Consider the following 57,671-nt stretch of genomic DNA (forward strand, 5'->3'; position numbering starts at 1 on the left):
GATGTCGATCCATCCAAGTCCCTCAAGGGACACGGTGCGATCCAGCGTTTTCATGTCGCTGCCCGTTATACGCAGACCGCCATCAATGAGACGCAGCCGAGCATCGGCATTGCCAAGAGCCGCATCTTCGCTGACGAGGATCGTCCCGCTGTCGGTGACAGCCGTTTCACCGATAAAGGAATGATCGTCGATGCAATAGTCCTTGATGGCCTGCTGGAAGCGCGCATCCGTGCTGTCGCAGTTCAGCAATGTCTTCTTTTCGTCAAGCGTCAGGTCGGTCAGAATCGGTTTGCCATTGGCATCCGAAATCTGGCCCAGATAGAGATCTCTGCGTTGATTGTTTCGCGTTAGAACAAATTCCTTGTTCTTTTCCGCGAAGCCGTAAGCATTGGCACCCCAAACGAGGCGCGTCTTGCTGGTTTCATTTTCCGAGTAAGTCTGGAGCTGCGGGCCAACCCATCGAAAATCATGCGCAACGGGTTCATGGTCGGAGATCGCTTCCGGCTGGCGGCCCGGCCGGGTGACTTTTACGTCCTTGATCACTCCCGTGTAGGGATCATTGGGATCATCCACAATCTCATACCATTTTCCGAATGGCCGCGAGACAAGGAAATGATCGATCTTGGCACGGTCCCAGCTCGCCCAGGTATTGGTTGCGTCTTCGCCTGCCGACGGCCATGTGGTGCTGCCATCGTTGAGATCATGCGGCTTGAAGTCTTCGCGGACCGCATCCGTCTGGAGCAGCATGTACTGCTTCTTGAGCACATTCATCGTAACCGGCGTGTTGTTGGCAACCGCATAGGTTTCGTCTTGCAGCCCGACATTCTTCCCGGCCTTGTAGGCGGCGGAAAGAGCGTCGCCCCATTGCTTCCACGACAGGGTGTCGATGTCCTGTCCGACATATGCTTCCTGAATGACCGAACGCATCGTCTGCTGATCGGCGTTGAGAACATATTGCCGCGTCAGATCGCGATAAAAGGTGTTGCCGTCAGATTGCTGCATCAGTCTGATCTGCGCATCGATGTGATGAAGGCCGCGCTCGGAAACATCCCCCGCATTGAAGTCGCCCATGACCATGATCGGCTGGATGGCTCCTTCCGCCCATGTGTTGAGGGCTTTGGCTTCATTCACGCGACCGGTCGATCCATCTGCATAATCGAGATGAACCGTGCCGACGAGTGTCTGCGGACGGGAACCCTGGGCGTCCAGCTGAGTATAGCTGACATAGCGACCTTGCGTATTTCCGCCCAGATTGATCGTGCCGAATTTGCCCGGCAAACGGGAGATGATACCCACATCGCCGACCTGCACATTACCGTAAGTGCCGCGACCCGCGGTTTGAAGGAAATCCGGTATGCGCGTAACATAGGTACTACCGTTGACTTCCTGCATCCCGAGCACGTCGAAATTGGCGGCTGCCATAAAGTCCGCTGTCAATTCCGGGTTCTGTTTGAACTTGTTCCAGATATTGAGCGTCATGACGCGAATGTCATAGCTATCGGCTGCCCGCGCCGGAGTGGCAGCAATTCCTGCGACTGCGACACCGCATAAAAGCTGCGCAGTCAGAGCCAAAAGTTTTCCGTTGCGTTTGGTCGTCCCCGTTACCATCCCTCGGTCCTTTTCCTGGAAGGTGCTTCCATTTCATCAATGTGACAGCCGGATTGATCATCCAAGTTCAATCAATGCTGAAATGACAGAGTTCAATGTCACTTTTATTACATTTTACTCCCCACCGGGATGAAAGGACTCCAAAATGCGCACTCCTTAATAGTAAATGTCATTAATATTACATTTTTATTCGCTAATCGATTCACCCAGATATTGCTATTTTAACCCCACGATTTCCTCTTCTCATTCAACCTGGAAATGAGAGTGGATCTGAGTGATCAAGCGCATAAGGACATAACGACAACCATGAGCGAGCTTTCCGGTCCCGGTGGCAACAAGAAGGAAATCCGGCAGCAGGCATTGTTGCAATGGATTGAAAACAGCCATTATGTTTCTCTTGAAGAGATCGCAGAACGGTTCCATGTCACCACCCAGACGGCGCGGCGCGACATTGCGGACCTGGAGCATCGGGGCAAAGTCCGGAAACTGCATGGCGGTGTGTCGCAACTGACGCCGCTCGATCCTGTGACCTACCGTCAGCGCAGACATGATCGGGCCGACGAGAAGGTGCGAATTGCCGAAGCTGTCGTCGCGCTCATTCCCGATGGCGCCACTGTTTTCCTCGACACCGGCACAACATGCGAAGCGATTGCCAATGCGCTGGTCAGCAGGGAGCGGCTGCACCTCGTCACGTACAGCTTGCGATCCGCCGCCATCATCAGCGAGAAGACGGATTTCACACTCGCTGTTCCCGGCGGCTTCGTGCGCCCTATCGATGGGGGAATGTTTCAGGAAGACACACCGGAATTCATTCGGCGTTTCAAATTCGACTATGCAATCATCTCGGTGAGCGGCATCGATGATGACGGTGATCTATGCGATGACGACCATACCGAAGTCGCCGTCGTTTCCGCAGCGCTTGGACAAGCTGCACACAAATTGCTCGCAGTCGACAGCTCAAAGTTTGGCAAGCGCGCCATGGTGAAGCTTGGTTCGGTTCGCGACGTCACCGCCCTTGTAACGAATGAAATGCCAGCCCCGATTTTGGCCCGCATACTCGACGAAGCCAATATCCCTGTCATTCTCTCGTGACCAGCGTACCGGTTGGGCACTTAGGCACGGGCTTGAGTTTTTGGTTCGGCCGACAATCACGTTGTCGGCCAGATAGGCCTGTTACAGCGCTCACCTTGGTCCGCAGTGCATCGGTCTACACCGGATTAATTCCCGCAAACGCCCGTAAATGACCAAGGTGTTCAGGCACCCTCACCGCGCTTCAACCAATTTCCAGCCATTGCCGGAGGGATCGCGGAAACTCGCATCGACGCTGCCGAAGCGGCTGATCGGTTCCTGAATGAATTCGACGCCTTTTGCCGCGAATGCCTCATGCGTAGCGTGGCAGTCCTTGACCACCATCACCAGCGGCGGCATGGCGCCCTTCGCGACGACCTCGTCAAGCAGTCGCGCGGTCGTCTCATCTACAGTGGGCGGCTGGGGCCGGAACAGCCCAAGCTGGAAGTGAGGCTGGTCCGGATGCTGCACTGTCAGCCAGCGGTAGTCTCCGTTCTTGACGTCGGTGTGAACGGCAAACCCAAGTTTGCCTACACAGAAATCAATGGCCTCATCCTGGTCACGCACGTAAATGCCCGCCACCCCTACTCCCTGGTCCATCACTGCTCTCTCCATGACTGCTCTCCTGTTGTCATGGGTTCTGTGTATCAGCCTTATCTTGGCGCCGCTTCTCCGAAACTGCTATTGTGAGGTCCGGGCGATACGCTGCACTGACAAAGCAATGTGGCACGTGCTCCAGCCTGTGCGAACCCGCCCGCTCGCGGGCACGAAGGTCGGAGGGGTTTTCACCCGTGATATCGCGGAAAACGCGCCCGAACGTTCCGAGGCTTGCCCAACCTGTGATAAACGCGATTTCGATCACGGGTTTGTCGGTGTCACGCAGGAATGCCTTCGCGCGCTCGATGCGCCGCGAGAGGAGATAGCGGTGCGGGGGCACGCCAAATGCGATCTTGAACGCGCGGGCGAAATGAGCCTCCGAGACACCGCTCACCTGCGCCAGCCGGCGCACCGGCCAGGGCTCATGCGATGCGGCGTCCAGCCTGTCTTTGGCCCTGAGCAGGCGGCGTAACAGGGCTGGATCTTGACGCGATCTGCTATTGCTCATCATTCCAGAAGTTGCCGGATAGGCTGACGTTGAATATCGGATGTCATAGGCCGTTTCGAAGTTGTTTGCGTGGTCTGCTGCGAAAGAACGTCAGAATTCCTCTTCAGCGGAGACTTGTCTATCGTAATCTATCAAAACCGGCCGATCTATATCTGGTTACTATTGTCTGCTCCGGGGAGCGTCATTCAAAAACAGGAATGGCAGCCATCGAGCCGCCAGCTCCCGGTTCCATGAGAAGCGCCCGCTGCTGCCGGGTGATGCGCAGCCGCCATTGCTGGACGTGGCTGCGCATCGTGATCGCTATTTCGCGCCAAACTGTTCGATCAGTTCTCCCAGACCGACATGGCCCTGAAAGGCTCCGTCGCCCGGCGAGGCCTCGCCCCTTTCCAGCGCCATCGCATGGATGACAGCGGGATCGGCTTCGATACGGCTTCTCACGGCGGCAAGCTTCGGCCAGCGTGCGGCGTCTGCCACCTGGTGAAAGTCCCGCCAGCGGGCAACTCCAACCAGCAGGGCGTCCGCCAGCGTCGGACGGTCGGCGACCAGAAAACGCGTGTCCCCGATCATTTCCTCAAGCCGGTCGTGCCGCTCGATGACGCGTTCGCTGCCCCATCGTATCAGCGCCGATTTCATCGCAGGGTCAGGCGACTGCATTTCCATCGCGGCCCAGAGCGGGCCGAACATGCCGGTAAAGCCGGTGTTGATGAACCCCATCAGTTGATGCATCCGGTCGGCCTCGGGCGACAGCGGATCGAAGCTGATCCGCCGCTCGGTGTCACGCGCCTCCAACCAGGCGGCGATAGCCATGTTTTCGGTCACGACCCGTCCCTCATCCGTGACGAAGGCGGGCGTCTCGACCCGGGGGTTGATCCGCTTGTAAGCAGGCTCCCGCATCTCGGTCAGCATGTTGACCCGGCACAGCCTGTAAGGCTTGCCCAGCCATTCGAGAGCTGCGACAAGTCCCATGGAGCTTCCGGCCGGGAAGCCATATATAAGGATCGGTTCCATATTCGGTGTTCTCCGTGATGTCTTCTGATCACGCTGCGCAGCGAAGCCGGACCATAAAACATCGCTCCGCCAAGTAAATTACGCACCTTTTTGTAACCAGGAGCTGCCAATGAAAGACCTTGTTTCCCGCTGCCCGATCGAAGAAGTCATGCAGGTCCTGAGCGGCCGCTGGCCGACCCTGCTCATTTATTATCTTCAGGAAGGGACAAAACGGTTCAGCGATCTTCGCCGGGATAATCCCACGATCTCGCACAAGATGCTCACACTGGAACTGCGCAAGCTCGAAGAGGCCGGCATTGTCCGGCGCACCGAATTCGGCGGCTATCCGCTTCGTGTCGAGTACGATCTGACGCCAGCGGGCGAAAGACTGGTGCCGCTCATCGATGCCCTCGGTGACTGGTGGGAAAACACGGATGAGAATAAAGCAAGCGACGTGAATGAAGGCAGCGAAGCAGGCGGAACCCACTCAGTTCAGCACCTTTGAACAATCTGCCTCGGAGCGGAAAAGGATTCCGGCGGCTTCCCTTTGCGACGGTATGGGCGAGCCGCTCGCGGAATGGTCCGGTTCAAGGATCGCCACCCTATCAACAATCAGGCTTGTCGCACAGTTTCCAGAGTTCTTCAGAGGCTGACCAGCGCATGAAAAAGCGCGCCTCGGGGACCTCAAATCCCGTTCTATATCCCGCTGAAAATTATCGTCTTTTGAAGCCGTATTAAACCTAAAACCCTATTAGGTTTTGTTCGAGCGACGGTCGCAAGGGGCTTTCGAAGGGGATTGTGAGGCGGCGCTGGGCGCTGAAACTTCAGAGGTCAGCAGGGCTTGACTGGTACTTTCCAAGCTAGCCTGATTTGGTTAAGAAATCCACCCCCTGAAAGCACGAAGCGGGACAAGCAGTAAGGGTGAAACCACGCGCTCCCCTCTTCCAGAGAAGAGCGCGTGGCCCGAGCGGCAGAACTTCATAGAAGTGAACCCGGCCCAAAATCCGGCGCATGCTGAACACGGCCCCTCACCTTCCGCGCAACGCAGCCTCACCGTTCTGGGTTGATGGGAGGAACTGCACAGGGGTTATTATTCAATATTGGATTTCTGTCCTTCGTTTTTCGACGCTGGCCGCAGCAGCCTCGGCCAATATCGGTTACCGCTATTCGCGGCCAGTCGACAAGCGGACTATCGCGTACCGTCCTGAACGATCCCATCTACGACGGAGAATGAAGAGAGTGCCGACCAGTAGAGATGCAACGGTGCCCCCTCGACCTCAGACGACCTTAACACGCGTCGTTTGACACGCCGAAATTGGCGATTCCTCCAGCCCTTCTTATCATTTCGGCTTCGCAATGATCACGGTGCCGGAACGTAGCAGAGAATCAGGCGCGCAAGCTTCGTCCCCTATAAAGCGACGTCACTCCGGTGTGGAAACAGGACTCTTCCCGATTGAAATTCCAGGCTGGTTCAGGGTTCCGGTTTATAGACCGCCGTCTAAAACCGATAAAAGATCATAAAAACAAAAGGATAGCCGAACCGGCAGCGAATCGATAAAATTTCGCTTAATTTTAATGCCGGCGCTAACTCTTTGTTAATTCGGCTGCCCCTTGCGATAGAATAAGAATCGGACATAATGACGGTATTTAGGCGGTATCAGTTCCAATGCCGTCACTAGGGACACCAAGCAAATGAATATCGCAAATCCGGCAGCAGCCTTGTCGTTTGACGACATGATATTATCGCAAGGGCGCGAGATTTCTCGCAAGCTCAATCTGCTGCGTCACGAAAACTTTCCGCCGGATGCGCGCAAGAACATGCTGCGCCAGTTTTCGATGGCCGAGGCTGCCTATTTCCTCGGTGTCTCTCCCAGCAATCTCAAGAAATTACATCTTGAAGGCAAGGGTGTCGAGCCGACCATTCTAACAGGTGGCCGCCGCGCCTATAGCGTCGAGCAGATTCAGGAACTGCGCCAGTGGCTCGACCAGAACGGCCGCGCCGAAGTGAAGCGCTACGTCCCGCATCGTCGCGGCAATGAAAAGCTTCAGGTCATCGGCGTCGTCAACTTCAAGGGCGGTTCCGGCAAGACGACGACGGCTGCGCATCTGGCGCAGCATATGGCGCTGACCGGCCATCGCGTGCTGGCCATCGATCTCGATCCGCAGGCTTCGCTCTCCGCCCTGCACGGCATCCAGCCGGAACTAGACGAGTTTCCGTCGCTTTATGAAGCCATTCGTTACGATTCCGAAAGGAAGCCTATCCGCGAAGTTATCCGGCGGACGAACTTCCCCGGCCTCGACATTATTCCCGCCATGCTCGAGCTGCAGGAATATGAATATGACACGCCGCTCGCCATGCAGAATGGCGGCGAGGGCAAGACATTCTGGAACCGCATCGCGCAGGCTCTCGCCGATGTGGACAGCGACTATGACGTCGTGGTCATCGATTGTCCTCCCCAGCTCGGCTATCTGACCCTGACGGCGCTTTCCGCAGCGACTTCGGTGCTGATTACCGTTCATCCGCAAATGCTGGACCTGATGTCCATGTCGCAGTTCCTGCTGATGCTCGGCGATATTCTGAAGACGGTCCGTCAGGCCGGCGGCGCGGTGCAGCTCGACTGGTTCCGCTATCTGATCACGCGTTACGAACCGACCGACGTGCCGCAGGCGCAGATGGTCGGCTTCATGCAAAGCATGCTCGCCTCGCATATGCTCAAGCACCAGATGTTGAAATCGACGGCGATCTCCGATGCCGGGCTTACCAAGCAGACGCTTTACGAGGTTGAGCGTTCATCGATGAATCGCGGCACCTATGATCGCGCCATGGAAGCCATGGAAGCGGTCAATTCGGAAATTCGCGGCCTCGTTCATGAGGCATGGGGGCGTTAGACTGCCGTCTAAAGCGGCGAATATTGAATAAAATCAGGTCTCTGACCGGTTTGAGGATACAGGAATGGCACGAAAGAACATATTTGAAAGCGTTATGCGGGACGAACCGGCGGCTGAACAGGCCTCTCCGGTCGAAAACGTATCGCGCCGGTTCGGTGCCGCCAAATCCCTTTCCGCATCGATTGACGAACTGGCAAAGCAGGCGGCCCAGAAGCTCGATGGGGAAACCATCGTCGAGCTTGTTCCCGCACAGCTGGATGTCTCCTTCGTGGCGGATCGCCTGCCTGAATCGGATGACGAAGAATATCGCGAACTTCTGGAAGCCATTCGCGAGCGTGGGCAGGACAGCCCTATCCTCGTTCGTCCGCATCCAGAGGCCAGTGGCCGCTATATGATCGTCTTCGGCCACCGCCGTGCGCGGGTCGCTCGGGAGCTTGGCATCAAGGTGAAGGCGGTCATCAAGCCCCTCGCCGATCTGGAACATATTCTGAGCCAGGGCCAGGAAAACTCCGCCCGCGCCAATCTGAGCTTCATCGAGCGTGTCTTCTTTGCGGCGCGTCTTGAGGCGCTGGGCTTCGAACGTGAAGCCATACAGGCGGCGTTGACGGTAGATTACCAGACCCTGTCGAAGATGCTGACCATTCCGAAGGCCATTCCGGAGCATATTCTCCTGGCCATCGGCCCGGCCAAAGGCATCGGGCGTGATCGCTGGCTGGAATTGCGCAAGCTGATCGAAATACCGGGCAAGAAGGATGCTGCGGAAGAACTCCTGGTGACTTCGGCCTTCGAAAAGGCGTCTTCTGTCGATCGTTTCGAGCAGCTTTATGGCTATCTGAAAGGCGGAAAACAGAAGAAGCCCGTCACCAAGGCGGCTCTGCGGCCCGGAACCAGCTGGACGGCTTCCGACAAGTCCGTCAGCGCGGTTATCAAACAGAATGGCAAGTCGGCTACATTGGCGCTCAGTGCCGCCAACGGGCCTCGTTTTGCCGAATGGCTTTCTCGCAATCTGGATGAGCTTTATGCGTCGTTCCGTAGCGAGGAGAAGTGAGTAGCGTACTGACCAGAGGCTTTGCTGCGGTCTGATTGTGTAAGGCATATCTTCCCGAAAAACGGAACCGGAAACGGGAACCGGTTCGGATCAGGACATGCTCGGTTGAATTTGTAAGCGTGTTTGCGTCGAAACTGTTCAGGAAAAGGAACGAGACAGCAAAAGAAAAAGGCCCCCAAACGTCGCCGTGTGGAAGCCCTTCTCATTGGTTTAGCAGCTAGAGAATCGCAAATCCACGAATCACTGTCAAGTGCAATTAGCGTCATTTCGGCGGGTGGATTTCTTTTGCCTTGTGGAAGGTGAAAGAAAATGGAGATTCAATTGGCCTCGACGCCGTTTGGCAGTCGAAGGATGACGCTTGCCTTGCTGGCAAGTCAACAGAACACGCGGCAGATTGCGCCTGGAACGGTTGCCGACAAGTGGCAGCTGCATCGCTGGCTGTGTGAGGCAAAGACGCTGTTCGGCCTGAATGATCGCTCTCTGGCGGTTCTTTCGGCGCTCCTGTCATTCTATCCGGAAACGGAACTGAATGCGCAGAGCAGCCTGATCGTGTTTCCCTCCAACAAGCAACTGGCATTGCGTGCCCATGGCATGGCGGATGCGACCTTGCGGCGTCATCTGGCTGCGCTGGTCGATGCCGGTTTCATCCTTCGGCAGGACAGCCCCAATGGCAAGCGTTATGCGCGTCGCGCCAAGGGCGGAGACGTGCAGATTGCTTTCGGCTTTTCACTGGCGCCGCTTCTGGCCCGTGCCTGTGAACTGGAAACCGCCGCGGAACAGGTGAGGGCGGGAAAGACTGCATTGCGTGAAATGCGCGAGCAGCTGACCTTGCTGCGCCGCGATATCACCAAGCTTGTCGAATTCGCCGCCGAGGAACAGCTTGCCGGTAACTGGCAGGACATCCGTCACCGCTTTCGCCTGATCGTCGACAGCATTCCGCGCCGTGCGGAGCAGGAAGAGCTGGCAGCTTTGGTGGAATCCTTGCAGTCCATTCGTGCGGAAATCGATAACGCATTGAAAATTCATGAAAATGTTCAGAATTTGCGCGGCAATGAATCTCAAAATGAGCGGCAGCAAATTGAATCGAATCCAGATTCCCATTTTGAAAAGGCAACGGCTGAATTTATCGACCAGCGCGTAAACGAAATCACCAGCGCTCTGACAGAACCCACGGTTTCGCTCGACATGGTGCTTCGCTCCTGTCCGGAGATCACGGCCTATGCGGTCAGTTCCATTCGGCATTGGCACGATCTGGCCAATACGGCAGAGAAAGTACGCTCCTTCCTCGGGATTGATGGAAAGCTCTATGATCTCGCAAAGAAGGTTCTTGGACCCCATAATGCGTCGATCGTGATTGCCTATATCCTGCAGCGCTATGAGCAAATTCAGTCTGCTGGAGGCTATCTGCGCATTTTGACGGAAAAGGCTGCCAATGGCTCTTTCTCGATCAGGCCAATGCTGATGGCCGCGCTGAATGGACAGGTTCGTTAACCATAAAAAGCCCAGTCAGTATGACAAAACTGAACTGCCTTTTAGGTTTCGTATCATTCATGAAGTTTAACAAGATCAAGGAACCGTAAAAGAGGCCGGGAAGGCTTCCAACCCGCCTTGGAGGTTCATGGGCTGTTGGCTTTGAACATTGCTTGAGAATTGTCAGCGCCATTTGTGAAGGCGTCGATCAAGCCCGTCGGGCTACCGCTGTAAGAACGCGCCGGAAGGCATGGGCGGGCAAGAAAACTCAGTCCAGTGCCTGAAAGCGACGGCGACGGGAACGGCGGCGAGGGCGCAATGTGTTGAGGTCCTGCGCCTGATCGGTCTTGTGGCGTGGGGGAGGCGACAGAAGGCGCATGATGAAAAGGATGCAGCACCCGATGGTGAATATCCAGAATATCTCATCGGTGAGATCGTTGATCATGACGCAATCCAGAGCAAACCGCTTGTCCGTTTCAAGACGCGCGAAACAATATTCCGCGATCCATATCGCCTTGCGCAACGGTGGCCAAGTCACGAAGCCGTGCTTTATCGCCGCGCCGGCTATGTTGCCTTGCAGCGGCCCTGTGGATGATGGCCAATGGCGACAAGGCGCTGGTCGCGCACTTCACGCCGATCTGCGATAGATTGCTCATGCTGCCTTTCACGATCCATTGTTCCCGCCCGGTCCTCGCGGCTGAGTTTCGCGAACCGCAAGACATTCTGAGCTGGTCACTGACACGTCCGGGTTTCGTCCGGGCGCGCTCCGTCGCCTGGCTGGAAGTGCGCAATGACGATCTGACGCTGGATGTGGACCCGGTGCGTTTGCTCGAGGAGAAACTGGCGGAAGCCGGCTATGGCGAAGCGGTGCAGATGATGACGTCGCGCAACGTGGAAAAGCATCATGTCGCAACACGGCGCTCCGGCGAGGCACATGCCACCTGCCTTGCCACTATCGGCCTGACCAATGCGGGAAGGGTGGGGGAACGCGCGCAGATGACGATGCCCGCCGGAACCATCAATCTTCTGGTTCATATCGACAGGCCCTTGTCACTCGCGGCCCATTTGGAGGCAATGTCGATTGCCGCCGAGGCCCGCACCGCTGCCATCATGGAACTTGGGCTTGATGTCGGCGGCAGGGTTGCGACAGGGACCGGCACGGATTGCATCGCGGTTTCCGCGCCGCCCGGGGAGCAGGGAGAGGCTGCATCCTACGCCGGCTTGCATACGGATATAGGCGCCGCCCTCGGTAGCGCTGTCTATGGCGCAGTGTCCGAAGGCGGCAGGCTCTGGATGAAAGAGCGGGGCTTTTGATCGATCAGGCTTCTGCGGCAGCCTCTTTCGGCTTCAGGCGCAGGATGAGCGGCACCAGAACGAGGGCGACGATCGGGAAAACGAGCCAGTTGATGGTTTCCCAGCCGGAGGAATGCAGGAGCGAGCCAGCAAAGAAGGAAGCACAGGCCACGGTGCCGAACATGATGAAATCATTGGCGCCCTGTGCCTTGCCGCGCTCAGCCGGCGTGTGGCAGTCCGTCACCATGGCGGTCGCCCCGATGAAACCGAAATTCCAGCCGATGCCGAGGAAGATCAGCGCTCCCCAGAAATGGCCGACATCGAAGCCGCCGAGCGCAATGATGGCTGAAAAGGCGATCAGCACCAGCCCCAGCGCGGTTATCTTTTCCTTGCCGAAACGGGTGATGAGCCTTCCGGTGAAGAAGCTCGGGGCGAACATGGCAAGCACGTGCCACTGGATGCCGAGGGCTGCATGATCGACGGAATGGCCATGGCCGACCATGGCGATGGGCGCAGCCGTCATGACGAATGTCATCAGCGCATAGGAACAGACGCCGGCCGCCACGGAAAGCATGAAGCGCGGCGAGCGGAGAATTTCGCCGAGAGGGCGGCCTGTATCATGGACCATGTTCGGGTCTTTGCGGATCTTCGGCGCGCGCAGCATGAAGAGGACGGGGAGGGCGAGCAGGCCCAGAACCGCCTGGCTGAGGAAACTGCCCGCGAACATCGCATCCGGAATGGTATCGCGTGTCCAGATGACGAGCTGCGGCCCGACGATGGCCGCAACGAGCCCGCCGACCATCACCCACGAGATGGCGCGCGCCTTCATGTCGCCCGTCGCCGCATCGGTGGCGGCAAAGCGGTAGCTCTGGACATAGGCGGCGTAGAAACCGGCGGTGAGCGTGCCGAGACAGAAGATGAGGAAGGATGCCGCAAAAATGCCTGCGGCTGCGATCACGCCCGCCGAGGCGCCGACAAGCGCGCCGAGCATATAGGCATTGCGGCGTCCGAACTGGCGCATGAAGAAGGCCGCTGGCAGCGTGCCCAGCGCAAGGCCGAGATTGAACAGGCTGACGGGCAGCGTGACGAGGGCGGGATCGGAAGACAGTTTCTGGCCGACCAGGCCACCCAGCGAAATCACGATGGGCGGGCTGGAAGCGCCAAGCGCCTGTGCAATCGTCAGGATAATAATATTGCGCCGTGCGGCCGTCATCTCGGTCATCGTCAACCCCTCAAAGGACGAAATCGGGACGGTTTTATCGGAAAGCGCTTTCGCCAGCAAAATTATTCTACTGGTCCGCGGAATTATTCCTGACAGGTTTTCTTGGCAGCCCGGCATCACGGGAGGGCAAGGGCTGTGACCAAGGACTGTAGCCAAGAACTGGGACCAAGGACTGGGACAATGTCGTCCGTCTGTCATGAACTGCTTCTAATTTGCAGCTTCACAGTTCGATAGGGAGCCAGCAATGTCAGACAATCTTTCCCAGCAAAGTCTGTTCAAGACCAGCCAGTTGGAAGAAGCCGATGCCGATCCGCGCAATCCGTCCGATAACCCCACCATGGGCGAAATCATCAGCCGCCGCTTTTCCCGCCGTGGCTTTCTGCGTGGATCGCTCGCCGTCTCGGCCATTGCGGCAACGGTCAGCCCGCTCGCCCTCATGAGTGCTGGCGATGCGCGCGCCGCATCCGGCTCGGCCTTTTCGTTCAAGGAAGTCGAGGCCGGTGTGGACGCCCATCATCATGTCGCGGAAGGCTATGACGCCGATGTGCTTCTGCGCTGGGGCGACGGGCTTTTCGCCGATGCGCCGGAATTCGATCCGACGAAACAGTCCGCCGAGGCGCAGGCCCGCCAGTTCGGCTACAATAATGATTATGTCGGCTATATCGCCATCGACGGTTCGCCCGAACACGGGCTGCTCGTCGTCAACCACGAATATACCAATCCGCACCTGATGTTCCCCGGTCTCGTCAAGATCGTCGATGGCAAGGTGGAGCAGGCTCCGCTTTCCAGGGAACAGGTGGATATCGAAATGGCCGCCCATGGCGGCTCGATTGTCGAGATCCGCAAGCAGGACGGCAAATGGCAGCCGGTGCTCGACGGCGCGAAGAACCGCCGCATCACCTCCAATACCGAGATGATGCTGAGCGGGCCGGTCGCGGGACATGATCGCGTCAAGACCAATGCCGATCCATCCGGCACCAGGGTCTTCGGCACGATCAACAATTGTGCGGGCGGCGTCACCCCATGGGGCACCTACATCATGGCGGAGGAAAACATCCACGGTTATTTCATTGGTGAACTGCCGGAAGGTCACGCGGAAGCGGCCAATTACAAGCGCATGGGCATTCCCGAAGGCTCGTATGAATGGGGCCGTTTCTACGACCGTTTCGACGTTTCCAAGGAACCGAACGAGCCGAACCGTTTCGGCTGGATCGTCGAGGTCGATGTGTCCGATCCGAACTCCGTGCCGAAGAAGCGCACCGCACTTGGCCGTTTCAAGCACGAGGGAGCGGAATCCATCGTCAGCAAGGACGGGCGCGTGGTCTTCTATCTGGGCGACGACGAACGCTTCGATTATGTCTACAAGTTCGTGACGGCGGGCAAGTTCAACCCCGATGACCGCGCTGCCAATATGGACCTGCTGGATGAAGGCACGCTGCACGTGGCGAAGTTCCATGAGGACGGCAAGGTGGCGTGGATGCCGCTGGTGTTCGGACAGGGGCCGCTCACGGAACAGAACGGTTTCAAGAGCCAGGCCGATGTGCTGATCGAAACCCGCCGCGCTGGCGATCTTCTCGGCGCCACCAAGATGGACCGCCCGGAAGACGTGCAGCCGAACCCGGTCAATGGCCGCGTCTATGTCATGCTCACCAACAATACCAAGCGCAAGGACGATCAGGTGGATGCCGCCAATCCGCGCGCCAAGAACGCCTTCGGCCATATCATCGAGATCGAGGAAGACGGGCAGGATTTTGCCGCCACGACCGGCAAGTGGGAAGTGCTGCTGAAATGCGGCGATCCTTCCGTTGCCGAAGTTGGCGCCAGCTTCTCCACCGATACGACGCGCAATGGCTGGTTCGGCATGCCGGACAATGCCGCCGTCGACAGCGCCGGTCGGCTGTGGGTCGCAACCGATGGCAACAGCAACAAGGATACCGGCCGCACCGACGGGCTTTGGGCCGTCGACACGGAAGGCGATGCGCGCGCAACCTCGAAACTGTTCTACCGCGTGCCGGTGGGCGCGGAAATGTGCGGCCCGCTGTTCGCACCGGACGATGAGACGGCCTTCGTCGCCGTGCAGCATCCGGGCGATGGCGGTGAGGACTGGGACGGTCATGGCCGTCCGTCCTATTATGAGGACCTGTCCACCCGCTGGCCGGACTTCAAGGACGATATGCCGGTGCGGCCTGCCGTGGTGGCAATCACCAAACAGGGCGGCGGCAAGATCGCGGTGTAATACCAAAACTCGATGAGTTTGACTCATCGAGTTTTGGTTAAGCCCGTGCGGCGACTGAGCATTTTCAGGGCGTGATGCGTTAGCATCTCAGCGCTCTGGTAAAAGGACTTGATGAGACAGTAGCCCCCGGTGAAAGCCGGGGGCCTTCGTCAAAGCTTCATGGAAGCGTCAAGCCAGCGATACAAAGCCAGCCTAATTCCATCCCTGTATTTCCAATCCAACGGGGACTTATCATGATATCGCGTCTGGTCGCCTCTACCATGCTTGCCGGTGCCGTCGCATTGGCGTTTCCGGCCTCCGCTGAAGAAAAGGCTTTTCCCGCAACGCTCAAGGCCCATGCCATCCTGCCGGCGAACACCATCATCGCTGCGCCGGAGGATGCGGCAGAACACCTGAAGACGTCGGGCAAGTTCACCACCGCCCACCGCAAGCGCGCCGAGGGCATCGGCACGGTGGAAGGCAAGGACGGCGTGCGCAAGACCGGCCTTTCGGTGCCGTTCGACGGCCAGCCGGTGCAGGGCTTTTCCGGCATCAAAACCATGGAAGACGGCAGCTTCTGGTCGCTGTCGGACAATGGTTTCGGCTCCAAACTCAATTCGCCGGATGCCATGCTGATGCTGCACAATGTCAAGTTCGACTGGGACAAGGGAACGGTGGAGCGCGTGAAGACCGTGTTCCTCAGCGATCCGGACAAGAAGGCTCCGTTTCCCATCGTCATGGAAGGCGCGGAAAAGCGCTATCTGACGGGCGCGGATTTCGACGTGGAATCCATCCAGCCGGTGGCGGACGGTTTCTGGGTCGGCGAGGAATTCGGTCCGTTCCTGTTGAAATTCGACACGGAAGGCAAGCTCACCGATGTGTTCCCGACTTTCGTCGGCGAGACGGAAATTGTCTCGCCTGACAATCCGAAGCTCGCTTTACCCGCCAATCCCAGCCTCAAGCTCCCGGCCTATAATCTGAAGCGTTCCGGCGGCTTCGAAGGTCTTGCCATGTCGAAGGACGGCACGAAGCTTTATGGTCTTCTGGAAGGCCCGCTTTTCGTCGACGGTGCGCCGGAAAAGACCGAGAGCGGCAAGACCGGCCTGCGCGTCATCGAGTTCAGCGTCGCCGACAAGAAGTGGACGGGCCGGTCCTGGCTCTATCCTCTGGCCGAAGGCGGCGAAGCCATCGGCGATTTCAACATGCTGGATGAAACCACGGCGCTGGTCATCGAGCGCGATAATGGCGTCGGCACGGCGGACAAGGCCTGCGCCGATCCGAAGAAGCCGCAGGCAGATTGCTTCGATGTGCCGTCGAAGGTGAAGCGCATCTATAAGATCGCTTTCGACGACAGCAATGTCGGCAAGGAAGTGCGCAAGATCGGCTATATCGACCTGCTCGCCATTGCCGACCCGGAAAACAAGCGCCGTCAGGGTGGACGCGAGGGCATTTACGACATGCCGTTCCTGACCATCGAGAATGTGGACCGCGTGGACGAAACGCATATCGTCGTCGGCAATGACAACAATCTGCCGTTCTCGGCAGGCCGCGCGCTCGACAAGGTGGATGACAATGAGTTCGTCCTGCTGGAAGTGGGCGAATTCCTGAAGGCCGAGTAGGCCTTCCTCGCTTTTCAGCGAGCCGTATGGCGGCCTGTCCCTGCACCGGTAGGCCGCCATTGACACTTGAGCATTTCCAGTTGGGATTGAATCGCTGGAAATGCTCTATCTCATTGTTTCACGCATTATCCTGCGCAAAACCGCTTCGCACTTTTGCTGGAAATGCTCTGTCTTATCGTTCTCACGCATTATCCTACGCAATACCGCTCCGCACTTTTGCTGGAAATGCTGTGTCTTATCGTTCTCACGCATTATCCTACGCAAAACCGCTCCGCACTTTTGCTGGAAATGCTGTGTCTTATCGTTCTCACGCATTATCCCGCGCAAAACCGCTGTGCACTTTTGCTGGAAATGCTCTACTTGGTCGTGTAGCCGCCATTGACGAGGATGGTCTGCCCGGTCATCCACCAGCCCTCCGAAACCATGAAGCGGATATAGGGAACGATGTCCTCGATATCGGTGAGGCCGGTCTTGGAGAAGCCGGAGAGTGCCGCCGCAGTCCGGTGGTAGGCCACCGCGTCCTCGCCTTCCGCCGGATAGAAGAATGGCGTGTCCATCGGGCCGGGACCAATGGCGGTTACTGAAATGCCGCGTTCGCCGAATTCCTTGGAAGCCGCGCGCGTGAAATGCTCTACCGGGGCCTTGGTGCCTGCATAGGCTGCATAGAACGGCGTGTAGGCGCCGAGCAGCGAGGTTACCAGTGTGCAGATCCTGCCATTGTCGTTGACGTGCTTCCCTGCTTCTTTCAGAAAGAAGAAGGCCGACTTGGAATTGACGGCGGTCATCTCGTCATATTCGGCTTCCGAAACTTCGACGATCGGCTTCTTCAAAACCTTGCCCACCGTGTTGATGGCAATGTCGGGACGTCCGATGGCGGCAACCGTATCGGCGAACAGTTTCTCCATCGCACCGGCGGTGGTAAGATCGGCCTGGAAGGAAACCGCTTGCGCGCCTGCGGCCTTCACGGCGGCGACAGTGGCGTCTGCATCCGCTTTGGACGCTGCGCTGTTATAGTGAATTGCGATTGCCTTTGCCCCGTGTTCCGCAAGATCGCGCGCGATCAATCCGCCGAGGTTCTTGGCGCCACCGGCGATGATAACCGTTTTGCCCTTGATGCTGTGGTCCGTCATGGCTTCAACCTTCTTTTCCGATGCGGCTGCGCCATGCAGCCGCTTTCAGACCCGAAGAGTATCGTCTAGGATAGCCCTATAAAGACCGTCATTCTGACAACACCTGTCAGATTTGACGGACAATGGAGGCCGCTTACCTTGGATCGCATCGACCTCTTTCGTATCTTCGCCCGTGTCGTCGAATGTTCGAGTTTCACGCGCGCCGCCGATACGCTCGGCGTGCCGCGTTCCTCCGTTTCGGCGGCGGTTCTGGAACTGGAGGGACGCCTCGGGGCGCGGCTCCTCCACCGAACCACCAGAAGCGTGTCGACGACGCAGGATGGCGCCGCCTTTTATGAGCGATGCCTGAGCCTGATTGCGGATATGGAGGAAGCGGAAAATCTGTTTCGAAATACCGCGACGCCGTCCGGCACGTTGCGCATCGACGTTCCCGGCCGCATCGGACGCCTGATCATCGCGCCAGCCCTGCCCGAGTTTCTGGATGCCTATCCGGAAATCGATATACTTCTGGGAGTGACTGATCGCGCCGTCAATCTTGTCGAGGAGAGTGTCGATTGCGTCCTGCGCGTGGGACCATTGACGGATTCCGGGCTGATCGCCCGATCGCTGGGCGAGCTTCCGCTGATCAACGTTGCGAGCCCCGCCTATCTTGAGCGGTACGGTATTCCCGAAACGCCTCATGACCTTTCCGCCCATTGGGCCATCAACTATGCCTCGCCGTCGAGCGGGCGCGTCGAGCCGTGGGAATGGAGCGAAGCTGGCGCAACGCGATCCATTCCGGTGCGCGGTCGCGTCACCGTCAACAGCGCCGAAGCCTATATCGCCTGTTGTCTTGCCGGTCTCGGCCTCATCCAGATTCCGGCCTATGACGTCAGACGCCATCTGGAAGCTGGCGAACTGATCGAGGTGATGGCCGATATGCGCGCCGCGCCGATGCGAATGACGTTTCTATATTCGCACCGCCAGCATCTTTCCCGGCGGCTTCAGGTCTTTGCCGACTGGCTTGAAAAACTGCTGAAGCGGGAACTGCAATCAGGGGCGGAGCCGCATTGACGAACAGGGCTTGGGTGCGCGAGCCCCTTTTCTCTCTGTGCATGGCGACAAGCCCGGCGTGGAAGTTTTGTTTCGGCCCGGTTAAGGTGCCGCGACAAAGCGATGGAGAAAACCGTTGAAGATTTTTATTTTCGGCAGTGTGAATGTGGATGTCAGCGCGCGGATGGCCGCGCTGCCGCGTCCGGGACAGACCGTGAATGCATCAGGCTATGGCATCGGCCTCGGCGGCAAGGGCGCCAACCAGGCGGTTGCGGTCGCAAAGCTTGGCGGTGACATTCGCTTCGTCGGCGCTATCGGCAATGATGCCTTTGGCGAACTGGCCGTGAAGCAGATGCAGGAGTTCGGCCTCAATACCGAAAGCGTGCGCGTGATCGACGGTGTCGATACGGGCATGGCGATCATTCAGGTCGAGGAAGCCGGACAGAACACGATCGCGGTCTGTGCCGGAGCCAATGCGCGCTGGTCGGCTGCCGACATCGATGCCTATGCAGCCGATATTGCCAGGGCGAAGATCACGTTGCTGCAGCGCGAAGTTCCGCATGAAGCCAATCTGGCCGTCGCGAAGGCCGCACGTGCGGCAGGCGGCAGCGTTCTGCTCGATCCGGCCCCGGTCGGCGATGCAGGCCGCATGGCCGATCTGATTGCCCTCAGCGACATCATTTCGCCCAACGAGACGGAAGCCGCCGAAATCACCGGTATCGAGCCGACCGATCTGGCTTCGGCGGAAGCCGCCGCGCGTAATCTTCTGGAGCGCGGGCCGAAGATAGTCATCGTCAAGCTTGGAAGCCGTGGCGCGCTGCTGGTGACGGCGGACGAGGTGAAACACTTCGCGCCGTTCAAGGTCGATGTGGTGGATACGGTCGCCGCTGGCGACAGTTTCAATGGCGGTTTCGCGGTCGCCTATTCGCAGGACCGTTCCTTGCACGATTGCGTGCGATATGGTTCGGCGGCGGGTGCGATTGCGGTCACGAGACCCGGTGCGGGAAGCGCCGCGCCGACCGCTGCGGAAGTGGCAGCGCTTCTGCAAAGCCAGGGCTGAACCGGCTTTCGCAAATTGTGACAAAGTGAAGATTGGCGGCGATTTGCGCCGCTTTCACGCGATTTGAGCGAAAAACTGCTCGAAAACACCACTTCAAACATGGCGAAGAAACAACGAAATTAAGGCATGCGCGGCTTATTTGTGGCAAAATTATGATTTGGAGCACGATCCCGAAAGGTGGACTTCCGGTTTTCGGGATCGTGTTCTGAAAAAATCAAAGCGTTGCGAGACGCTCGGTCAGCAGTTTGAAGAAGCCGTCTGCATCCACATCCTTGATGAAGAGCGCGTTCTTCGGACGGTCGGTTACTTCCCACCAGTCCACGACCGTTTCACCGATGGTGAGTTCCGAATTGATCTCGATTTCCACATTGCACTCACGTCCGGAATAAAGTTCCGGCTTGATGAGATAGGCGATGACATTGGGGTCATGCAGCGGCCCGCCATCGGTGCCGTACTTGGCTTCGTCATAGCGCTCGAAGAATTCAAGCCATGCGGCGACCACTTCGCCGACATGGGTGCCAATGCCGCGAATGGCGGCGATGCGCTTCTCGGTAGTCAGCACCTTGTGGGTGACGTCGAGCGGCATCATGGTGATTTTTATGCCGGATTTGAACACCACCGATGCGGCATGCGGATCGACATAGATGTTGAATTCCGCCGACGGCGTGATGTTGCCGCCTTCGAAATAACCGCCGCCCATCAGCACGATTTCCTTGACGCGTTCGGCAATCTTCGGCTCGCGGATCAGTGCGGAGGCGATGTTGGTCAGGGGTCCGAGCGGGCAGAGCGTGACGGTGCCGGGCTCTTCCTTCATCAGCGTTTCGATAATGAAGTCGACGCCATGCTGTGCCTGCAGCGGCATGGTCGGGGCGGGCAGGTCGTAACCGTCGAGACCGGTTTTGCCATGCACGTTTTCAGCCGTCACGAGCGGGCGCACCAGAGGACGGATGGAGCCTGCGAACACCCTGGTTTCCGGCTTCTTCGCCACTTCGCAGATGGTGCGGGCGTTGACTTCGGTGCGCGCCAGCGGGCCGTTGCCAGCCACTGCGGTAATGCCGAGAATGTCGAGTTCCGGGCTTGCCAGGGCCAGAAGAATGGCGACTGCATCGTCCTGACCGGGATCGGTATCGATAATGATTTTACGGGCCATGATGGGTCTTTCTGCGTTGAAGCTTTTCCAGCAAAAGTGTGAAGCGGTTTTGCGTCCGGAAAAGCGTAAAAAGATTTAAACTGCGTTGCGCGCCGCATCGACCGTCTGGTCGACGAGTGCGTCGAAGGAGATCTTCGCCGGGCGGCGCATATAGGTGACGATGTCGTCGGCCAGAAGCGGCTTCGACCACCGTTCGGCGATGATGCCGGAGCCGCGCTGGATGGCGATCATGCTGAGAATCTGCGCGGCATTGCAGTCGACGTCATGGCCGATGCCGCAGACGATTTCGAGCGTAAGGTCGAAGTCGCCTTCGCCGAACCAGAGCGCGATGACCTGCGCGGCTGCATTCGGATAGACGTGAATCCAGTTATATTCGGCATATTCCGCATCGCATTTCGCCCATGCATCCTGCCAGCTGCCGGCGGAGCGGCAGGCGTCGAGCGCGAAGGCCAGAACCGCACCATATTCGGTCTCGACCGGGAAAAGTGCTGCCGTCGAAACGAGCAGTTCGCGCGTGTCGGCAACAGCAAAGGCGCGCGCCGCCATGACGGCATTGAAAACTTCGCCCAATATGCCGTTTCCGGCATGGGAGATTTCCGCATCCATCCAGGCGAGGCGGGCAGCTTCGCGGGCGCGGCCCGGCACGACCATGCCGCAGATCGTGCCGCGCATCTGTGCGCCGATCCACTCATCGAACGGATTGTCGGACGTGCCGGTTTCAGGCGCGGTGAGGCCGCGCCGCATGTTGGAAAGCGCGATTGCCTCCGCCGACCAGCCAAGCGGAATCAGCGAAGTCCAGCGCTCGGCAATGTCGGCGCTGGTCACGGCAGAACCCTTGTCGCCGAAGGCTTCCAGAAAGGCGATCTCGAAGGTGATGTCGTCATTATAGGTGTTGGGCTCACGCACATAATCGCGGATCGGACCGAAGACCTCGGCGATGTTTTCCGCCGTATAGCCTTCGAGCGCCGTGCCAGCCGCCGCACCGACAAGCTGCGCCATCCAGGCGGCGGCGGTGCGGTCGCGGAAATCATCCGACTGGATGGCATAGAGCACATCGTCGGGCCATTGAACGGCGGCGTCGAACTCGTCCCACGAGCCATAGCGCACGGTCTTTTGCGACGGATGGTCCGGATCGGGCCGTGCGGCGCGCATCAGGACGCGCAGGCGCATGTCGATGCGATAGAGCGTCTCGAAGTCGCCGCGTTCAAGGGCCGCAAGCCCGTCGCGTAGCAGTTCTTCATAAGGCGCAAGGACAAAGCCCTTGTTTTCCAGCGATTGCAGCGCCCCCGCCATCAGGCATTCAGGCGCAGCCGATCCCGGCACATTGCTTTTCCAGAACATGGCCATGAGATCGTCCTGCGCCTTCATGACGGCGCTCGCATCCCAGGTCTGTTCCTCCGCCGTGCGTACCACCGGTTTCGTGTCGCGCAGCAGGTCTCGGGTCAGTTCCCAAGCTTTCATGTCATTCTCGTTTCGATGTTCATTATCAGGATTTCTTCAGCAGGCGGGCGCGGCGCTGGCGCCGCGCCGCATGGACCGTCAGCACGACGACCGGGACGAGATAAGGGATCATCTGCATCAGTTCGAAAGGCAGGCCAAGACTTTGCAGCGTGATGGCAAAACCTTCCGCCGCCGCCAGGACCAGGCTCGCCACGAGCGTTCCCCATGCGGTTCCCTGTCCCATGACTTCCGCCGCAATGGCGATGAAGCCGCGACCGGCGGTCATGTTCTGAGCAAACCAGGTGACATAGCCGAGTGACAGATAGGCACCGGCGGCACCGCCGAAGAGGCCGGACAGGATGAGCGCCATCATCTGCACGCGGCCGGTCTGGATGCCTGCGGCGCGCGCCGATTTCGGATCGACGCCGGTGGCGCGCAGATGCAGGCCGAAGCGCGTGCGCATCATGAGGAGGCTGACCGCCGGGACGGCCAGAAGGGCCGCGAAGGTGAGCACATGGATATTGCCGATGAAGGGCACGGAGAGGCTTGGCAGGGCTCCGCTTTTCAGCGCGCCGGACATGCCCTTGTCGCCTGTCGCGAGATAAAGCCCGAGCGTCGTTGCCGCCGCAGCCGCGATATTGAGCGCGATGCCGGTCATGATGAGATCGGTGCCGAGCCGGTTGACCGAAAGCGACATGAGCCAGCCCAGAAGTGCGCCGACGAGAAGCGCCGCCAGCAGGCCGATGGCCGGGCTTCCCGTTGCGGCGCTGGCCAGAACGGCGATGAGGGCCGCGACCAGCATCATGCCTTCCATGCCGATATTGAGCACGCCTGCCCGGTCGGAAATCATCACGCCCAGAGCGGCCAGCAGCAATGGCGTCGCCACGCGCAGGATCGTGCCGATGAAATGCGGGTCGAAAATCTGTGCAAGAACGGTGCTCATGCCTGTACTCCCGGCTGCACTGCGGCCTGGTCTGCATCGCGATTGCGAAGATTGCGGATCAGCCGCAAGACGGTCGGATGATTGTGAATGACGCTTGCCGTCGCGCCCACCATGATCGCCGCGGTCACCAGCCCCACCACTTCCGTCGGGATGTTCATGTTGCGGGCCAGAAGATCGCCGCCCACCTGCACGAAGCCGAGGAAAAGTGCCGACGGAATGAGCAGGAACGGATTTTCGCGCGCCAGAATGGCGACGACGAGGCCGGTCCAGCCATAGCCGGGCAGGTCCAGCCAGGCGAAGCGGGCATGAAGGCCCAGCACTTCCAGCGCCCCGGCCATGCCGGCCACCAGTCCGCCGACGATCTGCGCCCGCATGACGATGCGTTTCAGCGGCAGGCCGAGGTGATTGGCAAAGCCGGGGCTTGAACCCGCAATACGGATATTGAGGCCAGAGCGCGTCCAGTAGAGCCAGATGCCGCCAGCGATACAGGCAAGAACCGCGATGATCGAGCCGCTGTTGAGGCGCGTCCCGGCAAGCAGGCGGTCGAGCTTGGCGTCCGGGGGTATCTTGAGCGACATCATCCCGCCCGCTGCCGGATCGCGGATGACATAGTTGAGGACGAAGAGGCCGAGAAACAGGAAGGCATAGTTGAGGACGAGCGACGTCACCATTTCCGAGGCGCCGAACCGCAGCCGCAGCGCCGCCGGGATGGTGCAGGCGAAACTGCCCGCAACCGCGCCGCAGAGGATGGCCACAGGCAGCGAGAACCAGCCGAGCGAAGGAAGCAGGACAGCACCCGCCACAGCACCAAGCGCACCGAGGAAGAAGCCGCTTTCCGCGCCCAGATTGAACAGGCCGGAGCGGAACAGGATGGTGATCGCAAGGCCGGTCAGCATGATCGGCGTTGCCGCCTCCACCACATTGCCCATATGGCGAATGCTGCCGAACGGTCCGAGGAAGAAGGTTTTGAGGATCGCCGCCGGATTGTCCTGCATCAGCGCCAGCGGCACCAGCAGCACCGCCATGATGACGCCGATCACCAGCACGGTCAGGAAGAATGGAATGAGATAGGATATGAATCTGCGCATCAGGCGGCAGCTTTCTGTTTGAGCATGATCTTATCCAAAAACCGTTTTACACTTTTTGGGATCATGCTCGTGTCCCCAGCATATAAGGACCAAGATTAGCCGGTGTGATGTCTGGTCCGTTTTGCAGAACGGCAACGATGCGTCCGTTGAAGAGCACGACGATGCGGTCGCTCAAGCGCAGCAATTCATCGAGATCGGCGCTGACGAGCAGCACGGCGCAACCACCTTGTGCCACTTCGTCGATGCGGCGGTGCAGGAAGGCTGCCGCTGAGACATCGATGCCGCGCGTCGGCTGGTCGGCGATCAGGAATTTCGGATTGGTGGCAAGCTCGCGCGCGGCGATCAGCTTCTGCGCATTGCCGCCGGAAAGGGAGTCGAGCCGTTCGGTAATCGCGCCCGCCCGCACCGAATATTGCCTTATCATCCCGCTGACACGGGCCTTGATGGCGTTCCAGCGCAGGAACGGTCCCCGGAAAATCTGCCTGTCGGCGGTAATCGATCCGGCTCCGGCTATCGCATTTTCGGCGAGAGACAGGCCGGGCGCGCCGCCCTGCGAGAAGCGGTCGGCTGGCAGATAGGCAAGGCCTTGTCTCCGCCAGCTTGCCGTGTCGGCGCGCAGCATGTCCTTGCCGTTGAGGCTGATCGCGCCGCTTGCCGCTTCAGCGAGGCCGGACAGCACGGAAACGAGCCCGCGCTGGCCGCTGCCATCGACACCGGCAACGCCGACGATCTCGCCCGCGCCGATGGTCAGGCTCACATCCTTGATGCGGTCCGCCGGATCGGCTGCTTTGGTCGTGACGTCCTTCATGTCGAGAACGGTTTTCATCGCGCCATGCTTGTGGGCGCGTTGCGGTATGTCGACCGCGTGGCCCATCACCATCTGCATGATGGCATCGTCCGGCACGTCGGCGAGCTTTTCGGTCCCGGCGACGGCACCGGCGCGCAGCACCGTCACGTTTTCGGCCAGTTCGCGCACTTCGTTCAGCTTGTGGGAAATGAAGAGGATGGTAATGCCTTCGTCGCGCAGCGATTTCAGCTTGCGCATCAGTTCCTCGATCTCCGGCGGAGAGAGAACGGCGGTCGGCTCGTCCAGGATCAGGAGCCTTGTGCGGCGGGCCAGCGCCTTGAGGATTTCGACCTTCTGCTGGGCGGCGACGGAAAGCGCGCCGGTGATCGCGTCCGGGTCGGCGTGCAGGTCGTATTGCTGCATCAGCGCTTCGACCATTTTGCGCGCGCCCGCGCGGTCGATCAGCCCGGCCTTCACCGGTTCATGGCCAAGAATGATATTTTCAGTGACCGTCAGCGTCGGCACGAGCGAGAAATGCTGGTGCACCATGCCGATGCCCTTGGCCGCGGCATCTTCCGGCGACCAGGATGCAATATGCTGTCCATCGACGACGATTTCGCCCGCCGTGGCATTTTCGATGCCGAACAGGATTTTCATGAGCGTGGATTTGCCGGCACCGTTCTCGCCGCAAATGGCGTGGATGGAGCCTGCGCGGATCGAAAACGATACGTCGCGAAGCGCCTGCGTGCCGTTCGGATAGACCTTGCTCACATCGCGGAAGGCGACGATTGGGCGGAAGGCGACGATAGCATCGCCGCCTTCATTATTTTCAGCTGGATTTTCCACGGTCAGGGACGAACCTTGTTGCGGATCGCGTTGAGATCCTCGGTGCTCATGCCGAATGCGGTCGGAACCGTGATCTTGCCCTCGGAAATCTCGTCGGAAGCCTTCTTGATGGCGTCCTTCATTTCCTGCGTGGCCATCGCAGCCATATTGCCGTCCTGCACGATGCCGACAGCGCCTTCCTTGAGGCCGAGCGCTTCCGCCTTGCCGAACGGCAGGTCGCCGGCCTTGAAGCGTTCATAGGCTTGCAGCAGGCTGACATCGACATTCTTCAGGACGGAGCTGACCACCTGCTTGGCGATGGCCGGATCGCTGTCCTTGAAGATCGCTTCCTGATCGGAATCGACGCCCAGGACATATTTGCCGGTTTCCTTGGCAGCGGAAAGCTGGCCGAGGCCGGTCTGTGAGGCGACGACGAAGCCGAGCGAAACGCCGGAACGGTATTGCGCGAGGCCGAGTTCCTTGCCCTTTGCGGCATCCATGAAGGAACCGGCATAGGAGATGGCGATCTTGGCATCGGGCTGGATGGCCTGCGCGCCGGCGATATAGCCGACGAGGAAGTCGTTGATGACCGGAATGTCCATGCCGCCGAGGAAGCCGAGATTCTTGCCGGTATCGCCGAGCTTGCCTTCCTTCAGCAGAGACGCCGCCAGCATGCCGCCGAGATAGGAACCTTCGTTCTGCTTGTACTGGATGGAATAGACATTGTCATAGCCGCCTTCTTCATAAGGCACGCTTGCATCGTAGAGGATGTATTTCTTGTCCGGATATTGCTGGGCGACCGAGCCGACGGTTTCCGACATCTGGTAGGTGCCGCCGATGATCAGGTCCCAGTCCTGTTCGGACGCATCGAGGAACACCGGCTCCCACTTGGTCGGATCGTCGCCGATTTCGAGAATCTTGGTCTCGACGTCGTCGCCATATCTGTCCTTGATCATCTTCATGCCCTTGGCGGCGCTGTCGAAGAACGACTTGTCGCCGAGCGCGCCATTGATGATGAGCAGGATCTTGTCCTGTGCCTGAGCCGCCGTGGTGGCGAAGGTGCCCATCGCCGTCGATGCGGCAAGGGCAAGGGCAAGGTGGATTATTCCCCGTCTGGTGGATTTGATCACAACAGAACTCCAATATTGTAGCGTTATGGAGATGGATTTTCTGCTTTGGATATTTGCCCTCCGCCCACAGAACCTCCACACCTGCCAGCGATCAAACGCTGACGGCGGTTGCGAGTCAATCGCCAAACTTTTTGCCCGCTGTGGACAAAGCCGGTCTGTTGCGCACAATGCTCATAAAGCTTTCGTTTATTTCAACAAAGCCTGATTTGGGTGCCGCAGGGTCGGGTCGAACGGATTGAGCCGTTGCGAGATGATGGCTGCTTCCTTGCGCAGAAGTTCGGTCACCGTCTCCTGCCGCTTCTCGGTCAGGCGCGCGGCAAGCGTGCCGATGCTGAGCGCTGCCACCGCCTCACCGTCGCGGTTGAGAATGGGGACGCCGAGGCCCGCCATGCCGTCGATCATGTTGAAATTGAAAGTGGATGCGCCCGTCTCGCGCACTTCCGCGATCATGATGCGCAAATCGACCTCGTCCACCGCCGACTTGTCCAGAATGCGGGGCATGTTGAAGCGGATGATCGCCTCGCGTTCTTCTTCCGGCAGGAAGGCTAGGATGGCAAGGCTCCCCTGACCGATGCCGAGCGGCACCTTGCCGCCGATGTCGCCGGTAAAGGAGCGGATCGGAAACGGTCCTTCCACGCGGTCGAGGCAGACCGCGTCGAAATTGCTGCGCACCAGCAGGAAGACCGTATCGTTGAACGTGGTCGAAAGCCGCAAGAGCGAGGGGCGGGCAATGCTCAATATGCCGTCGCGCTGGCGCGCCTGCGCCGCCATTGCAAAAAACTCCAGCGACAGGCGATAGGCCTTCTTGTCGGGAAGCTGCTCGACAAGGTTTTCCGCGATCAGCGTCTTCAGCAGGCGGTGCGTCGATGGCTGGCTGAGTTCGAGGTCGCGCGCCAGATCGATGAGCCGCACGCCGTCGTCCGTGCTGGCGGCGAGACCCTTCAAGATATGGATCGCCTTCACCAGACTTGAGTTAAGCGCGGCGCCGGATTTCGGATTCTCAGATATATCATCCATAAAATTGCTTCCAAATTCTGTATTTTGAAAGAAATATATAATTTCTTCCGGATTTGAAAATTATAATTTGCATTCCTGCGGATTTTTCCGCCATCTAAAACCGTCGCCAATGGGAAGGTCCGGCAAGGCATTGGAGAAGTGCCCGCAAGCGGATCGGCGGTTTTGCTTGTAATCAAGGGGAACGCTGCGGCTGCGTAAGCGGCCGGACGGTCATGCGTTCAAACGGACAAGCCGGATCAGCGCTTCAAGCGCGGTCAAGCCGCTCCCGCCAGCCAGCCCGACGAAGAGGCGACGTGAGACAACATCACGGCGCTTCCGCTCCCCCGCATATTCCGCGGAAGTCATGCCGAGAGGGAGATGCAATGAGCTTTTTGACCCTGTCCGGAATTTCCCGCCACTACGGCAAGTTCGCGGCTGTCGACAATTTCAACTTGGCGATTGAAAAGGGCGAGTTCATTTCGCTTCTCGGCCCTTCCGGCTGCGGCAAGACCACGACCTTGCAGATGATCGCCGGCCTGGTGACGCCGACGGCCGGCGCGATCACGCTCGACGGGCGCGAGATCACGCGCCTTGCCCCCGCCAAACGCGAGCTTGGCGTCGTCTTCCAGAGCTATGCGCTGTTTCCGCATATGACGGTGGCGCAGAATGTGAGCTTCGGCCTCGAAATGCGCAATGTGCCGAAGGCGGAACGCGAAAAGCGCGTGCGCGACGTGCTGGAGCTGGTGCATTTGGGCGCGCTTGCCGATCGTTATCCGCGCGAAATGTCGGGTGGCCAGCGCCAGCGCGTGGCGATTGCCCGCGCGCTGGTCATCAATCCGCCGGTCCTGCTGCTCGATGAGCCGCTTTCCAATCTCGATGCGCAGTTGCGCGAGGAAATGCAGTTCGAGCTGCGCCGCATCCAGCGCACAGTCGGCATCACCACCATCATGGTGACGCATGATCAGGCCGAAGCGCTGTCGATCAGCGACCGCATCGTGGTCATGGAAAAAGGCGTCATCACGCAGGTCGACGCACCCTACAAGCTCTATGAGCACCCGCACAACCACTTCATTTCCAATTTCGTCGGCAAGTCGAACTTCCTCAAGGCACGCGCCGAGGGCGACATGATCGCGCTGGCCGAAACCGCGATCCGCTTCCCCGCCAATGGCAAGCAGGTCTCTGGCGAGCTTTCCGTCTTCATCCGCCCTGAAAAGGTGCAGCTCGTTGCGGCAGGCGAGGGACATATCGCCGGTGAAGTAACGACGCGCTACTTCATGGGCGCGCAGTGGCTGCTCGGCGTGACGACGCCTGCCGGCCAGCTTTCAGTGGCGCTTCCCAATCTTGGCAACCCGCCGCCATCCGAAGGCACATCGGTCGGCCTCAGCTGGAACCACGAGGATTGCCGCATCCTCACCGCAGGGGTGAACTGAGCATGTCGGCCGTCACCTCACAGGATATATCCGCCGCGCCCAAGGGGCAGCGCGATCTGACGCCGCTTTTTCTGGTCGGGCCGTCGACGCTTCTGTTCTTCGCGCTGGTGCTGCTGCCGCTCGGCCTTACCGTGCTGCTGTCCTTCAACAGCTACAGCTATGACAAGGGCATCGAGAACGTCTACACGCTTGCCAATTATGTGCAGGTCCTGAAAGACCCCTATTATCTCTCGATCTTCTGGCGCACGCTGAAGCTGGCGCTGATCACCACCGTCATAACGGTGCTGGTCGGCGTGCCGGAAGCCTATATTCTCTCCAACATGCGCAAGCCATGGCGCTCGATCTTCCTGCTGGTCATCATCGGCCCGCTTCTGGTTTCGGTCGTGGTGCGCACATTCGGATGGAGCATGCTGCTGGGCCGCAATGGCCTCGTGAACAGCGCGCTCGACATGGTGGGCCTGCCGACGACGCAAATCCTCTACAGCGAAACGGCGATTGTCATCGGCCTGGTGCACATCATGCTGCCATTCATGGTGATCCCTGTCTGGACCGTGCTGCAAAAGCTCGATCCGGCGGTGGAAGCCGCAGCGCTGACGCTCGGCGCATCGCGCCTGACGGCACTTCGCCGCGTGGTGTTTCCGCAGGCCGTCCTTGGCATCCTGTCGGGCAGCCTCATCGTGTTTGCGCTTTCGGCAAGCTCCTTTGCCATTCCGGGCCTCCTTGGCGGACGTCGTCTCAAGATGGCGGCAACCGTCGTCTATGACGAGTTCCTGATCGAACTGAACTGGCCGCTCGGCGCCGCCATCGCCATCATCGTTCTGGTCGCCAATCTGGTGATCATGATCGCCTATAACCGTCTGCTCGAAGGGCAGGCCAAGAAGAAGCTGGGATAGAGCCATGACGAAGAACGGTCCTTTCGCCCTTTTCTTCCACACGCTGATCGTCATCTTCATGCTGGCGCCGATGGTCGTGGTGTGCCTTGTGGCCTTCACGCCGGAAAACACGCTGACCATGCCGTGGAGCGGCCCCAATGCGGGCCTGTCGCTGCGCTGGTTCGAGGCCGTGTTCGCGCATAATGATTTCATGGCCTCCTTCTATAACAGCGTGCAGCTCGCCTTCTTCTCGGCAACGATTTCCACGCTTCTGGCCGTGCCTTCGGGACTGGCGATCGCGCAGTATAATTTCCGTGGCCGCGATGCGCTGAACGCGCTTTTCCTGTCGCCGCTCATCATTCCCCATCTGGTTCTGGGCGTCGCGTTCCTGCGCCTGTTCTCGCTGATGGGCTTTACCGGCTCCTTCGTCTGGCTGGTCGCGGCGCATTCCATCGTCGTCACGCCCTATGCGCTGCGCCTGATCCTCGCTTCGCTCGGCAGCATGGACCGCAATGCGGAAAACGCGGCCCGCACCCTCGGCGCGGGCGAATGGACGGTGTTCCGCCGCGTCACCCTGCCATTGCTCCTGCCGGGCCTGTCCGGCGGCTGGCTGCTTGCCTTCATAAACTCGTTCGACGAACTCACCATGTCGATCTTCGTCACCTCGCCATCCACGGTCACGCTGCCGGTGCGCATGTATATGTATGCCAGCGAATCCATCGACCCGATGATGGCCGCGGTTTCAGCCCTGATGATCCTCGTCGCCACCGCAACCATGATTATCATCGATCGCATGTTCGGTCTCGACCGGCTGCTGGTGGGCAAGGGCTGAGCAGGCAGACCATGACGATCCCGGTTTCTTCTTCGGCGGCTCAGTTCCGCAGACGGTATCGGCTGGCCGAACAGCCGGTCAGCTTCTCGCTCGACGGCGTGCGCTTCGAAGGTCGTCGCGGCGATACCGTGCTTACCGCCATTCTGTCCGTGCAGGGCAAGTTGCGTCATACCGAGTTCACCGGCGAGCCGCGCGCGGGCTTCTGCCTCATCGGCGCATGTCAGGATTGCCACGTCATGACGGACGAAGGTTACAGGCTTCGCGCCTGCACCACGCTTCTGGAAGACGGCATGGCTTTTGTCACGGAGCCTGCGAAATGAGTGCGGTGCTCGATCCGGTTATCGTTGGCGCAGGTCCGGCGGGCGTTCGCGCCGCCGAAACGCTGGTTAGGGCGGGTCTCCGGCCCATCGTGCTCGACGAGGGGTTCCGTTCCGGCGGGCAGATCTATCGCCGCCCGCCGCTCGATGACGGGCGCAGCTATCGCAGCCGCTATGGTTCGGAAGCGCACAAGGCCGAAGCGCTGCACAAGAGCTTCGACGCGTTGCGCGGCGCAATCGACTACCGCCCGGAAACGCTGGTCTGGAACATTTCGCGCGGGGAAACCGACCGGCTCGACCTGCTGACCGATGGCGTTCACGGCCAGTTGCCCTACAGCCATCTCATTCTGGCCACCGGCGCGACCGACCGGGTTCTGCCGTTCAAAGGCTGGACCAGGCCCGGCGTCTATACGCTCGGCGCATCGCAGACGGCGCTCAAGGCGCAAGGCTGCACGGTTGGTGAACGCGTGGTGTTCATGGGGTCCGGCCCGCTGCTTTATCTGGTGGCCTGGCAATATCATCATGCCGGGGCGAAGGTTGTGGCGGTGCTGGACACAGCGCCTTTCGCCTCCAAATTTCATTTGGCCCATCTGGCATTTTATGCCCCGCGCATCGTGGTGCTCGGCGCTTATTACGGCCTGCGCCTGAAGCTTGGCGGCGTGCCGATCCACTACAATGTGCGGCCCGACGAGGTGCTGGGCGAGGGGCATGTCGACGGCATTCGCTTTCGCTCGGCCGGGCGTGTGCGCGAGGTTGAGTGCGATGCGCTGGCTTACGGTTTTGCCTTGCGTCCTGAAACCCAGCTTGCCGATCTCGCCGGTTGCGATTTCCGCTTTGAAGAACGCGACCGTGCATGGCTCCCGGCTGCCGACAGGCTTGGCCGCACAAGCCGCATCGGTGTCTATGTGGCGGGCGACGGTGCAGGCATTGCCGGTGCAGATGCCGCCGAAATTCGCGGACAACTGGCCGCAATCGCCTTGCTGCGTGATCGGGGCCTGCCGTTTGACGAAGGTGCTGAACGCACTCTTCTCGCAAAGCTCGATCATATCTATCGCGAACGCCTGATTGTCGAAAAAGCCTTTCCGTTCCCGCGAGACTGGTTCGATACGATTGCTGGCGACGTCACGCTCTGCCGTTGCGAGGAAATCGCGCTGCGCGACGCGCAGGCCGCGATCCGTCAGGGTGATGTGCGCGAGATCAACCGGCTGAAGGCGCTCACCCGCGTGGGCATGGGCCGTTGCCAGGGCCGCATGTGCACGGCAGCGGCGGCGGAACTTCTGGCGTCTGTGCAGGACAAGACGCCCGCCGAAGCAGGCCGCATCCGCGCTCAGGCGCCGGTCAAGCCGATCCCGCTCGGGTTCGGCGCTCGGGCCAGGGAGGGCGCTTCGTCATGACAAGGCGTCTTCAGGCCGATGCGGTCATTATCGGGGGCGGGATCGTCGGCGGCTCGGCAGCGCTTTTCATGCGCCGGGCCGGCCTGTCGGTCATCCTGCTCGACAAGGGTTTTTGCGGTGCGCAGGCAAGCGGCGTCAATTATGGCGGCGTGCGCAGGCAGGGCCGCGCCCCGGAACAATTGCCGCTTGCACAACGGTCGCATGAATTGTGGGCGCGCCTGCCGGAACTCATCGGCATCGACGGCGAATATGTCCGCAGCGGCCATTTGAAGCTTGCCCGCACGGAAGCGCATTTCGCAAGCCTTGAAGCCTATGCCGCGAAGGTCAGGCCGCTCGGGCTGGATGTCGAGCTGATCGGCGGCAATGCGATCCGCGAACGTTTTCCATGGTTGCCGGGCGATGTGGCGGGCGCTTCGCTCTGCGCGGAGGATGGCCATGCCAATCCGCGTCTGGTTGCGCCTGCCTTTGCCCGCGCGGCACTGGCGGCCGGGGCAACAGTGCTGGAAAACACGCCGGTCATCGAAGCGCGAGAGACCGGCGACGGCTTTGCAATCCTGGCAGGCGATGGCTCCGCGAGTGACACGATCGAAATCCGCTCGCGCCTCCTGTTCAACTGCGCCGGTGCCTGGTCGGACCGGTTCGCAGCCTCGTTCGGTGAGCCGGTGCCGCTCCAGCGCATCTATCCCTCGATGGTCGTTACCGAGCCGATGCCGTTTCGCCTGCCGATGAGCCTTGGCGAAGAGGGCGGCGGATTCTATGGCCGTCAGGTCACGCGCGGCAACTATGTCATGGGCGGCGGGCGCGGCGCGCCGCTTGAAAACCCGGACTTCTCGCGGCCTTCGGTCAATGCCGCCTCATCCGTGATGCTGCGCGCCATCGAACTGTTCCCGCATCTGAAAAATGCCCAGGTTATCCGCTTCTGGTCTGGCACTGAATCGGAAATGCCGGACGACAATCCGGTCATCGGGCCAAGCAGCCGGGTCGACAATCTCTTTCACGCCTTCGGCTTTTGCGGTGCCGGTTTCCAGACCGGCCCGGCTGTGGGCGCCATTCTTTGCGATCTCGCCGTAAAGGGCGAGACGGAAACGCCGATCGATGCCTTCCGCATCGACCGGTTCGATATGAACTCAAACCACAAAGGGGAGTAGCATGAAGTACATCACCAAAACCGCCCTGTTGGCGCTCGGCCTGTCGGCAGCCTTCGCTTCGGCCGCATCGGCTGAAACCAAGACGCTCTATATCGGCATGAATGGCGGCAATATGGAGAAGGCCTATACCGAGCATGTCCTGCCGGAATTTGAAAAGGCCAATGACGTCAAGGTCGTTGTCGTGCCGGGCACCTCGGCGGATATTCTCGCCAAGGCAACCGCGCAGAAAGACAATCCGCAGATGCATGTCATGCTGCTCGACGACGGCGTCATGGTGCGCGCGATCAATGCGGGCCTATGCCAGAAAATCTCCGACGATCCGGTTCTGGCCGACATCCAGCCTGCCGCGCGCCTCAAGGACGACATGGCTATCGGCGTCGATATGGGCATGACCGGCATTGCCTATAACAAGAAGCTTTTCGACGAAAAGGGCTGGGCCGCCCCGACTTCGTGGATGGATTTCGCCGACGAAAAATATGCGAATGCCGTCGTGTTCCAGTCGGCTTCCGCTTCGACTTTCGGCCTGCATGCCTTCCTGATGTTCAACCGCATTCAGGGTGGCGACGACAAGAACCTCGAGCCGGGCTTCGAGAAGTTCCCCGACATGATCGGCAAGAACGTTCTGGAATTCATCCCGTCCTCGGCCAAGATTTCGGAAATGGTGCAGACCGGCGAAGCGGCGATCTTCCCGCTGACGCCAACCGGCGTCAACAACCTGAAGGACAAGGGCATTCCGGTTGAATATGCGCAGCCCAAGGAAGGTTCCGTGGTCCTCGCCGTGACCGAATGCGTGCTCGCAGGCAACAGCGAGCCGGAGCTGAGCCAGAAGCTCGCGCATTATCTGCTTTCCGCCGATGCGCAGAGCAAGGCGCTCGACCATGGCAACGTCATCCCGTCGAACCAGAAGGCGAAGGCCGGTTCGCCGGAGGCACAGGCCAAGCTCGACGCCTTCAACGGTTACATGAAGACTGCCAAGACGCTCGACTGGGATGCAGTCAACGAAGGCCGCCAGCAGCTCAACAGCCGCTGGAACCGCACCATCGAAAAGTAGGATCGGTATCATGATCCGAAAAGGCCCGCGCCGGGAAACCGGGGCGGGCTTTTTGCTGCAGGACCGCTTACGCATCGCCTGCCGATATTGTAGCTTGCGCGCAAATCATCCGGCAAATCGATGCAACGGGGCAAGCGTGAGAAAAGCGGCAGCACTCGCATTATCTGGAATTCTGGCGGCGGCACCCGCGCTTGCCGAAGACAACTGGAAGCCCGTCGAGGAAATCAAGTTCTATGCCATCGCCGGGAAAACCGGTCCGGAACTTTATGAATCCATCGGCGAGCGCGGCCCGAAGATCGGCGGCGGCAAAACCCGCGTCATCGCCCATACAAGCTATGTGCTGACCTGGGACCGGCAGTTCGACCGCTCCAACAATGCCTGCACGATCCTGTCGGCCACGCCCAAACTGAAGATCACCTATACGCTGCCGAAGCCCGCGCAGAAACTGACCTCGCCGGTGAAGGAGCATTGGGAAACCTTCTATGAAGGCATTCGCCGGCATGAGCTTGTGCATGGCGACCATGCCAAGGACATGACGCGCGAGATCGTGCGCCGGACCGTGGGCCTGTCGGTTCCAGACGATCCGAAATGCCAGAAGATCCGCAAGGTGCTGATCAAGGAAATCACCGATATGGTCGATGTGCAGCGCGCGCAAGGCCGCGCCTTCGACCGGGTGGAGATGGGCAATGGCGGCAATGTCCACCAGCTGATCCTGGCGCTGGTGAACGGCGGCTGATTTCTCCATTGGAGCGCATTCCGAAAAGAGTGAAAGGGTTTTCGGAAAAGTTGCGCGACAAAACAAATGCTTGGAGCGGTTCCGGCTATTCCGTTTTAACCGGAACCGCTCCAGCCTGCGTTGCGCTCCGAAACCTGCAATTTTGAACCAGATGGAACATTCGTGACAGCCGCGCAATGAAGGGTTTTCATGCGTCTGTTCAAACAGAACCCGTTGACATCCTAACCAGTTAGTACATTTTAGGGAAACAGCGCAGCCGATCATGCATTCCGTTCCGAGGTGGAGGACCGAGGAGGAGCGGATTGCAGCTTGCGACAGGGCACTGCAGGGAACCGGACGGATTTCTGACACGCCTTTAGTTGCGATGGCCGACGCGGACAGCGGGAAAGTATAGTCGCCGCCGGATGCACGGGCATCCTGCAAGGATGCGGCGCTGCTTTCTCTCGAAACCCGAAAAGGGACAGCGGTCCGCAAGCGATGCGCCCAGAGGAGGGCCGAAGGAGGCCGAGGGGAGGAACGTGAAAGCTTTAGTCGATTTCTATTTTACGGCGGCGCGGTTCACCATTGCCTGCCTACTTGGCTGCATGGTCGTGCTCGTGTTCGGCAATGTGGTGCTGCGCTACGCCTTCAATCAGGGCATAACGGTTTCGGAAGAGCTGTCGCGCATCTTCTTCGTCTGGCTTACCTTTCTGGGCGCGGTCGTCGCCATGCGCGACCATGCGCATTTGGGCGTGGATTCGCTGGTGCGCCGCCTGTCGCCTGCGGGCGCGCGCATTGCACTGGTCGCAGGCCACATCATGATGTTCGGCGCGACCTGGCTGGTTCTTTCGGGAAGCTGGACGCAGACCCTCATCAATATCCCGACGCTGGCCCCTGCGACGGGCATGTCGATGGGCTGGTTTTACGGCGCGGGGCTGGCCTTTGCCGTGCCCGCGCTCCTCATCATCGCGTGGAACGGCTTCGGCATCGCGACCGGGCGCATCGATGTCGCCAGCACGCATTTCGTGACGGACAGCGAGGAGCATGTCACGCCCGTCCCGACCGACGAAGATCGCAAATAGGGCGCGCCGACAATGACATTGCTCATCTTTCTTGCCGCCCTTCTGGTTCCGATGGCGCTCGGCGTCCCGGTGGCCTTCGCGCTCATCATCAGCGGCGCGGCGCTGATGATGTATATGGATCTGTTCGACGCTCAGATCGTGGCGCAGAACGTGCTGAACGGCGCGGATAGTTTTCCGCTGATGGCCGTCCCGTTCTTCCTGCTTGCGGGGGAAATCATGAATGCGGGCGGCCTTTCGCGCCGCATCGTCAATCTGGCGCTGGTCATGGTGGGCCATGTGCGCGGCGGTCTCGGCTTCGTCGCGATCTTCGCGGCCTGCGTGATTGCGAGCCTTTCGGGTTCGGCGGTCGCTGACGCGGCGGCGCTCGGCGCATTGCTGTTTCCGATGATGCGCAATGCCGGACATGAGCCGGGCCGCGCCGCCGGACTTATCGCCTCGGCCTCGATCATCGCGCCGATCATCCCGCCATCCATCGGCTTCATCCTGTTTGGCGTGGTCGGCGGCGTTTCGATCACCAAGCTGTTTCTGGCGGGTATTTTTCCCGGCCTGATGATTGCCGTGGCGCTGTGCGTGACATGGTTCATCCTTGTCCGCCGCGAACAGTTCGACCTGCCGAAGAAGGCCGCGCCCGGTGCGCGGATGCGGGCTTTCCTCGACAGTATCTGGGCGCTGATGCTGCCGGTCATCATCATTGTCGGCCTTCGCTTCGGTGTGTTCACGCCAACGGAAGCGGGCGTGGTCGCCGCCGTCTATTCGCTGTTCGTGGCAACCGTGATCTATCGGGAACTGCCGCTGTCACGGCTCTATCCGGCGACGGTGGACGCGGCGAAGACGACCGCAGTGGTGATGTTCCTCGTTGCCAGCGCCAGCGTTTCGGCCTGGATGATAACCGTTGCCGATGTGCCGGGGGAACTCGCCGATCTGGTGCGGCCCCTGATGGATAACCAGACGCTCCTGCTGCTTGCCATCATGCTCATGGTTGTTCTCGTCGGCATGGCGATGGACATGACCCCGACGATCCTGATCCTGACGCCGGTGCTGATGCCAATCATCAAGGAGGCAGGCATCGATCCGGTCTATTTCGGCGTGCTGTTCATCATCAACAATTCCATCGGCCTCATCACCCCGCCTGTCGGCACGGTGTTGAATGTGGTGTGCGGCGTCGCGCGCCTGCCATTCGAAAAGGTGATGACGGGCGTGCTGCCGTTCCTGATCGCGCAACTGGTGGTGCTTTTCCTGATGGTGCTGTTTCCGCAGCTGGTGACGGTGCCGATGGGCTGGTTTCATTGAATCAAGAACGGGCGCCGCGTGATGCGGCCCTGAAGACATTGAAATAACGAGTGGGAGGAAGACATGAAGAAAATACTGAAGACAATGGCATTGGGCATGGTTCTGCCGCTTGCCCTGATGACGACCACGGCCATGGCCGAAATCCGTTCGCAGACCATCAAGTTTGCCGCCGCCAACAGCAAGGGCCATCCGCAGGTCACGGGCATGGAGAAATTTGCCGAGCTGGTGAAGGAAAAGAGCGGCGGGCAGATCAATGTGAAACTGTTTCCCGGCGGTGTGCTGGGCAGCGATCCGCAGACGCTTTCCGGCTTGCAAGGCGGCGTGGTGGAAATGACGGTAATGAATGCGGGCATCCTGTCCAGCACCGTCAAGGCATTCGAGGCCGTCGATCTGCCATTCCTGTTCAACAGCGGCGAGGAAGCCGACAAGGTCATGGATGGCCCGTTCGGCACCAACCTCCTGAAGCGCCTGCCCGATACGGGACTGGTCGGGCTTACCTATTGGGAACTCGGTTTCCGCAACCTGACCAACAACCGCCATCCGGTCGCGAAACTTGAGGATATTGCCGGGCTGAAGATCCGCACCCTGCAATCTCCGGTTCCCGTTGCGCTGTTCAATACGCTTGGCGCCAACGCGGTGCCGCTGCCCTATACCGAGCTTTACACGGCGCTTGAAACCGGCACCGTCGACGGGCAGGAAAATCCCAATGCCAACATCATCAATGCCAAGTTCTATGAAGTGCAGAAATATCTGACGCTGACGCGCCACCAGTACAATCCGCAGATCGTGATGATCAGCAAGAAGTTCTGGGATCGCCTCAACGATGAGGAAAAGGCGGTGATCGAACAGGCGGCGGTCGAGGCGCGCGATTATCAGCGCAAGGTTTCGCGGGAGCAGGATGCAACCGCACTCGACGAGATCAGGAAGACGGGCATGCAGGTGACCGAACTGACGCCGGAAGAAACCGCGCGCCTGCGCGATGCGGTAAAGCCGATCATCGACAAGTTCAGTGCCGAAATCGGTGCGGAAACCGTCAATGAGCTGTTTGCCGAATTGAAGAAGGTTCGCGGCGGAAATTAAAACAGTACGGTGCAGGCTGATACTGAATGAAACGGTTCCGGGCGGGTTTGCCCGGGGCTGGCAGGAAACTCCGGTCAGGCCGGAGACAGGAGCGTGACATGAAGACTTCGATAGCAACCGTCTCCATCAGCGGCGATCTCCAGCAGAAACTGGGAGCCATCGCCAAGGCCGGTTTCGACGGGGTGGAGATTTTCGAGAATGATTTTCTCACCTTTGACGAAAGCCCCCGCCAGGTGGGCCAGATGGCGCGCGACCTGGGGCTGGAGATCACGCTTTTCCAGCCTTTCCGCGATTTTGAAGGCATGCCCGAACCCCTGCGCAGCCGCACTTTCGACCGCGCCGAACGCAAGTTCGACCTGATGCAGGAGCTGGGCACCGATCTCGTTCTGGTCTGCTCCAACGTGTCGCCAGCCGCCATTGGCGGCATTGACCGCGCCGCGGATGATTTTCGCGAGCTTGGCGAGCGGGCGGCGCGGCGCAATCTTCGCGTCGGTTACGAGGCGCTTGCCTGGGGCCGCCATATCAGCGACCACCGCGATGCATGGGAGATCGTGCGCCGCGCCGACCATCCCAATGTCGGGCTGATCCTCGACAGTTTTCACACGCTGGCGCGCAAGATCGACGTGAATTCGATCCGCTCCATTCCGAAGGACAAGCTTTTCATCATCCAGATGGCGGATGCACCGCTGATCGACATGGACCTGCTTTACTGGAGCCGCCATTATCGCAACATGCCGGGCGAGGGCGACCTGCCGGTGCTGGATTTCATGCGTGCGGTAGCCGCGACCGGCTATGACGGCTATTTCTCGCTGGAAATCTTCAACGACCAGTTCCGTGGCGGATCGCCCGCCACGATCGCTGCCGACGGACGCCGTTCGCTGATCTATCTTGGCGATCAGGTTCGCCGGGTCGAGCCGGACAACAGGCTGACGGTCGCCGCCATGCCGCCCCGCGCAAAGGTGCACCGGGTCGGCTTTGTCGAGTTTGCCACCCATGCCGAAGACGCCGAACGGCTCGTCGCCGCTGTCGGCGCGCTGGGCTTCAGGCTCGCTGGCAAGCATCGTACGAAAGAGGTGGCGCTCTACCGGCAGGGTGACATCAATCTCGTCATCAATATCGATACGCGCGGCTTCGCAAGCTCGGCCTATGCCGTCCACGGCACCGCAGCCTATGCAATGGGCCTCGTCGTGGACGATGCGGCGCAAGCCCATGCGCGCGCCGTTGCCATGGGTGCGGAGAATTTTGAACAACCGCTCGATCCGGGCGAAATCGCCATGCCCGCCATTCGTGGCGTCGGCGGCGGGCTGGTCTATTTTCTTGACGAAAAGACCGATCTGGCCCGCATCTTCGATATCGAGTTCGAGCCGGTTACAGGCAATGAAACGGGGACCGGTGTGGGCCTCACCCGCATCGATCATGTTGCCCAGACGATGAAGTTCGATGAGCTTCTGACCTGGCTTCTCTTCTATACCTCGCTCACGGAATCGCGGAAATCGCCCATGGTCGATATCGTCGATCCGGGCGGCGTCGTGCGCAGCCAGGTGGTGGAAAACGACGAGGGAACGCTGCGCATCACGCTCAACGGCGCGGAAAACCGCCGCACACTGGCGGGTCGCTTCATCGCCGAAACCTTCGGCTCGGGCATCCAGCATCTGGCTTTTGCCACGGACGATATCTTCGCGACGGCTGCGGCCCTGCGCGACAACGGCTTCCACACGCTGGAAATCTCGCCGAATTATTACGACGATCTGGAAGCGCGCCTCGGTCTCGACCCGGAATTCACCGACCGGCTCAAGGCTGCGAACGTGCTTTATGACCGCGACGAGAGCGGCGAATATTTCCAGCTCTATAGCCCGACCGACGATCAGGGCTTCTTTTTCGAAGTCGTGCAAAGGCAGGGCTACAAGGGGTATGGCGCGGCCAATGCGATCTTCCGCATTGCGGCGCTGCGGCGCTACATGCGCCCGGCGGGCATGCCGAAAAGTGCAGCGGCACTTTGATCGCTTGGGGGAGAGGAAACCATGGCAAAGGCGCTCGCCAAGGCGCAGACGCGCAAGAACGACCCGGATGCAACGCGGGAAAATATTCTCGACGTTGCGGGGCGGGAGTTCGTGGCATCGGGGTTTTCCGGCGCGCGCGTGGACGAGATCGCGGCGCAGACCCGCACGTCCAAGCGCATGATCTATTATTATTTCGGCAGCAAGGAGGGGCTTTATCTCGCCGTGCTGGAACGCGCCTATGGAAAGATACGTGCGCTGGAAAGCTCGCTGTCGCTCGACGATCAGGACCCGGAATCCGCCATGCGCAGTCTGGTGGAAAGCACTTTCGACCATGACGACGCCAATCCGGATTTCGTGCGGCTGGTCGCGGTGGAAAACATTCACCGCGCCGAACACATGGAGCGCTCCGATGTCCTGTCGCGCCAGAATGTGACCATTCTGGAAACGATCGAGAAAATCCTCGAGCGCGGGCGCGAGCAGGGCGTTTTCCAGCGGCGCATTTCCGCCCTCGACCTTCACATGCTGATCAGCGCGCAGTGCTTCTTCCGCGTGTCCAACAGGCACACATTCGGCGCGATCTTCGGCACCGACCTGATGGCCTCAGACGTGAAGGCGCGGCATCGCCGCCTGATCAGCGACACGATCATCGCCCTTTTGAAAAGCCCGGAATAGCGGGGGTCGGCGTGCCGTCCGATCCTGTGGAGAATGGAATTGAGAAGTGAAGTGACGAAACGCCGTGTTCATGTGGGCCTGATCGGCGCGAATATCCAGCGTTCGCTCTCACCGGCGATGCATATGCGGGAAGGCGAGGCGGCGGGTCTCGCCTATCGCTACGACATTATCGATATTGCCGAGAACGGGCGTTCAGCCAGCGATCTGCCCGCGCTTGTCGCGGAGGCCGAGGCTGCGGGCTTTTCCGGTCTCAACATCACCCACCCCTGCAAGCAGGCGGCGGTGGCGCTGGTCGATGAACTTTCGCCCCATGCTTTTGCCCTGCAATCGATCAACACAGTGGTGTTTTCCGATGGCAGGCGCATCGGTCACAACACCGACTGGTGGGGGTATGCGGAAGGGTTTCGCCGCGGCCTGCCGGGTGCATCGCTGGCGCGTGTGGTGCTGCTCGGTGCGGGCGGGGCCGGGGTCGCCGTTGCCTATGCGCTCGCCGAGATGGGTGCGCTGGAAGTGCACATCTTCGACCTCGACGCCGCGAAGGTCGATGCGGTCATCGGCAAGCTCGTTGCGGTGCAGCCGCAATGCAGTTTCATTGCAGGTTCCGATCTGGCGGGAACGCTGGCGGGTGCATCCGGTCTGGTCCACGCGACGCCAACAGGCATGGATGCGCACCCCGGCCTGCCGCTCGCGCCCGCGCTGGTGCAGCCTCACCTCTGGGTTTCGGATATCGTCTATTTTCCATTGCAGACGCCGCTTGTCCGGCTTGCGAAGGAGCGCGGATGCCGCGTGCTCGACGGCGGCGGGATGGCTGTGTTTCAGGCGGTCGGCGCATTCGAGCTCTTCAGCGGTATCAAAGCCGATCCGGACCGGATGCTTGCCCATTTCGCGCAGTTGCAGGCGCGGAACTAGAGCAATAAAGGCTCTTCAAAAATGGACGCAAGGATAAGTTTCCGGATTCTACGCTAACGACTCTGGTCTCCAGCGCCGCTATCTTCAATCATCTGGTAGAGCAAGCATAAATCACCGAACAGCACGTTTCTATTCAAGCGTGTTGATGAAGATGCTTTGTGTTTTTGCGGGATCGCTTGTTGAAGAATTGCCGTTGGAGGTTCTCGTGAGTATAAACTTCAGATCATCGGGTATATCTGCCACGCGCATGTCGACGCGGCGCATCCTTGTCGCCGGTGGCGCGGGATTTCTTGGCTCTCATCTTTGCGAACGTCTTCTGAACGAAGGAAACTTCGTCGTCTGCGTCGATAATTTTTCGACCGGACGGCTTGAGAACCTGCGCAATCTCCTGCGTTACGACACGTTCAGCTTCGTGCGCCACGATATCGTCAACCCGATCGATCTGCCGGTAGACGAGATCTACAATCTGGCATGCCCGGCTTCGCCGCCGCATTATCAGGCCGATCCGGTGCATACGATGAAGACGAGCGTCATCGGCTCGCTCAACCTGCTGGAGCTTGCAGCACATTACCAGGCCCGGATTTTTCAGGCATCGACTTCGGAAGTCTACGGCGACCCGCAGACGCATCCGCAGCCGGAAGCCTATTGGGGCAATGTGAATTCTTTCGGCCCCCGGTCCTGCTATGACGAAGGCAAACGCTCCGCCGAAACGCTGTTCTACGATTTTCACAAGCAGTATGGCGTCGATATCCGCATCGTGCGCATCTTCAACACCTATGGCCCGCGCATGCGGCCCGACGATGGGCGCGTCGTGTCGAACTTCATCGTTCAGGCCCTCAAGCGAGAAGACATCACCATCTATGGCGACGGCTCGCAGACCCGTTCCTTCTGCTATGTCGACGACCTGATCGAAGGCTTCAGCCGGCTGATGAACAGCCAGGTCCGCAAGCCCGTCAATCTGGGCAATCCGGGAGAGTTCACCGTGCGTGAACTCGCCGAGCAGATCATTGCGCTGACCGGTTCGTCATCGCGGATCGTCTATCGTCCGCTGCCGACCGACGATCCGCGCCAGCGCCGTCCCGACATCATGCTCGCCAAGCGCGAGCTTGGCTGGGAACCGCAGATAGCGCTTGTCGAAGGGCTGAAGCAGACCATCGCCTATTTCGAACGCCAGCTTGTCAGGCCGACGGGCGAGCTTTTCGAGGTGGCGAGATGACACGGCCGACCATACTCGTCACCGGCGGTGCGGGCTTCATCGGAAGCCATACGGCGAAGCTCCTGCATGAGAGCGGGTTCTCGCCGGTCGTCTATGACAACCTGTCGACGGGTCACCGGTCTTCCGTGCGCTGGGGCGAGTTTGTCGAGGGCGACACGCTTTCCCAGGATCAGCTTGTCGCCGCCATCAAGACCTTTGATCCGGCAGCCATCATCCACTTTGCGGCCTCGGCCTATGTGGGGGAATCCGTCACGGACCCAGCGAAATATTATCGCAACAATGTCGGCGGCATCCAGTCCGTTCTGGAGGCGAGCCGCCTGACGGGCGGACGCCCCGTCATCTTTTCGTCGAGCTGCGCCACCTATGGCATTCCAGATGCGCTGCCGATCCGCGAGGGTGAAATGCAGCGCCCCATCAACCCCTATGGGCGCACGAAGCTGATCGCCGAACACATGCTGGCCGATTATTCGGCAGCCTATGGCTCGCCCTATGCGGCGCTGCGCTATTTCAACGCCTGCGGCGCCGATCTGGATGGCGAACTGGGCGAAAGGCACGATCCCGAAACCCATCTGATACCGCGCGCCATGCTGGCTGCGGCTGGAAAGGCCGATTGCCTCGAAGTTTACGGCGACGATTACGAAACGCCGGATGGCACCTGCATCCGCGACTATATTCATGTCGTCGATCTGGCGCGGGCGCATGTGCTTGCGGTCGAACATCTTTTGAATGGCGGCGGAAACCTCGTTCTCAATCTGGGAACCGGGCGCGGAACATCCATCAGGGAAATCGTGGATGCGATAGACCGGCTGACCGGCCGCAGGGTGCCCGTCGAAATGCGGCCGCGCCGGGCGGGCGACCCGCCCGTGCTTTATGCCGATCCATCGGAGGCTGCGGCAAAGCTTGGCTTCCGCACGCTCCATTCCGATCTCGACACGATCATCCGCACGGCTGCGCCCTTCTTTGGGCTGGAGATGCGGACATGACACGGCGCGATCTTCACCCAGTCACTGGTGGCGATACAGGCGAGATGGAACCCTTGCTGGCGCCCATCTTCACTGGCCGCAAGCGGGTGGAATATGTGGTTGGCATTGTCCTCTGGGCCCTCGCCCTCGCCTATTTCTGGCAATGGTGGCTCATCAGCGCCACGCCCAATCACCTTGCGGGTTATATTCTGGTGACGGCGCTCCTGGCCTGGATCACGATCCTGCCGCTTTATTTCATCACCATTTTCTTCCACGCGGCGCGCCCGACCGGTCCGCTTCGCATTCCTGCCGGAAGCCGCGTTGCCATGGTCGTCACCAAGGCGCCGTCTGAGCCGTTCGAGGTGGTGGCTGAAACCTTGCGCGCCATGCTGGCGCAGGATGTGCCGCACGATACCTGGCTTGCCGATGAGGACCCTTCGCCCGCGACGCTTGCCTGGTGTCGGGAACATGGCGTGTACGTTTCCACGCGCAAGGGACGTGCCGACTATCATCGGCAAAGCTGGCCGCGCCGCACCCGCTGCAAGGAAGGCAATCTCGCCTTCTTCTACGATCACTATGGCTATGAGCGCTATGATTTCGTGTCGCAGCTCGATGCCGATCATGTGCCTGAACCGGGCTATCTCTTCAACATTCTGCGGCCCTTCGCCGATCCCGCGGTCGGTTATGTTTCGGCACCGAGCATCTGTGACCGCAACGCCCATGAGAGCTGGTCGGCGCGCGGGCGTCTCTATGCCGAGGCCAGCATGCACGGCTCGCTGCAGGCCGGTTACAATGGCGGCTTTGCTCCCCTCTGCATCGGCTCGCACTATGCGGTGCGCACGGCGGCGCTGAAGGAAATCGGCGGTCTTGGACCCGAACTCGCCGAAGATCATTCCACGACCCTGTTCATGAATGCGCATGGCTGGCGCGGCGTTCATGCGCTGGACGCCATTGCCCATGGCGACGGCCCGCGCACCTTCGCCGATCTCGTGACGCAGGAATTCCAGTGGTCGCGCAGCCTTGTGATGATCCTGCTGCAATATACGCCGGCACTGATCGGCCGGCTGCCGCTGCGCCTCAAGTTCCAGTTCCTGTTCTCGCAGCTCTGGTATCCGCTCTACGCATTCTTTCTGTCGCTGGCATTCGTCCTGCCCATTGCCATCCTGTTCGATGGCGACAATTTCGTCAGCGTCACCTATCCCGCCTTCCTGACGCATTTCCTGCCGCTATCGCTCGTCACCCTGGTGCTGGCATTCTGGTGGCGGTCCAGCAAGACGTTCCGCCCCGTGGACGGAAGGATTCTCAGCTGGGAAGCGATGCTGTTCCTGCTGGCGCGCTGGCCCTGGCTTATGGCTGGAATCTTCGCCGCCCTTCGCGACTGGCTGACCGGTTCCTTTGTCGATTTCCGCGTCACGCCGAAAGGTTCGTCGGAAGTCGATCCGGTGCCGCTCCGGGTGATCGCTCCCTATGCGCTGATCTTCGGCCTGTCCATCCTGCCCGTGCTTCTCGTCAGCGAGGCGGACCAGACGCGCGGCTTCTTCGTCTTCGCCATCCTCAATGCGTGTCTCTACCTGTTCCTGATGGCGATGATCGTCATCCAGCACACGCGGGAAAATCAGGTGCGGATGACCAGCCGCCTCTATCGACCGGCAATGGCATGCAGTTTTACGGCGCTGGTGGCGCTGACAGGCTTCACCACTGCCGAACGCGGGCGCGACGGCATCGAGGCTCTGAGCTGGGGCACAAAAAGCTTCACGCTCTTCGACGACCGCTTCTCGGTTGCAGGGGCTGGCAGAGGCGGGCGCGACGTTCACCGGACAGTCTTCAACCCACGCTGGCGCACCGGTGCGCCCAGCACAGTAAACTAGGCGAAAGAGGCGCGACGATTATGAAGATCGCTGTCATCGGTACGGGCTATGTCGGATTGGTCAGTGGCGTGTGTTTCGCGGCCTGGGGACACGAAGTCGTCTGCGTCGACAAGGACGAGCGGAAGATCGTCCGGCTGGAGCGCGGCATCGTGCCGATCTACGAGCCGGGGCTGGACGAACTGGTGGAACGCAACTTCGCCTTTGGGCGGCTCCGTTTCACGACCGATCTGGCGGAGGCCGTCAAGGGCGCGTCGGTTGTCTTCATTGCCGTGGGAACGCCTGCGCGCGCTGGCCACGGCGATGCCGACCTGTCCTTCGTCTATACGGCCGCTCGTGAACTCGCGCCGCTGATCGATGATCATAGCGTCGTCGTGATCAAGTCCACCGTTCCGGTCGGCACTGGCGATGTGGTGCAGAAGATCATTGGTTCGGTCAGAAGGCCGGGAACCTTCTCCGTCGCATCCAATCCCGAGTTTCTGCGCGAGGGCGTGGCCATCGGCGATTTTCTGGAGCCGGACCGCGTCGTGATCGGCGTCGAGGATGAGCGCGCGCGCTCCATGCTGGTGGCCCTTTACGCTCCGCCGCTCGAACCCCGGCAGACTCCGATCCTAATCACGCAGCGGCGGACGGCGGAACTCATCAAATATGCCGCCAATGCCTTTCTCGCCACCAAGATCACCTTCATCAACGAGCTGGCGGATCTGTGTGAGGAAGTCGGCAGCGATGTCAGCGAACTGGCGTTCGGCATGGGGCTGGACAAGCGTATCGGGACCAGTTTCCTGAATGCGGGGCCGGGCTATGGCGGCTCCTGCTTCCCGAAGGATACGCTTGCGCTGCTGCGCACCGCCCAGGACCACGGGGTGGCCCTGCGACTGGTCGAGGAAACGGTCACGGTCAATGAAGCGCGCAAGCGCCGCATGGCGCTGAAGGTGCTGGATGCGCTTGGCGGCGGCGCCGAAGGCCGCACGATTGCCATCCTCGGCCTGACGTTCAAGCCCGACACGGATGACATGCGCGACGCGCCGTCCATTCCGCTTGTCGAGACCCTGCAGCGTTTTGGAGCCAGCATTCGCGCCTATGATCCGGCGGGGATGGAGAATGCCCGCCGCCTGCTCAGCGACGTCGAGTTCCATGACGACCCCTATGACTGCCTGAACTTGGCCGACGCCGCCGTGGTCGTGACCGAATGGGACAGTATTCGCAAGCTCGACCTCGCCCGGATGAAGCAGATCATGCGGGACCCCGTAATCATCGACCTGCGCAATGTCTTTTCACCGGCGATTGCCGCGAGCCTGGGTTTCCGGATTTCGACAATCGGCCATCCTGTTCAACAGCGGCAGGAAATAAGAGCAACAAACGTTCTGCCGCAGGCGCGCATCCGTCAATCGCAAGAACCTTTGGCGGGTGCGCGCAACCTCAAGGTCGTGGGAGGTTCAAATGAAACATTTGAAGTTTGAGGCGATGTTTGGGACGATGTTTGAGGGTGGGCGGACCCTCTCGTCGCGGAGCAGGCGTGTTCTGCCACTCCTCATCGTGCTTGCCGGGATCAGCGCGCCAGCCGGTGCGTCGCCATCCGCAAAGGATGGGCTGCCTGACGGCGCCCGCCCGATGACGCCTGCCGAGCTTTACATGCTCTACCACGACAAGAGCTGGCAGTGGACGGATGGTTCCGGGCGCATGGAAAGCCAGAACCGCCGGTTTACCGCGCGGGTCGATGGCGAGAAGGGCAAGGTCTGGGCCGAAGGCCGCTGGCGCATCACAAGGTCGGGGCAGATGTGCTTCGATGCGAAGTGGCATATGAATGAGGGTGTATTCCCCAACAAGACCTGTTTCTCCCACCGCATCGCCGGTGGGACCATCTATCAGAAACGAGAGCCGGACGGCGTCTGGTATGTCTTCCGCCATGCGGGCGGAAACAAGGATGACGAGGCGCGCAAGCTCATCTCCATCGAAACGATAACACCGGACAGGGAGGCGCTGAATCTGGCGCTGCCCGTTGCCCAATCGCCAACGCAATAAAGGAGGCGGCGATGAAAACCTCATACAAACTAGCAACAGCCATTCTTTGCGGCGCGCTGCTTTCAACAGCCGTCTACGCCGCCAGCGGTGTTTCGGGTGCCACTGTCGACACCCGCAGCATGTTCCACGACAAGCGCCCGGTCATCACTCCGCAATCCATCACCTTCGGAGCCTATGATCCGCACGGGGATTTCACCAACGATCCCAATTCACGCATCGAGCATCTGTTCCTGCCGTGGGAGGATGTGGACCTGACGAGCCTTTCGGCGGCAGACGCCTATGCGCAGGAACGGGGCCGCGAGCTGCTGATCACCGTGGAACCCTGGTCGTGGGCACGCGACTGGCGCGTGGCGCCGGACGATCTGCTGAGCGGCATTGTGGGTGGCCGTTACGATTCAAACATGGCCGCGGTCTGCTCCGCCGCCTCGAAGCTGAAGAGCCCGGTCACCATTCGCTGGGCGCAGGAAATGGACGACAAGGCAGGCCAGTTCACCTGGTCCTACTGGCCGGCGCAGGGCTATATCCGCGCCTATCAACATGTCGTCAATGTCTGCCGCAAATCCCTGCCGCACGCCAAATATATGTGGTCGCCAAAGGGCGAGGAGGGGCTGGAAGCCTATTATCCGGGCGATGGTTATGTCGACGTGATCGGCCTTTCGGTATTCGGTTACGAGCCTTACGACATGCTGGAACTGGGACGGGCATCCACCTTCGTGGAACGCGCCAAACCGGGCTATGACCGGGTGGTGGGTTTCAAGAAACCGATTGTCATTGCCGAACTCGGCTATGAAGGAAGTGACGCCTATGTCCGCGCTTGGGCGCAGGAAACCAACAAGCCGCAGGCCGAATTTCCCGCGCTGACCGCGGCGGTCTACTTCAATGACCGCGAAGTCTATCCGTGGCCACGTGGTGTGGGACGGCCCGACTGGCGGGTTGCAAACCATCCGCTTGACTGATCCGGCGAAGCGAGTGCGTCCCGGATGAGAAACCGCTTCGCACCTTTGCTGGAAATGCTCCAACGTCTGAACAGGATTACGACAATGTTTTCGATCCGTTTTAGAACCGTCAGCACGGCACAGTCCGTTTTCCGGGCCGTACTCCCTTTGGCCGTGCTTCTTGTGGCAAGTGCTGCGGAAGCAGCGCCGAAGCCGAAGGCCGACGATCCAGTCGCCATCAAGGCTGCGGCGGCATCGCCGCTGTCAGCCACGGCGCTTGAGGCGCTTTATTCCGGCAGAACATGGAAATGGAAGGATGGCGGCGGCTATTTCTCCGCCGACAGGCATCGCTTCACGGCCTGGTCGCAGAAGGGCAGGGCGTGGTCCTATGCCGAGGGGCGCTGGTATGTCACCGACAACGGCAAGCTTTGCCTGCAGGCCTATTGGGTCAACAAGATGAGTGGCGGCGGTGACACGACCTGCTTCCTCCATCGCGAGAAGAACGGCGTCATCTACCAGAAGCGTTCGCTGGGCGGCACATGGTACGTGTTCCGCAACAATCCGCAGCGCCCGACCGATGAGGCCGCCAAGCTCCTGCGGGGCGACCGCATAAGCAAGGGACTGGCGCGCATGAAAGCCGATGCGAGCTGATCGCGAGGCGAACATGCCGGCTCGCCGATCTGTATGGAGTTCCGGCGAGCCGGTGTGACTGGCGCGTTTCGCGCTTCACCCTAGTTGCGGTTGAAGCAGCGGGATTTCTGCCCGAAACCGCTCGGCGTGCACACAAGGGACGTACCGCTTGCATATTGCGAGGCGGAAACCTTCATGACTTTCGCCGATCCCGGCTTGTTGTAGCGAACCTGCCCGTTTGTCTCGACCTTGGCACGATAAACGGAAATCGTTTCGCTTTTCTGCTTGCGGGCATCCTTGGCTTCTGCAACCGCCGTCAGGCATAATGAAGCGGAAAGTCCAACCACTATAGCGGCAGCCCATTTCAAGCTTTCGCGGCGCACAGTATATGCAAATACATTGTTCATGCGATTGCCTCCGGTTGTTATTACCGTGCTTTCTATCGGATGCGTTTTAATATTCTGGCCGGATTTTCATGAAAATTTTCATCAAATGGGATGCAATGATCTTCCGTCACAGACCAATTCCGGTCAGTTCCGGGCGAAGCCGGAAAAGCAGGTCTTCGCTGTGCATCACGATACCGGCTGCCGCTTCCAACGGATAGCTGACAGATAATGTTCCGGCTTATTTTGATTTTATACGAGCAAATGCTAATATCACGCCATGGTCTTGGGATGCGGTCTGCGCGCCCTGGCCCCCGGTTTGGTTTTGGGAGTTGCCGTGACATCCCCGAGCGACAAGGCCACGAGTGATCTGAAGCCGGAATTTGTGGAGCGCCGCCAGTCAGCGCGAGTGCCGCTTGCGAGGCTTGGAGAAGAAGCCAGAAGCACCAATATTCTGGCCCCGCTGGTCTTCACCACCGAACAATTGGACCCCCCGGCGCAGTTTTCCGCATGGCAGCAGCATGTGGCTCCTCTCTATGATGTGCGCTTGCCGGAAGGCGTCAGTGCCCGGGACGGCTTTGCCGTCAGCCAGAAAGTCTGGGACCTGCGCGGAATGCTGCTGATCGAACAGGCAGCCCCTCCCTTCAGTTACGAGCGCACACCGGAAAAAGTTCGCTTCAGCCCCATAGATCACTGGCAGATCAGCTTCCTGCGCAGTGGCCGCTCGTGGACCTCGGTGGATGGCCGTGTGGCGGAAAACGAACCCGGCATGATCAACATCCGTTCGTTCGGCTACCCGTTTCGCGGTCGGGCGCTCGCGACCGAAGCCGTGCTGCTGATCATTCCGGTCGACCAGTTCGCGGGCCTCGGCGGCATGCCGGAAGCCTGCAACAATGCGACGCTCGGAGGCTATCGCGCCAAGCTCCTCATCGATTTCGTATCGACAATCCAGACCGGGCTGGACCGCATAGCAGCCGAAGACCTGCCGGAATTGCGCGACGCCTTGCGCCAGCTCGTGTTTGACACGATCGTTCCGCTGGTAAAGGAGAGCGATGCGAACGAGCACGGCGCTTCTTTGGGGCTGATGACCCGGGCCAGACGTTTTATCCAGAAAAACCTCATGTCCCGCGATCTCACGCCCGATGCGCTCAGCAGGGAGCTGGCGATCTCGCGCACGCATCTCTATCAGCTGTTCGAGGGCTCGGGCGGTGTGCTCAACTATATCCGCCAGAAGCGGTTGTTCGTGGCGCATGAAATGCTGGCCGATGGATCGGAAAACCGCAAAGTGTCGGATATTGCGCAATTGCTGGGCTTCGAGACCGCAGCCAATTTCACGCGGGCTTTCACGCAACATTTCGGCTACAGCCCCACCAATGTCCGCAAAGCCCTGCCGCGAAACGACGGCACCGGCGACAGCCAGCCCGATGCGAACCGCTCCGTTACATTCGCCCACCTGTTACGCACCCTGGCCATGTTCGACACATGACGGCGTAAACGCACGGGGCTTCCCCTCCGGCTATTCCTGATCGCTCTATCGAACAGGGATCGCATCGGGGGATGGGAGAGGAAGGTCCTGAAACCGGCTGCAACTGCGGCAGCGCCTGAACCGGATATTGCATATTATTATTATCGTTCAACGCCTGATCGGCAAGCTGAAATAGAGCCAATTTCTTACACTTGCTTTTGGGAAAGATTTTGCAGACGCTGTGGTCTTGCCTCCCATCGGGGAGGACACAAGGGAGGAAAGACATGCAGCATTACAGACTGAAATCGCTTTCCCTTGCCGCGGCCATTGCCGTTGCAGGTCATCTGCCTTCGGCTTATGCGGCATCGCCAGCCCCGGCCGAAGGCCAGAACGGCATGGTGGTCACGGCACAGCATCTCGCCTCGCAGGTCGGCATCGATGTGCTGAAGAACGGCGGTAATGCCGTCGATGCGGCAGTTGCGGTCGGCTATGCGCTGGCGGTCGTTTATCCGACGGCCGGCAATCTCGGCGGCGGCGGTTTCATGACGATCCGCTTCAAGGACGGCAAGAGCACATTCCTCGATTTTCGCGAGCGCGCGCCGCTCGCCGCGACCAAGACCATGTATCTGGACAAGGATGGCAAGCCGGTCGAGGGCGCCAGTACTGAAACCTATCTCGCCGTGGGTGTGCCGGGCACGGTCGCCGGCCTTGAGGAAGCGCGCGAAAAATACGGCACCCGCAAGCGCGAGGAACTGATCGAGCCTGCAGTGAAACTGGCGAAGGACGGCTTTGCGCTGGAATTGGGTGACATTCTTTCCTTCGCCGACGGCAATGAAAGACTCGCGAAAGACCCGGCTGCTGCAAAAATCTTCCTGAAGGACGGAAAGCCGCTCGGCCTTGGCGAGAAACTCGTTCAGCCGGACTTGGCGAAGTCGCTCTCGGCCATTTCGGAAAAGGGCCCGTCAGCCTTCTACAAGGGCGATATTGCCGATCTGATCGTCAAATCCAGCAAGGAAAATGGCGGCATTCTCGCCAAGGAGGATTTCGAGCAATACAAGGTCCGTGAACTGGAACCGGTCAAGTGCAGCTATCGCGGCTATGATATCGTGTCCTCGCCGCCGCCTTCCTCCGGCGGACTGATCATCTGCGAAATCCTCAACGTGCTGGAGGGCTATCCGATTTCCTATCTGGGCTATGGCTCGGCGGAAACCACGCGCTTGATGGTGGAAGCGATGCGCCACGCCTATGTGGATCGCAACACGGCGCTGGGCGATCCGGATTTCATCAAGAACCCGATCGAGAAGCTCACCAGCAAGGCTTATGCCGCTGAAATTCGCAGCCGTATCGATCCTTATCGCGCCGGTGTCAGCGAGGCGCTCAAGCCAGCCGAATTCAAGGAATCCAACGAGACCACGCATTATTCCATCGTGGACAAGGACGGCAATGCCGTCGCCGTGACCTACACGCTGAACGGTTCGTTCGGCACGGCCAAGGTGGCCGAAGGCACCGGCATTCTGCTCAACAACGAGATGGACGACTTTACCATCAAGCCGGGCGTGGCCAATCTCTATGGTCTCATACAGGGCGAAGCCAATGCCATCGAGCCGCGCAAGTCGCCGCTGTCCTCTATGAGCCCCACAATCGTGTCGAAGAATGGCAAGCCGTTCATGGTCATCGGCAGCCCCGGCGGTTCGCGCATCATCACGATCACGCTGGAGGCGATCATGAATGTCATCGACCATGGCATGGACATTCAGGAAGCTATCGATGCGCCCCGCATTCATCACCAGTGGCTGCCTGATCGGGTCTATATGGAAGCGAACGCGCTTTCGCCCGATACGATCCGGCTGCTGACCGGCATGGGCTATACGGTCGGCGAGGACCATAACTGGCCGGTCTGGGGCGAGGCGGCAGGCATTCTCGTCGGCGGCAAGAACATGGCGGCCATCGAAAAGGGCGGCGACAGCCGTTATTACGGCGCTATAGACAGCCGCGCCGTCGCTGGTGCCGCCATCGGCTATTAGAGCGGTTCCGTTTGCTGGAAATGCTCTAACCCGGACCGCTCCGGCGCCTGATCGTTGAAACGAGGAGACGAGACAATTCACGTCTCCTCAGCATCTGAACTATAGCGGATCAACCGGCGTTTTTGCCGTTGATCCACGCAGTCTTCAGAATCTCGATGACCATTTCGGAGGCCTTATTGAGCGAACCGACCGGCAGGAACTCGTAGATGGAGTGGAAGTTGTGCGCGCCGCAGAACAGGTTGGGGCAGGGCAATCCCTTTTCCGACAGCACAGCGCCGTCATAACCGCCACGCATCGGCAGCGGCGTCGGCTCCACGCCTATTGCCTTCATGGCGTCCAGCGCCAGCGCGACCGGATAACGATTTTCGCCTTGCAGGCTCTCGGCTGCGTTGCGGTAGACGGCCTTGTAGTCCACGTGAACCGTGCCCTCGCCATGGAGCTGGTTGAAGCTTGCGGCAAGGTTTTCAATGAAGACGCGGCGCGCCTCATATCCGTCCTTCGTGAAATCGCGGATATCGATGACAAGGGTTGTCTCGGCTACGGACCCCTGAATGCCCTTCGCCCAGTAATAGCCCTCGGTGCCTTCCGTATATTCGGGACGCTCGCCGCCCGGCATCATTGCGATGAATTGCTGGGCGTAGAGAATGGCATTGCGCAACTTGCCCTTGGCCGACATCGGATGCGCCGGCTGGCCCTTGAAGGTGAGACGGAACTCACCGGCATTCCAGTTCTCATAAACGATCTCGCCAACTGCACAGCAGTCGAGCGTATAGGCGAAATCGGCATTGAGGGAAGCGACGTCGAGGGCCTTGGCCCCAAGCAATCCGATTTCCTCATCGGGGACGAAAACGACCTTGACCGTACCGTGCTCGATTTCGGGATTGCCGGTCAGCACCTGCATGGCATGCATGATCTCGGCGATGGCGGATTTGTTGTCGGCCCCCAGCAGGCTGGTGCCGTCCGTCACGATGATCCTGTCACCCACATAGCGTTCGAGTTCAGGAAACTCGGCCAGCCGCATGGTAGCGCCGGTGGCCTGGTTGAGCACGATATCGCCGCCCTTATAATCGACGACATGAGCGCGGGTGTCGGTCGTATATTCGCTCGAGGTATCGAGATGGGCGACCCAGGCAATTGTCGGAAACCGCTGGTCGCCGTTCGGGACATTGGCAGGCAAGGTGCCGACGACGATCGAGTGGTCACGCTCTTCAACCTCCATGCCCATGGCGCGCATTTCGCTGGCGAGCAGCTTTGCGAGATCGGTTTGTCCAGCGCTCGACGGGAGTTTCCCCGCATTGGGCACGGCGGTCGTGTTGATGCGGGTATAGGCTAGAAAGCGGTCTACGATATCCATGTCATTCTCTCGAATATTGGTCAGATGCGGCCCCGGATTCAGCCGGGGCCCAAAGAAGATAGCGGGCGTTCAAAGCGCGCTTCGATCTGGTTGAATCCGATCGGCGCTCTGAACCTGTCTTTCCGGAGCATGATCCTGATCGATCCCGTTCACTCCGGTCGGATCATGCTCCATGCCCGCCAACCGGAGTTGATCGCCAGTCATCCGGCTGGCGGGGACGAGCCTTATTCCTCGATGTCGACGTCTTCAAAGAGATAGCCGCCAAAGGGATCGATGCGGAAATCCCGGACCTTCTTGCTGATCGGCTGCTCGACGATCTGATGGGCGATCGTCAGCCACGGCGCCTGTTCCTTGAACACGACCTGCGCCTGTTCGTAGAGCCTGGTGCGCTCGGCCTGATCGGTCGTCAGCTTGGCCGCCTGAATGAGCTTCTCGAAATCCTGATCGCACCAGTTGGCGCGATTGGCGCTGCCGATGGCCTTGCAGCTCAGAAGTGCGGCGAGGAAGTTGTCGGGATCGGCAATGCCGCCGGTCCAGCCAAGCATGACGGCGCCATCGCGGTCCTTGTCCAGCGAACGCTTGAGATATTCGCCCCAGTCATAGGTGACGATTTCCGCCGTTACGCCCACCTTGGCGAAATCGGACTGGATGAGTTCGGCAGCGCGGCGCGCATTGGGCATATAGGGCCGCTGCACCGGCATGGCCCAGATTTTCATCTTGAGGTCCTTGACGCCTGCCTCATCGAGCATCTTGCGCGACTGTTCGGGATCGTAAGCGTCGTCCTTGACGTTCTTGTTGTAGCCCCAGACGCTTGGCGGCAGCGGATTGACCGAAGGGACGGCCGAGCCCAGATAGACCGCATCGATGATCGCGGCCTTGTTGACCGCCATGTTCAGCGCCTTGCGGACACGCACATCGTCAAACGGCTTCTGCTGGGTGTTGTAGGCGAGGAAGGAGAGATTCAGCCCTTCCTTGTGCAGCATTTCGACTGCCGGGTCCTTCTTCATCTCCGCAATGTCGGCCGGGTTCGGCGCGGCAATGACATGGCATTCGCCGGACTTCAGCTTCTGGTAGCGCACAGCCGCATCCGGCGTGATCGCGAAGATCAGATTGTCGATCTTCTGCTTGCCCGCCCAATAATCGGGATTGGCCTGATAGCGGATGGCGCTATCCTTCTGATAGGCGACGAACTGATAGGGACCGGTTCCGACCGGCTGCTGGCTGAACTCGGAGATACGGCCTTCCGCGACGAGCTTGTCGGCATATTCCTTGGACTGGATGACGGCAAATGTCAGCGAAAGCGTGGAGATGAACGTCGCTTCCGGATGCGCCAGCACGAACTTGACGGTGTGATCGTCGATCTTTTCGATCTTTTCGATCAGGGAAGGAAAGGAGTAGGCCCCGAACTGCGGCCACGTGCCCTGATTATAATAGGGGTTGTCCTTGTTTCCCTGGCGGTCGAATGTGAAGATCACGTCATCTGCATTGAATTCGCGCGTCGGGGTGAAAAAGCTTGTGGTGTGAAACTTCACGCCCTTGCGCAGGTGAAACGTGTATTCCTTGCCATCGGCGGAAACGTCCCAGCTTTCCGCAAGGCCGGGTTCCAGCTCGGTCGAGCCGCGTTTGATCTTGATGAGCCCGTTGGACACATTGCGCGCCGAGGCATCATAGACGGCGCCGGATGTCGTCTGCGCCGCGTCGAACATTTCGGGAGATGCCTCGGAGCAATAGATCAGTGTCTTGGCGAAGACCTGTCCAACTGCCGTGCTGTTGAGCGCAGCCGCGACCAGCGCGGCTGAAAATAGTTTTCCATATGTGTTCATGAGGCTGCATTCCCTTGCTGACGACGCGACCGACCTTCGGTGGTGTGTTGTTCAGTATCGACTTTTCCAGATGATTCTAAACAGCGGTGCGATTT

At 59.8% G+C, this 57,671-nt stretch carries 50 protein-coding genes (1 of these 50 only partly in view); 33 read left to right on the forward strand and 17 right to left on the reverse strand.

From position 1 onward, the window contains the following. Nucleotides 1–1,608, reverse strand: the 5' portion of a protein-coding gene (locus ACS5UA_RS09470; RefSeq protein ID WP_443101278.1) for an autotransporter domain-containing protein. It extends 1,992 nt beyond the left edge of the window; the window shows 1,608 of its 3,600 coding nt (coding positions 1–1,608); it begins with the start codon at nucleotides 1,606–1,608; its stop codon lies off the left edge, out of view. A gap of 264 nt (nucleotides 1,609–1,872) precedes the next feature. Between ACS5UA_RS09470 and ACS5UA_RS09475 the strand changes: the two genes are divergently transcribed. Then, nucleotides 1,873–2,700 (forward strand): DeoR/GlpR family DNA-binding transcription regulator, encoded by an 828-nt coding sequence (locus tag ACS5UA_RS09475; RefSeq protein WP_112701760.1) that lies wholly within the window; start codon nucleotides 1,873–1,875, stop codon nucleotides 2,698–2,700. 171 nt (nucleotides 2,701–2,871) lie between these two features. Here ACS5UA_RS09475 and ACS5UA_RS09480 read toward each other — a convergent pair whose 3' ends face one another. The 3 genes from ACS5UA_RS09480 to ACS5UA_RS09490 all read right to left on the reverse strand — a co-directional run bounded on the left by ACS5UA_RS09480 (nucleotide 2,872) and on the right by ACS5UA_RS09490 (nucleotide 4,789). Beyond that, nucleotides 2,872–3,291, reverse strand: coding sequence for a VOC family protein (locus ACS5UA_RS09480; RefSeq protein ID WP_241084689.1), 420 nt, complete (start codon nucleotides 3,289–3,291; stop codon nucleotides 2,872–2,874). Nucleotides 3,292–3,307: 16 nt separating this feature from the next. Beyond that, the gene (locus ACS5UA_RS09485) at nucleotides 3,308–3,784 is read right to left on the reverse strand and encodes a helix-turn-helix transcriptional regulator (RefSeq protein ID WP_025091873.1); all 477 of its coding nucleotides are present in this window, start codon (nucleotides 3,782–3,784) and stop codon (nucleotides 3,308–3,310) included. A gap of 297 nt (nucleotides 3,785–4,081) precedes the next feature. Then, a complete protein-coding gene (locus tag ACS5UA_RS09490) occupies nucleotides 4,082–4,789 on the reverse strand; it encodes a glutathione S-transferase family protein (protein ID WP_241084690.1) in 708 nt (235 codons plus the stop codon). A 109-nt stretch (nucleotides 4,790–4,898) separates the two neighbouring features. On the opposite strand from ACS5UA_RS09490, the gene ACS5UA_RS09495 reads away from it, so the two are divergent. From ACS5UA_RS09495 to repC, 4 genes are all read left to right on the forward strand, one after another. Continuing rightward, nucleotides 4,899–5,273, forward strand: a complete 375-nt coding sequence (locus ACS5UA_RS09495; protein WP_006469592.1) for a winged helix-turn-helix transcriptional regulator — start codon at nucleotides 4,899–4,901, stop codon at nucleotides 5,271–5,273. A gap of 1,187 nt (nucleotides 5,274–6,460) precedes the next feature. Beyond that, nucleotides 6,461–7,657, forward strand: a complete 1,197-nt coding sequence (gene repA / locus ACS5UA_RS09500; protein WP_021588304.1) for a plasmid partitioning protein RepA — start codon at nucleotides 6,461–6,463, stop codon at nucleotides 7,655–7,657. Between the two features lie 64 nt (nucleotides 7,658–7,721). Further along, nucleotides 7,722–8,705 (forward strand): plasmid partitioning protein RepB, encoded by a 984-nt coding sequence (gene repB, locus ACS5UA_RS09505; protein ID WP_112701763.1) that lies wholly within the window; start codon nucleotides 7,722–7,724, stop codon nucleotides 8,703–8,705. A gap of 309 nt (nucleotides 8,706–9,014) precedes the next feature. Beyond that, entirely contained in the window at nucleotides 9,015–10,196 is a 1,182-nt protein-coding gene (repC, locus tag ACS5UA_RS09510; protein WP_112701764.1) for a plasmid replication protein RepC, read from the forward strand. A gap of 247 nt (nucleotides 10,197–10,443) precedes the next feature. Here repC and ACS5UA_RS09515 read toward each other — a convergent pair whose 3' ends face one another. Then, a complete protein-coding gene (locus ACS5UA_RS09515) occupies nucleotides 10,444–10,713 on the reverse strand; it encodes a hypothetical protein (RefSeq protein WP_151570419.1) in 270 nt (89 codons plus the stop codon). Nucleotides 10,714–10,766: 53 nt separating this feature from the next. On the opposite strand from ACS5UA_RS09515, the gene ACS5UA_RS09520 reads away from it, so the two are divergent. Continuing rightward, the gene (locus ACS5UA_RS09520) at nucleotides 10,767–11,489 is read left to right on the forward strand and encodes an adenosylcobinamide amidohydrolase (protein WP_241084691.1); all 723 of its coding nucleotides are present in this window, start codon (nucleotides 10,767–10,769) and stop codon (nucleotides 11,487–11,489) included. Nucleotides 11,490–11,493: 4 nt separating this feature from the next. On the opposite strand, the gene ACS5UA_RS09525 is transcribed toward ACS5UA_RS09520, so the two are convergent. Next, on the reverse strand, nucleotides 11,494–12,690 hold the full coding sequence (locus tag ACS5UA_RS09525; RefSeq protein WP_112701817.1) for an MFS transporter: 1,197 nt from the start codon (nucleotides 12,688–12,690) through the stop codon (nucleotides 11,494–11,496). A gap of 244 nt (nucleotides 12,691–12,934) precedes the next feature. Here ACS5UA_RS09525 and ACS5UA_RS09530 point away from each other — a divergent pair, with 244 nt between their 5' ends. After that, the gene (locus tag ACS5UA_RS09530; RefSeq protein WP_112701765.1) at nucleotides 12,935–14,926 is read left to right on the forward strand and encodes a PhoX family protein; all 1,992 of its coding nucleotides are present in this window, start codon (nucleotides 12,935–12,937) and stop codon (nucleotides 14,924–14,926) included. 233 nt (nucleotides 14,927–15,159) lie between these two features. Further along, on the forward strand, nucleotides 15,160–16,524 hold the full coding sequence (locus tag ACS5UA_RS09535) for an esterase-like activity of phytase family protein (protein ID WP_443101279.1): 1,365 nt from the start codon (nucleotides 15,160–15,162) through the stop codon (nucleotides 16,522–16,524). A 356-nt stretch (nucleotides 16,525–16,880) separates the two neighbouring features. On the opposite strand, the gene ACS5UA_RS09540 is transcribed toward ACS5UA_RS09535, so the two are convergent. Then, nucleotides 16,881–17,654 carry an SDR family oxidoreductase gene (locus ACS5UA_RS09540; RefSeq protein ID WP_006469584.1) on the reverse strand — a complete coding sequence of 258 codons (774 nt, stop codon included), beginning with the start codon at nucleotides 17,652–17,654 and terminating at the stop codon, nucleotides 16,881–16,883. 138 nt (nucleotides 17,655–17,792) lie between these two features. Here ACS5UA_RS09540 and ACS5UA_RS09545 point away from each other — a divergent pair, with 138 nt between their 5' ends. Together ACS5UA_RS09545 and rbsK are read left to right on the forward strand one after the other, a co-directional pair. After that, nucleotides 17,793–18,707, forward strand: a complete 915-nt coding sequence (locus ACS5UA_RS09545; protein WP_112701766.1) for a LysR family transcriptional regulator — start codon at nucleotides 17,793–17,795, stop codon at nucleotides 18,705–18,707. Nucleotides 18,708–18,870: 163 nt separating this feature from the next. Further along, the gene (gene rbsK, locus ACS5UA_RS09550) at nucleotides 18,871–19,746 is read left to right on the forward strand and encodes a ribokinase (protein WP_241084285.1); all 876 of its coding nucleotides are present in this window, start codon (nucleotides 18,871–18,873) and stop codon (nucleotides 19,744–19,746) included. Between the two features lie 214 nt (nucleotides 19,747–19,960). Here the strand turns inward: rbsK and ACS5UA_RS09555 are convergent, their stop codons facing one another. From ACS5UA_RS09555 to ACS5UA_RS09585, 7 genes are all read right to left on the reverse strand, one after another. Next, complete coding sequence (locus tag ACS5UA_RS09555) at nucleotides 19,961–20,896, reverse strand: nucleoside hydrolase (RefSeq protein WP_021588291.1); 936 nt, start codon at nucleotides 20,894–20,896, stop codon at nucleotides 19,961–19,963. Nucleotides 20,897–20,971: 75 nt separating this feature from the next. Beyond that, nucleotides 20,972–22,357: an ADP-ribosylglycohydrolase family protein gene (locus ACS5UA_RS09560; RefSeq protein ID WP_112701768.1), complete on the reverse strand. Its 1,386-nt coding sequence runs from the start codon at nucleotides 22,355–22,357 to the stop codon at nucleotides 20,972–20,974. A gap of 25 nt (nucleotides 22,358–22,382) precedes the next feature. Next, on the reverse strand, nucleotides 22,383–23,279 hold the full coding sequence (locus tag ACS5UA_RS09565) for an ABC transporter permease (RefSeq protein WP_025091862.1): 897 nt from the start codon (nucleotides 23,277–23,279) through the stop codon (nucleotides 22,383–22,385). Continuing rightward, complete coding sequence (locus ACS5UA_RS09570) at nucleotides 23,276–24,367, reverse strand: ABC transporter permease (protein WP_006470776.1); 1,092 nt, start codon at nucleotides 24,365–24,367, stop codon at nucleotides 23,276–23,278. The genes ACS5UA_RS09565 and ACS5UA_RS09570 overlap by 4 nt, the downstream gene beginning before the upstream one ends. 61 nt (nucleotides 24,368–24,428) lie before the next feature. Continuing rightward, complete coding sequence (locus ACS5UA_RS09575) at nucleotides 24,429–26,000, reverse strand: ABC transporter ATP-binding protein (protein WP_443101280.1); 1,572 nt, start codon at nucleotides 25,998–26,000, stop codon at nucleotides 24,429–24,431. Between the two features lie 2 nt (nucleotides 26,001–26,002). Further along, on the reverse strand, nucleotides 26,003–27,109 hold the full coding sequence (locus tag ACS5UA_RS09580; protein WP_112701770.1) for a BMP family ABC transporter substrate-binding protein: 1,107 nt from the start codon (nucleotides 27,107–27,109) through the stop codon (nucleotides 26,003–26,005). A gap of 186 nt (nucleotides 27,110–27,295) precedes the next feature. Continuing rightward, a complete protein-coding gene (locus ACS5UA_RS09585) occupies nucleotides 27,296–28,126 on the reverse strand; it encodes an IclR family transcriptional regulator (RefSeq protein WP_006469575.1) in 831 nt (276 codons plus the stop codon). 362 nt (nucleotides 28,127–28,488) lie between these two features. On the opposite strand from ACS5UA_RS09585, the gene ACS5UA_RS09590 reads away from it, so the two are divergent. The 21 genes from ACS5UA_RS09590 to ACS5UA_RS09690 all read left to right on the forward strand — a co-directional run bounded on the left by ACS5UA_RS09590 (nucleotide 28,489) and on the right by ACS5UA_RS09690 (nucleotide 50,548). Next, nucleotides 28,489–29,535, forward strand: a complete 1,047-nt coding sequence (locus ACS5UA_RS09590; RefSeq protein WP_025091858.1) for an ABC transporter ATP-binding protein — start codon at nucleotides 28,489–28,491, stop codon at nucleotides 29,533–29,535. Nucleotides 29,536–29,537: 2 nt separating this feature from the next. Beyond that, nucleotides 29,538–30,428 carry an ABC transporter permease gene (locus ACS5UA_RS09595; RefSeq protein WP_021588283.1) on the forward strand — a complete coding sequence of 297 codons (891 nt, stop codon included), beginning with the start codon at nucleotides 29,538–29,540 and terminating at the stop codon, nucleotides 30,426–30,428. Between the two features lie 4 nt (nucleotides 30,429–30,432). Then, nucleotides 30,433–31,239 (forward strand): ABC transporter permease, encoded by an 807-nt coding sequence (locus tag ACS5UA_RS09600; RefSeq protein ID WP_006469572.1) that lies wholly within the window; start codon nucleotides 30,433–30,435, stop codon nucleotides 31,237–31,239. An 11-nt stretch (nucleotides 31,240–31,250) separates the two neighbouring features. Next, the gene (locus ACS5UA_RS09605; protein WP_006469571.1) at nucleotides 31,251–31,559 is read left to right on the forward strand and encodes a (2Fe-2S)-binding protein; all 309 of its coding nucleotides are present in this window, start codon (nucleotides 31,251–31,253) and stop codon (nucleotides 31,557–31,559) included. After that, nucleotides 31,556–32,950 (forward strand): FAD-dependent oxidoreductase, encoded by a 1,395-nt coding sequence (locus tag ACS5UA_RS09610; RefSeq protein ID WP_443101281.1) that lies wholly within the window; start codon nucleotides 31,556–31,558, stop codon nucleotides 32,948–32,950. The genes ACS5UA_RS09605 and ACS5UA_RS09610 overlap by 4 nt, the downstream gene beginning before the upstream one ends. Next, complete coding sequence (locus tag ACS5UA_RS09615) at nucleotides 32,947–34,098, forward strand: NAD(P)/FAD-dependent oxidoreductase (protein ID WP_100649204.1); 1,152 nt, start codon at nucleotides 32,947–32,949, stop codon at nucleotides 34,096–34,098. Before ACS5UA_RS09610 ends, ACS5UA_RS09615 begins: the two co-directional genes overlap by 4 nt. A 1-nt stretch (nucleotide 34,099) precedes the next feature. After that, nucleotides 34,100–35,149, forward strand: coding sequence for an ABC transporter substrate-binding protein (locus ACS5UA_RS09620; protein ID WP_021588279.1), 1,050 nt, complete (start codon nucleotides 34,100–34,102; stop codon nucleotides 35,147–35,149). Nucleotides 35,150–35,285: 136 nt separating this feature from the next. Continuing rightward, nucleotides 35,286–35,885: a DUF922 domain-containing Zn-dependent protease gene (locus tag ACS5UA_RS09625; RefSeq protein WP_021588278.1), complete on the forward strand. Its 600-nt coding sequence runs from the start codon at nucleotides 35,286–35,288 to the stop codon at nucleotides 35,883–35,885. 518 nt (nucleotides 35,886–36,403) lie between these two features. Next, the gene (locus tag ACS5UA_RS09630) at nucleotides 36,404–36,946 is read left to right on the forward strand and encodes a TRAP transporter small permease (protein WP_443101282.1); all 543 of its coding nucleotides are present in this window, start codon (nucleotides 36,404–36,406) and stop codon (nucleotides 36,944–36,946) included. 12 nt (nucleotides 36,947–36,958) lie between these two features. Further along, nucleotides 36,959–38,236, forward strand: coding sequence for a TRAP transporter large permease subunit (locus tag ACS5UA_RS09635; RefSeq protein ID WP_021588277.1), 1,278 nt, complete (start codon nucleotides 36,959–36,961; stop codon nucleotides 38,234–38,236). Nucleotides 38,237–38,299: 63 nt separating this feature from the next. Continuing rightward, nucleotides 38,300–39,316 (forward strand): TRAP transporter substrate-binding protein, encoded by a 1,017-nt coding sequence (locus ACS5UA_RS09640; protein WP_021588276.1) that lies wholly within the window; start codon nucleotides 38,300–38,302, stop codon nucleotides 39,314–39,316. Between the two features lie 98 nt (nucleotides 39,317–39,414). Beyond that, nucleotides 39,415–41,316, forward strand: coding sequence for a bifunctional sugar phosphate isomerase/epimerase/4-hydroxyphenylpyruvate dioxygenase family protein (locus tag ACS5UA_RS09645; RefSeq protein ID WP_112701773.1), 1,902 nt, complete (start codon nucleotides 39,415–39,417; stop codon nucleotides 41,314–41,316). A 21-nt stretch (nucleotides 41,317–41,337) separates the two neighbouring features. Continuing rightward, nucleotides 41,338–41,988 (forward strand): TetR/AcrR family transcriptional regulator, encoded by a 651-nt coding sequence (locus ACS5UA_RS09650; protein ID WP_006470784.1) that lies wholly within the window; start codon nucleotides 41,338–41,340, stop codon nucleotides 41,986–41,988. 33 nt (nucleotides 41,989–42,021) lie between these two features. Then, nucleotides 42,022–42,897: a shikimate dehydrogenase gene (locus tag ACS5UA_RS09655; RefSeq protein WP_021588274.1), complete on the forward strand. Its 876-nt coding sequence runs from the start codon at nucleotides 42,022–42,024 to the stop codon at nucleotides 42,895–42,897. A gap of 247 nt (nucleotides 42,898–43,144) precedes the next feature. Continuing rightward, nucleotides 43,145–44,113 carry a UDP-glucuronic acid decarboxylase family protein gene (locus tag ACS5UA_RS09660; RefSeq protein ID WP_006469560.1) on the forward strand — a complete coding sequence of 323 codons (969 nt, stop codon included), beginning with the start codon at nucleotides 43,145–43,147 and terminating at the stop codon, nucleotides 44,111–44,113. Next, nucleotides 44,110–45,096: a UDP-glucose 4-epimerase GalE gene (gene galE, locus ACS5UA_RS09665; RefSeq protein WP_021588272.1), complete on the forward strand. Its 987-nt coding sequence runs from the start codon at nucleotides 44,110–44,112 to the stop codon at nucleotides 45,094–45,096. The genes ACS5UA_RS09660 and galE overlap by 4 nt, the downstream gene beginning before the upstream one ends. 44 nt (nucleotides 45,097–45,140) lie before the next feature. Further along, a complete protein-coding gene (locus tag ACS5UA_RS09670) occupies nucleotides 45,141–46,943 on the forward strand; it encodes a glycosyltransferase family 2 protein (protein WP_031347338.1) in 1,803 nt (600 codons plus the stop codon). A 20-nt stretch (nucleotides 46,944–46,963) separates the two neighbouring features. Further along, nucleotides 46,964–48,400, forward strand: a complete 1,437-nt coding sequence (locus ACS5UA_RS09675) for a UDP-glucose dehydrogenase family protein (protein ID WP_021588270.1) — start codon at nucleotides 46,964–46,966, stop codon at nucleotides 48,398–48,400. Between the two features lie 16 nt (nucleotides 48,401–48,416). Further along, nucleotides 48,417–48,962 carry a DUF995 domain-containing protein gene (locus ACS5UA_RS09680; protein ID WP_410170905.1) on the forward strand — a complete coding sequence of 182 codons (546 nt, stop codon included), beginning with the start codon at nucleotides 48,417–48,419 and terminating at the stop codon, nucleotides 48,960–48,962. 11 nt (nucleotides 48,963–48,973) lie between these two features. Next, nucleotides 48,974–49,918 carry a glycoside hydrolase family 26 protein gene (locus ACS5UA_RS09685; protein ID WP_021588268.1) on the forward strand — a complete coding sequence of 315 codons (945 nt, stop codon included), beginning with the start codon at nucleotides 48,974–48,976 and terminating at the stop codon, nucleotides 49,916–49,918. A gap of 84 nt (nucleotides 49,919–50,002) precedes the next feature. Next, complete coding sequence (locus ACS5UA_RS09690; RefSeq protein ID WP_021588267.1) at nucleotides 50,003–50,548, forward strand: DUF995 domain-containing protein; 546 nt, start codon at nucleotides 50,003–50,005, stop codon at nucleotides 50,546–50,548. An 80-nt stretch (nucleotides 50,549–50,628) separates the two neighbouring features. Here ACS5UA_RS09690 and ACS5UA_RS09695 read toward each other — a convergent pair whose 3' ends face one another. Then, a complete protein-coding gene (locus ACS5UA_RS09695; RefSeq protein WP_021588266.1) occupies nucleotides 50,629–50,934 on the reverse strand; it encodes a hypothetical protein in 306 nt (101 codons plus the stop codon). 313 nt (nucleotides 50,935–51,247) lie between these two features. Here ACS5UA_RS09695 and ACS5UA_RS09700 point away from each other — a divergent pair, with 313 nt between their 5' ends. Further along, nucleotides 51,248–52,396, forward strand: coding sequence for a helix-turn-helix domain-containing protein (locus ACS5UA_RS09700; RefSeq protein ID WP_031347337.1), 1,149 nt, complete (start codon nucleotides 51,248–51,250; stop codon nucleotides 52,394–52,396). 263 nt (nucleotides 52,397–52,659) lie between these two features. Then, nucleotides 52,660–54,399 (forward strand): gamma-glutamyltransferase, encoded by a 1,740-nt coding sequence (ggt, locus tag ACS5UA_RS09705; protein ID WP_021588264.1) that lies wholly within the window; start codon nucleotides 52,660–52,662, stop codon nucleotides 54,397–54,399. A gap of 109 nt (nucleotides 54,400–54,508) precedes the next feature. On the opposite strand, the gene pepT is transcribed toward ggt, so the two are convergent. Both pepT and ACS5UA_RS09715 read right to left on the reverse strand, forming a co-directional pair. Continuing rightward, on the reverse strand, nucleotides 54,509–55,753 hold the full coding sequence (pepT, locus tag ACS5UA_RS09710) for a peptidase T (RefSeq protein ID WP_021588263.1): 1,245 nt from the start codon (nucleotides 55,751–55,753) through the stop codon (nucleotides 54,509–54,511). 224 nt (nucleotides 55,754–55,977) lie between these two features. Continuing rightward, on the reverse strand, nucleotides 55,978–57,576 hold the full coding sequence (locus ACS5UA_RS09715) for an ABC transporter substrate-binding protein (protein ID WP_021588262.1): 1,599 nt from the start codon (nucleotides 57,574–57,576) through the stop codon (nucleotides 55,978–55,980). Between the last annotated feature and the right edge of the window lie 95 nt (nucleotides 57,577–57,671).

It is taken from the genome of Brucella sp. RRSP16 (assembly GCF_052246815.1).
GTDB lineage: Bacteria > Pseudomonadota > Alphaproteobacteria > Rhizobiales > Rhizobiaceae > Brucella > Brucella intermedia.

Bases quoted from the DNA above. Each gene is read 5' to 3' on its own strand.
- ACS5UA_RS09480 (WP_241084689.1), bottom strand. From the start codon at position 3,291: ATGGAGAGAGCAGTGATGGACCAGGGAGTAGGGGTGGCGGGCATTTAC.
- ACS5UA_RS09485 (WP_025091873.1), bottom strand. From the start codon at position 3,784: ATGATGAGCAATAGCAGATCGCGTCAAGATCCAGCCCTGTTACGCCGC.
- ACS5UA_RS09490 (WP_241084690.1), bottom strand. From the start codon at position 4,789: ATGGAACCGATCCTTATATATGGCTTCCCGGCCGGAAGCTCCATGGGA.
- ACS5UA_RS09495 (WP_006469592.1), top strand. From the start codon at position 4,899: ATGAAAGACCTTGTTTCCCGCTGCCCGATCGAAGAAGTCATGCAGGTC.
- repA (WP_021588304.1), top strand. From the start codon at position 6,461: ATGAATATCGCAAATCCGGCAGCAGCCTTGTCGTTTGACGACATGATA.
- repB (WP_112701763.1), top strand. From the start codon at position 7,722: ATGGCACGAAAGAACATATTTGAAAGCGTTATGCGGGACGAACCGGCG.
- repC (WP_112701764.1), top strand. From the start codon at position 9,015: ATGGAGATTCAATTGGCCTCGACGCCGTTTGGCAGTCGAAGGATGACG.
- ACS5UA_RS09520 (WP_241084691.1), top strand. From the start codon at position 10,767: ATGATGGCCAATGGCGACAAGGCGCTGGTCGCGCACTTCACGCCGATC.
- ACS5UA_RS09525 (WP_112701817.1), bottom strand. From the start codon at position 12,690: ATGACCGAGATGACGGCCGCACGGCGCAATATTATTATCCTGACGATT.
- ACS5UA_RS09530 (WP_112701765.1), top strand. From the start codon at position 12,935: ATGTCAGACAATCTTTCCCAGCAAAGTCTGTTCAAGACCAGCCAGTTG.
- ACS5UA_RS09535 (WP_443101279.1), top strand. From the start codon at position 15,160: ATGATATCGCGTCTGGTCGCCTCTACCATGCTTGCCGGTGCCGTCGCA.
- ACS5UA_RS09540 (WP_006469584.1), bottom strand. From the start codon at position 17,654: ATGACGGACCACAGCATCAAGGGCAAAACGGTTATCATCGCCGGTGGC.
- rbsK (WP_241084285.1), top strand. From the start codon at position 18,871: ATGGCCGCGCTGCCGCGTCCGGGACAGACCGTGAATGCATCAGGCTAT.
- ACS5UA_RS09555 (WP_021588291.1), bottom strand. From the start codon at position 20,896: ATGGCCCGTAAAATCATTATCGATACCGATCCCGGTCAGGACGATGCA.
- ACS5UA_RS09560 (WP_112701768.1), bottom strand. From the start codon at position 22,357: ATGAAAGCTTGGGAACTGACCCGAGACCTGCTGCGCGACACGAAACCG.
- ACS5UA_RS09565 (WP_025091862.1), bottom strand. From the start codon at position 23,279: ATGAGCACCGTTCTTGCACAGATTTTCGACCCGCATTTCATCGGCACG.
- ACS5UA_RS09570 (WP_006470776.1), bottom strand. From the start codon at position 24,367: ATGCGCAGATTCATATCCTATCTCATTCCATTCTTCCTGACCGTGCTG.
- ACS5UA_RS09585 (WP_006469575.1), bottom strand. From the start codon at position 28,126: ATGGATGATATATCTGAGAATCCGAAATCCGGCGCCGCGCTTAACTCA.
- ACS5UA_RS09590 (WP_025091858.1), top strand. From the start codon at position 28,489: ATGAGCTTTTTGACCCTGTCCGGAATTTCCCGCCACTACGGCAAGTTC.
- ACS5UA_RS09595 (WP_021588283.1), top strand. From the start codon at position 29,538: ATGTCGGCCGTCACCTCACAGGATATATCCGCCGCGCCCAAGGGGCAG.
- ACS5UA_RS09600 (WP_006469572.1), top strand. From the start codon at position 30,433: ATGACGAAGAACGGTCCTTTCGCCCTTTTCTTCCACACGCTGATCGTC.
- ACS5UA_RS09605 (WP_006469571.1), top strand. From the start codon at position 31,251: ATGACGATCCCGGTTTCTTCTTCGGCGGCTCAGTTCCGCAGACGGTAT.
- ACS5UA_RS09610 (WP_443101281.1), top strand. From the start codon at position 31,556: ATGAGTGCGGTGCTCGATCCGGTTATCGTTGGCGCAGGTCCGGCGGGC.
- ACS5UA_RS09615 (WP_100649204.1), top strand. From the start codon at position 32,947: ATGACAAGGCGTCTTCAGGCCGATGCGGTCATTATCGGGGGCGGGATC.
- ACS5UA_RS09620 (WP_021588279.1), top strand. From the start codon at position 34,100: ATGAAGTACATCACCAAAACCGCCCTGTTGGCGCTCGGCCTGTCGGCA.
- ACS5UA_RS09635 (WP_021588277.1), top strand. From the start codon at position 36,959: ATGACATTGCTCATCTTTCTTGCCGCCCTTCTGGTTCCGATGGCGCTC.
- ACS5UA_RS09640 (WP_021588276.1), top strand. From the start codon at position 38,300: ATGAAGAAAATACTGAAGACAATGGCATTGGGCATGGTTCTGCCGCTT.
- ACS5UA_RS09645 (WP_112701773.1), top strand. From the start codon at position 39,415: ATGAAGACTTCGATAGCAACCGTCTCCATCAGCGGCGATCTCCAGCAG.
- ACS5UA_RS09650 (WP_006470784.1), top strand. From the start codon at position 41,338: ATGGCAAAGGCGCTCGCCAAGGCGCAGACGCGCAAGAACGACCCGGAT.
- ACS5UA_RS09655 (WP_021588274.1), top strand. From the start codon at position 42,022: ATGGAATTGAGAAGTGAAGTGACGAAACGCCGTGTTCATGTGGGCCTG.
- ACS5UA_RS09660 (WP_006469560.1), top strand. From the start codon at position 43,145: ATGTCGACGCGGCGCATCCTTGTCGCCGGTGGCGCGGGATTTCTTGGC.
- galE (WP_021588272.1), top strand. From the start codon at position 44,110: ATGACACGGCCGACCATACTCGTCACCGGCGGTGCGGGCTTCATCGGA.
- ACS5UA_RS09670 (WP_031347338.1), top strand. From the start codon at position 45,141: ATGGAACCCTTGCTGGCGCCCATCTTCACTGGCCGCAAGCGGGTGGAA.
- ACS5UA_RS09675 (WP_021588270.1), top strand. From the start codon at position 46,964: ATGAAGATCGCTGTCATCGGTACGGGCTATGTCGGATTGGTCAGTGGC.
- ACS5UA_RS09680 (WP_410170905.1), top strand. From the start codon at position 48,417: ATGTTTGAGGGTGGGCGGACCCTCTCGTCGCGGAGCAGGCGTGTTCTG.
- ACS5UA_RS09685 (WP_021588268.1), top strand. From the start codon at position 48,974: ATGAAAACCTCATACAAACTAGCAACAGCCATTCTTTGCGGCGCGCTG.
- ACS5UA_RS09690 (WP_021588267.1), top strand. From the start codon at position 50,003: ATGTTTTCGATCCGTTTTAGAACCGTCAGCACGGCACAGTCCGTTTTC.
- ACS5UA_RS09695 (WP_021588266.1), bottom strand. From the start codon at position 50,934: ATGAACAATGTATTTGCATATACTGTGCGCCGCGAAAGCTTGAAATGG.
- ggt (WP_021588264.1), top strand. From the start codon at position 52,660: ATGCAGCATTACAGACTGAAATCGCTTTCCCTTGCCGCGGCCATTGCC.
- pepT (WP_021588263.1), bottom strand. From the start codon at position 55,753: ATGGATATCGTAGACCGCTTTCTAGCCTATACCCGCATCAACACGACC.
- ACS5UA_RS09715 (WP_021588262.1), bottom strand. From the start codon at position 57,576: ATGAACACATATGGAAAACTATTTTCAGCCGCGCTGGTCGCGGCTGCG.